The following is a 46,300-nucleotide window of genomic DNA, read 5'->3' on the forward strand; positions in this document are numbered from 1 at the left end:
TGATCGTTACGCGCGAACGGCTCGAAGACCTCTGCAGCAAAGTCTTCCAACTCGCCACGCACAGATGCAAGTTCCTCCGGAGTCACATGCCTTCAACGACACTCCAGACCCACAGGACACGCATCGTCAACACCGACCTGACCAAGCCCTACTAGGGCGTGTATCGAATGTGCTGGTTGCCAACGCGATACTGCCGACGGACGCCCCGAAATCGCATGCGATCTTCGCCCAGTCATGCTGGGATCAATCGCTATGAATGATCATTCCCTCAACGAAGCCGACTTGATGGACAGGATGGAACGGAACCTGGCGGAACATGCCTGTCACCTGCACCGGAGTATGGCCGGTGCGACCGTCACAGATGCTGGTGACCTCCTGGTCGCGGACAGCGGCCTGGACGACGACACTTTCAACATCGTTGCTGCGGCCCGCTTCACCGCCGCCGACGCTACGGCACGTATCACCGAGACTGCTGGGACGCTGGCTCGCACCGGCCGTCGTTTCTCCTGGTGGGTGGGGCCCGCCTCGACACCACAGGACCTCACCACCCGCCTAACGGCGGCCGGTCTGCCGGCATCCGAACGCGAGACGGCGATGTGGGCCGAACTGGACGACCCCCTGCCACCGCCTGCCGCCCAGGGACTGGACATCCAGAGGGTGGCCACGCCCGAACAGCTCGCCGACTACACCACGGTTCTTGCCGCGAACTGGAACCCGCCCGCCGAAACCGTCCGCCGCTTCTTCGCCCAGGCCGCCCCGCAGGCACTGGCCGCGCAGTGCCCGGCCCGGTACCTGGTCGGCTACGTGGAGAACCGTCCGGTCTGCTCCGCCGAAGTGTTTCACCACGCGGGAGTCGCCGGCATCTACAACATCTCCACCCTGGCCGCCCACCGCCGACGCGGCTACGGTGGCGCCATCACGCTCGCGGCACTCCGCACGGCCCGCGACCGAGACCACCGCATCGCAGTCCTGCAGGCATCAGCCGACGGCGAGCCCGTCTACCGCCGCCTGGGGTTCCGCTCCTGCGGCCAGTTCACCGAACACGCCATCAACCCCTGAACCCCAGCATTCCAGTGCCCCTCCACCCGCCTTTCCTGAGAGTGCTGGTCACAACCACTCGTTGATAACCGCTACGAGGACGGTGGCCTCGTAGCGGACAGCGAGCTTGTCGTATCGCGTGGCGACAGCACGATGTCTCTTGAGGCGGTTGATCCCGCACTCGACCGCATGGCGCTTGCGGTAGTCCGCCGGGGCGAAGCGCGGCGGACTACCGCCGCGGGGGCCGAGCTTCTGGCGGTTGCGTGCCTCGTCGGCCTTGTCCGGGATGGTGCAGCGGATCCTCCGACGGCGCAGGTAGTACCGGTGGCGCCAGGCCGAGCCTGGGCCGTGCGAACGGCGCCGTCGGAGTGATTCGACCGCTGCTCGGCCAGGCCGGGGGACAGTCGTTTCGCGTCCCGGTGGGCAGCGCGCGTCGAGCATGCCGACCAGTGAGGGATCGCGACGGTATGACGCTACCGGAGGTCGACTGGTCGGCCGTGTCACCGCCTCCGCTATGAAGTGCCGCTATGAAGTGGCGGTAGGTTCCAGGCAGGTGGCGCCGTCGGTGAGCTGGGCGAGTGCGGCCAGGACCTCGTCGCGCGTGCGTAGTCCGGAGAAGAGCCATTCGGCATCGAAGGTGCTCAGGCCGAGTTCCGTGCGGGCGATCTGGACGAGGTAGCCGGAGACCTTGCCCGGCTGGTAGGCCAGGACGGTGTCCTCATGCGGGGGCTCGCCGAGTCGCACGATGGTGTAGCCGGTGAAGTGGGCGGCGAATCCGGCGACGCACAGGGTGGTGCCGCAGCCAAGGCGGGCGCCATCGGTGAGGCTGTCGCCCGGCGCCAGGACGTCAACGCCGTCGATGTAGAACTGCTGGTCGTGGTGGTGGGGGCGTTCCGTGATCGTGGTGTGGATTCGGGCGGCGAGCACAGCGTTGGGCTTGTCCATGAAACAGGGATTCCCTTTCGGAAGGTGTGGTGTGAGGCGGCCCGTGGAAGCGGAGAGATGGCCGCCACGCGCCGGGTGCTGTCCCGCACGTGACTGGACGGGGGGGCACCTACCGCACCCCCGGTACCGGCGCCACGCACCGGAACGGTGGGGTGTCGGCCCACGCCACTGGGCCTTCACGAGCCTCTGGTGTACAGGCGCGCCGGGCTGGTCTCGCGGAGTCAGCCGACGGCGTTCTCGGCGCTCCGTCTGGCAGCCTCCTGCCACCAAACGGTGCGCAGCGCCGCGTCCCGGGCCACCATCGCGCACTGTCCGCGCTGCACACCCATACCGCCTGTCAGAGGGGTGTACAGGTGTGGAACGGCCGGACGCAGCAGTTCGCTGTATTCCTGGCTGCCGAGGAAGATCACGTCGGCGTCGAACAGACCGTGGCCGGCGGTGTGCTCGGCCATCTTCTTCTCGGTGATCGCTCGTTCGTCGCCCAGGGGCACGTCGTACGGGTGCAGCGGGCGGTCGAGCGGGACGAGCCCGTGGAGAGCGGATGCTATGAGGATGAGGTTCCGGTGGGTCAGGGCATCGGCCGCGAGACGTAGCGAGCGATGATAGCTCCCCGTGTAGAGCTCTCCGGCGGGCCACCCGTGCCGCTGCCCCTCAGGGATCGGCTTCTTCTCTGACCCGCATGCAATGATCACCACCTTGCGACGGTGCACGTCGATGTTCCCGCGCATCCGGGCGTAGGCGCGGCCAGCCGGAGTCAGGTGTAGCGAACCGCGGTCCGGCCCCCCGTCGGTGTCGCCGTGGTGCCACGGTTGCGGGTAGGACGCGGCGTACCCGGCAGCGTGGACTCTGGCGAGCGTGCGTCCGTTGAACCATGGCTCGCCATTCCAATACGCGCGGTCATCGCGCCCGGCAACGAGCTGGTCTGGGCGCTGTGCGGCGGTGAGCACCGCTTCGTGCTGCTTGGCGGGCAACTTCGGCGGGATCGTCGGCGCGTCCGAGCCCGCGCCGCGGCCGGGGTTCGCCTGCCGCCAGGCGTCCAAGGCCGCCCAACCGTCCTCGGTGATCCGGTGGGTACCGCCGTCGCCGCGGTGCGGGACGACCAGGCCGTCGGCTTCGAGCTTGGCGAGCGCAGCGGTGTGTCCGGAGACCACGCCGCTGTCGTTGCTGTGGAGGATCCGTGCCCCGGTGGGGCTGAGCGAGGCCATCTGGGTCTGTTCCTTCCGGCCCGGCCGGGCTTTCCGGCCGGGCAGCGAGGTGAAGTGGTCATCAGGCGTGGGTACGGCCCGTTCCGCAGACGATCTGCTGGATGAACCGCACCGGCCGACTCAGGGCCGGCGGTTCTGCGTCGGCGGGAATGAGCTTTCCCGGTCAGCAATGAGCCAGGGCCACGGTGAGGTCGATCTCCCGGCCGCGCGCGATCTCGGCGGCGCTGACGCAGATGCGGTGGCCGCCGACGGGGTAGCTCGGGTGGTCGGAGTGCACAACGATGCAGTCCCAGGAGCCGGAATTGCGTTTGTGCGGCAGCCGCTCCTCCTTGATGCCCTCGGGCAGCGAGTCGCCGTGGAACTGGAAGGGCACCACGACGATGGTGTACCTCTGCTCAGTGCGCGGCGGCTTCCAGGGCAGCTGCACGAGCCGGTCCTGCGGCCGCCCGGGAATCGTCTCCGGCAGTGTGGCCAGGTAGTGGTTGATCGAGCCCTGGGGAGCCTGGGCCAGGCGCTCGCGCTCCTGCTCCTCGGTCTCGATGAACCCGATTCGTTCGAGGAATCCCATGGTGATCAGTGCTCCTTCGCTCAGTTCCGACGGCTCGTGGGCAGCACGAAAACGGACTTTGTCCGCGGGTGTGCGCCCGGAGGGGTGTGGACAACGTGGTCTGCCACGGCGTCACTATGGGATGTGACGCGGACGACGGGGGTGATGCGGTGGCAGCCGAAGGCCACGACTGGTGCTGTGGCTTTCACGCCCCGCCGGCGCAGCTGGCCGAGGGCGGAAGGCGAGATACTCCTGTGCGAAGCCGCTGATCGCGCGTACGCAGTGCCGAGGACAGGCCGTCGAGCTGGTGGCTCCCCGGTATGTCGGGGTCACGCGAATGGGGTTGCTCAGCAGAAGTTGAGCGCGTACTGCGGCGGGGCCTTCAGCACACTCGCCACCGGCGTCCGCTCCGCCTCGTTCACCGGGTTCTCGATGTTCCAGAGGTACTTGTATGCCTCGCAGGAGACGAAAGGCGGGGCCACGGTGACGCGTGTCGTCATCGGAGAACGGCGGCACGGGAGGCGAACTCGCTGAACGGAAGACCGTTCTCGGTCCGGTAGTCGACGATCCGGGGGGCTTCGAACCCACCAGTGGAGTGGCTGACCGGCACACTCCGGAGTTCGGTGACGGTCCCGACCTCAAGCTCGACACCGTCGTCATCGGCAACGGGCCGGGGAACGGCAATCCGTTGACCGACTACGAGAGGTATGCCCACAACGTCGTGGACGAAGCCAGGGATCTCGCCCGCCTGGTCCTCCGCGGCGCGGACGCCGCGAATGTGTTCGGTGAGCCCCTCTCCCTACATTGCGATATCCGCGACACTGGTTTCAAGGTGATCCAGTAGTCTGCGAGTTTGAGCGTCGCGGCCTGCATGACGCCGATGGCGAACGGGCCAGGGCCCAGGGCCGCCGCCGCAGCGCGCAGGGTGTCCGTCGTGGTACCCATGGTCAGCGTATTTCGCTGTAGCCGCACTCGGGGCACGTGTGCGTAATGTCCTTGCGGGCACGAGCCCGGCCGACGGACAGGCTGTCGGACTCCATGGGTGTTCCGTCATTGGGGCAGGTCATGTTGTCCATGGCGATCTCCAGACGTGGCGATGGCGTTCTTCATCGCCAGATCCGGATCAGCTCCGCTGACTCCCTGACTACGCTGTACCGCCGGTGCACGGATGCCTCGGCCGTTGGTTCACCCTGCGGAGGTGATCAAGCCGGGGATCGCGTTCGGGACTTGGGCGCGCTGATCACCAGGGAGGCGAACGGTCCTCGGCGGCCCATTGCCAACCGGCTGAGTGCCAATCTGGCGTCGGCGATCATTTGGCACCGCCCGAACGCTGGTTCTGCGTCTCGGTGGCAAACACGTCCATCGGAGACACGCACTCATCGCGTGCTGACTCACCTTGCGGCCCATTCTGGCGGAGCGGGGCGAGCACGGGGTCGTCCTCCGCAACCCCGTTGGCCACGGCCATCTCCGCGTAGTCGTCGTACAGTTCAACACCTTCGGGCACGATCGGCGTCTTGATGCGTCCCGACTCCAGCAGCTCCTGAACGCGCCGGTTCCCGGAGGCGCCGCGCAGTAGCCAGCCAGCGCAGGCCTGCGGCGCTTCAACGCTGGAGGAGTGGCAACCGAACCGTCGCGTGCTGTCGGGATAGGACGTTGACGCGGATAGGCGGAATGCCTCCGCAGGAAACGCGCTGAGGGCCGCATCCCACCGCCAGGGGCATCGTTCCGTACCTGCGCATGGACTGCGCTGGGCAGCGGGAGGCCCCTGGTATTCCAGCGAAGTCACTCCCCAGAGAGCATCCGCCGGCCGTTGCCGGGAGACCGTGGTGCCCATCGCCTCAGCCGCGGACCTTCGTGGGCTTCTCGCGGGAAGTGAGAGAACAATGGCTGGCCCGCACCTCCGTTGAAGAAGCGACGTGTCATCCGTCGTAGGTGAGGTGGGCCTGCCAGACGACTCCGACGGCGCCCGGGCCTGGTGTCGGCGCAAGCACAGGACGGCTATGCACGAGCAGGTGCCGTGCGACCACCATGAGTTCAGAGACCACCAGGCTTCGATGCACAGAATGCAGAACCCGCGTCCGGTCGTCGCCTGCCCCGGCCGTGGAGGCATTAGACCAGGGGAAGCGAGTGGCCAGGGCATTGTCTGGGCCCTCCACCGTGATCCCGGACTCGTCGGCACACAACCTCTGCCCAGGCAGCGTGCCGATATCGGCCAGGTAAGTCACATGGTCAGCAATCGGTGCTGAGACAGGGCCTCGCGGCCGGTCGATGCTGTCATCGTGGCCATACGCGAGCCACAACACCACTTGCCCATTGCCGTCCGGGCCGGTCTCTTCGTCATCTGGCAGATCGGGAGCACGGCGATGAGGCGGAAAGACCTGCTCGCCACGGAAGGTGAACCACTCGCCCACCTCGTGAACGGCGAGTGTGGCGATTGCATAGTGGGCTTGGGCCACCGCGAGCGCGAGCACCATCTTGTCGCTGGCACCGGTGGCACACGCCGCAACGAGCATGTCGTCTGCCCAGCAGTCGAACCAGCGCAACTGGATCTTCTGTCGGTGAGGATCCGTGACGTCGGGAGCTGTGAACACGACGCGAGGGTTGAAGGCGTCCGGAGCTATACCGGCTTCGGACCACGTCAGGTGAACGTCGCGGCAGTTGTACGAGATGTCCGCGAGCAGCCCGGCAAGGCGGTCACCGTGCCTTTCTACGGCTGTACGCCGACAGGGCGGGCACAGAATCTCTTCGAAGGCCAACCGCGACACACCGCACACACAGGTCGCTGCTTCACGAGCCGCCGGCGGCACGTACGGCACCAGTGGCAGCATGGAGAACCTCCTGAACAATCTCGTCCGGTCCCCCGTCAACATTTTCCTGTTGCTGGTGCGGGGAGGCCGACGACGTGCATGATGCCATCACCGATGGCTTTTTCGACCGCGGGGAGTTCCACCACGGCGTCATCGGGGAAGAGCCGGACGCGCCGGGTCTGCATGGTCCAGTAGTCGAGCGGGCCGGTCAGCGGCCGGATCTGCATTGGTGCAGGGGCAGGGGCCGTTCCCACGCCGAGGCGTCACCGGGGCCCTGGGTGCTGGCGGTCAGTTCAGCAGGAGGTCCTGGTGGAGTGTGCCGCAGGTGACATGCATCTGCGTGACGTGGGCAATGCTGCCGATCCGGCATCCGTCAGGCAGAAAGACGGGGGCGCTATCGTCAGAGTGACTCTCGCGCGATCTCCGCGATCGCCTCGACCCAGGTCTCTTCGAACTCGTTGAAGTAGTCGGCGACGGCGGCGCGGTCTTCCTCGTCGAGGTCGCTGTAGGACCGGAATTCGTCACCGCTGATGCGGCAAGCGTCGAGGAGTTCATGTCTCCGCTCCAGCACCCAGTCGTGGTGGGCGTAAGCGTCCGGGCCGACCTCAAGGTTGATGTCGTCTCCATCGCGGGAGATGTAGATCACGGGCTCTTGGGCGTTGCTGACGATGAGTGCGATCAAGTCGTTCAGCGTGACCTTGGGGAGCGCGGCGCGGTTCATGTTGGTCCTCCTTGGGTCCGGATCGAGTCGCGGGCCGAAGGTCGCGAGAAGCGCTGACCGGTCAGCCGGTGCCGCCCGGCCCGCTGTGGCGGGCGAGGGCGGCACCGGCCTTGGCGGGGCTCAGGCGTCCTCGTTCTTGAGGCCGAGGTAGATGCCACCGGCGGCACCGGCTATCTGGCTGACGTCGGGCTTTGGGCTGCCGGCGACGTGGCCTCTGAGTCAGCAGAGTCCGGCGGCGCGTCCGGGTCGGAGCCCTGAGGCAGGTGCGCCCACCAGATCTTGGTGGCGAGCGTGATCACCGTGTGGGTGGTGTCGGAGTCCGGGTCCCACAGGGCGTAGTAGCCCTCGTCAGTGTATGTGATGTTGACAGGCACGGACTGTGTCGGACCGGTGGAGCGGGCTCCGCCCTTGCCTCCGTACAGGATGCGGGTGGTGTGGCTGCGGGCCTTTACCCCGGGGACGTCACGGAGTTCGGTGTTGAGCCACTTCCCCGGCTCCGGTTCCGGGGTGTGTTGCACGGAGCCCGCGTCCGCGAAGAGGGCGGTCCAGGTGGTGCGCTCGGCGGGGTCGGTGCCCCTCGCGCCGATGCACAACCGGATCGCCTTGGCCGGCGTTCCGTTGCGCCGCGCGGTGACGAGCTTCGGTTCGGCGAGCAGGTAGCCGGTGCGGGTGACCTCGTGGCCACGGGTGTCGGAGCCGGTGGCGGTGACATGGTCTCCGGCCGAGAAGCCGTTGACCATCTTCTGGAGTTCTTTCTGCATACGTACATTCCTCCGTCTAGGAGTCTGAGCGAGCTCATGCTCGGGGATGTCGATGAGAACGGTGAGCTGCGGAGCGTGCAGGGTGCCTTCGCAGACCGCGCAGTCACATTTGTGGATGCAGCGGCGGCAGGTGATGTCATCGCAGAACGGGTCGGGGCCGTGGCGGTGACCGGTATCGGGTTCTTCGCAGCCCCAGCTGGCACAGGACCGGTTCCCCGACTTCGGGAAGACCCGGTGCTCGGGGGTCAGTCCGTGAGCGAGCGGTGCGCCGGGGCAGGCGAACTTTGACCGGCGGGCTGCGGCTTCGCCGGGCCAGGCCGCGCGGCATGCGGTGCACTGAAGGCGGCCCTCCGGGCGCAGACGCGGGGTGTGCTTCATCGGCAGCTGTCTTTCAGCGAGCCGTCGGCGGGAAGCGGCCGTAGGGATCGAGGATCAGTTCGCCCTCAGTCAGGTATCTGGTGAGGTCGGGGGGGTGGGTCGCAAGACCACCGAGACCATGGCCGCGCAGGACGTCTGTACCGACGACGTAGTGAGGGCGGACGATCAACTCGCCCACGATGAGCTGGTGAATGCGAGAGCTGCCGTAGCGGAGTGGGTGCGCGGGGCTGTCGACGCGACTGGCTCCGACGAAGGAGACTGTGTCGTCGGCGACGTTCTGTACGTACATCCAGGCGGGTACGTGATGGGCGTGAGGATCCTGCTGGAGGCTGGCCAAGACGTGTTGGCCAGGGTGGAAGCCGGGCATCGGTGAACCCTGTTCGTCGGGAGCAAGGTGGGCTTGTTGGTGGTCGCCGGGTGGGGCGTATCCATGGTTGCGTTGTGCGCTCCAGGCCCTGGAGCGCAAATCCGGGACCTCCGAGTCCGCCGCCGGATCAGCTCTGCTGATCCCCCGCCGGCCACATGCGCCCGGGAAAACAGAGCAAGCGCAGTTGGACTTGAGTTCATGTGGCTCGGCGGCATTTGCGGACGGCGTCCGCGACTTGAAGTTCCCGCCTTCGTGAAGCTGCCGGTACAGCATGTTCAGGTCCGGCGCCCTCGTCTGGTCCGATCAGCGCGATACGACGGTGGTATCCCCTCAGACTCGTTGAGGGGGCATGGGCACCACACCGTCGTTCTTCGGTCACCGGCGCAGGTCGGCGACCATCTGGATCAGTGGCAGATCCCTGCACCCCACTGCGGAGTTGTACAGGGTCAGAAGCCGGGCCAACTGCGTTCGGGCCGCAAGGTCGCCGACGGTCGGGGTGTTGTGGTGCAGCACGTGCAGAGCGTCGTCGATGACGTCGTCGGGCTGTGGGTTATGGAATGCGTCGCGGACCTCGCGGAGGCCGGGCTGGTCGGCCAGCCACGTCATCGCCTCGGCCATCTGCCGACGAGCGAGCCCGGGGGTCTTGTGCGGGACCGGGGGCAGGTGGAAAAGGAGGCTGTGCCCTGGCTTCCCGGCGAGGGCCGACAGCCACCCATTCTTGACGTACCCCCACCACATGTCAGGCAGATTATGGACACCGAGGGCGAGCGCTACTCCGTCGGGGACGTCGGTGTGGTGCTGGACGCGGGTGACCCGTTCGAGGAGTTGGCGTACCGCTGTGGGTATCGCCCTTGGGTTGGACTCCATGCGTCGTGCGATCACGACCGGATCCAGATTGCTGTGCCCCCGCGATTCGCAGGGGGCAATCGGCTCCCAGCCGCGGACGCGGACGTATCCGTCCGCGACGAGGGGGTGAATGGCGCGGCCGTCCGGCTCCGGATTCTTGGGCGGCGCGTCCGCGGGGGTCGGACGGTCGGTGTACTGGGCCAGGTAGTCGCCGGCCTGCAGGGCCAGGCGTGCCAGTTCCCACTCCTTCGGCCTTTCGAGGCAGGAGTCGGAGCTGTATCCCCACAGGGTCAGGGCGGGAGAGAGTTCAGGCGTGTGCATCGCTGTTCCTTCGAACGGGCTGGGTGGGGTTATGCGTCCGGCAGAGGCCACCCCCGCGGGGGTGGGGAACAGGTGAGGCAATGGTACGCATGGTGCGGAGGTGTTCAGCGGAGATCGTTGCGATAGCTGCAACTTGGTCGGCGGGTGGCCTTCGTCTGGACTTCGGCGGTGGGGTAGTGGACCGCTCGGTGCACGGTCGGACCGGGTTTGAGGGTGCTGTCGACATTTCAGCGTGGCATCTGCTTGCGGGCGGAATCGGGGGCGATTCCGAGGTGCTCGGGCACCTCGTCCGCGATCAGGAAAGGGTGCCGGACGAGGTCTTTGTCGTCTGGCACCAGCGCGATGAGGGTTTCGCGGGCGCGCTCAGCGACACCGGCGGCCTGGCGAGCAGCTTCTTGCGCGGCCTCGGACACGGCAACGGCTTGTTCGTACTCCAGACGCCGTTCGTGCACGGTACTCGTCCAGGCATCGAGGTGCGACTCGGTGATCTCACAGCAGGGCCCACGTGGGGACTTTGTGCCCAGAGAATCGAGTACTGTCCGCGCCGAGCGTGGTCAGGTGATAATGGGCGAGCGGGTCCGGAGTCGTGCTGTTGACGCGCGAGTGGCTTTCGATGCGCAGGGTGACGCCTCCTCGCTTCCAGACGCCCGGCGTGCCGGGAGAGGTGCCGACTGCCTGCATCACCTCGGCCCGGAACTGTTCGACGGGAGACACATGGGGCGGTGCTCCGGGATCAGGCAGAGTGTGCTCGGCGGCAACGGTCCAGAACCGGTCTGCGGGTACGTCATCGATGCCGTCGACGCCAGGACCGCGCAGATCCACGACGATGGCGTCGATGTCGTAGTTCTCAGCATATTCCCCGAGGGCTCGCTCGACGCTGTCGAACAAGTCACTGATCACGGATCCTCCAAGATATGTCGGTGAACACCCGAGTCCCCTGTGCCCCACGTGGGGCACAGGGGCGATCCAGGAACCACTCCCCCACTGGGGAGGCGGTGGTCAGCGCGGGTTTCGGCCCCGGCGCCGCGATGTCCTGGTCCATGGCGGGTCGGACCGGCAGATGAGAGAGCCTGGCTGAGAAAAAGAAGATCCCTGTCCGAGCAGCGCGAAGCTTCTCGGACAGGGATCACGTCGTGCGGCACGGTATTCGGTTGCCGGTGTCCCGTTGCCGGGATGCGCCGCCCTGACCAGTGCCGCCGGGAGGCGGCCACATCCGCGCGACTCTCGTCGTCCGCGGTGGGTTCCCTCCTGGGGCACCGGTTGTCTCGGCCGGCCGGACTCACCCGAAGGGGAACTGCTCGTCCTGGACGGCGCTTGCGACGGCGGCGGGGGCCTGGGCGTGCAGCGCCCGGTTCTGCGCCTCGGCATCCCTCACACGCTCACTCAGGCGAGCCTGGGTCACCGAGCGCGGCTCGACGAAGGTGATGCCCTCGACGACGACTTTCACGTCGAAGACCTCGGAACCGTTCTTGGTGTAGTGGTCCATGCGCAGCGACGTGCTCAGCGCCACCAGGTCGCCCTTGTGGATGTTGTCGAACGGGCCGGTGCCAGGGGTTGTCGCACGGACGAAGGCCTCGACCGGGATGGCGTCGGACTGACGCTCACCGGCGGCGTTCGTGAAGTTGCGGTCGGCGAAGACGGTGAACATGACCTTCTTGGAGCCGTCCCTGTTCTTGAAGACCTTCGGGTCGTTCGCGAGGCGGCCCAGGAGGTTGCCGTTGTTACGGGGGTTCGACATGGTGTTTTCTCCTCGTATGCACGAAAGCGCGCGGGCAATGTCATTGCTCCGCGCGTGGATTGGGTAGGTCGCGTATTCGGTTGTCTGCCAGAATCCCATCCGGATCAGCTGTGCTGATCAGACGGTGATTCTTCATCGTGAGCCCCGAATCAGCTCTGCTGATCGCGTGCTCTGCTATGACGAGTTCCGAATCGGCTTCGCCGTTTAGACTCGCCTTCTTCGCTGGCATATCGGCTGTTCCCTGGACAGACCACCGGCACGAAGCCCGGATGTCCCGCGGCTCAGCTCTCAGTCGGCAGGCCCTGACGGTGCGACCGGATCCGGGACGCCCTCGGCGGCCAGCCACTCGATCTCTTCGAGACCGAGCCCGTTCAGACCGGCGGCTTCGACCATGTACGGAAGTCGGTCGCGGACACGGCGGATGGGGGCCTCGTCGTTGTTCCTGTAAGCGTTGAGGTCGAACACGGCGCAGAGTGTGGCGGGGTGGTCGTAGCGGGAGAGCGCGTGCACCAGCCGGTACTCATCCCCGTAGCGGTCGAAGGCTGCAGCGTGAGCAGCTTCTTCCTGAGCCTGACGCTCATCGATGCGGACTTGCTCGCGTGAGCGGCGGTGATCTTCGGCGGCCTGCTGACGGCGAAGGTAGGCGGTGGCGTTGGCGACGGGGATGACACCAGCGCCGTCGCACTTGTAGCACAGACCACCAATGCGTCTGTGCGGGACGTGGCGGTAGATGTCGAAACCCTGCTTGCCGTTGCACTTGGGGCAGGTGACGTACTCCTGCTCGCGTTCCTGCTGCGCCATGCGATTCACCTTCCTTCAGGGCGTGGCCTTCTACGGGGTCATGTGTGCCTCTTCAACGGCTCGGTGAGCAGTTCAGCGCCCGCCAGCGGAGTCGGCTCAGATACACAGCCGCTCCTGGACGGTGCAGAGGACCGCTTCGCCGACGTCACGCCTGAAGCTGTGCTGGAGCTGCACCGGGGTGATCGGTTGTGTGTCCGCGGCCTTGAGCCGTCGGCGCTCGACGACGAGGAGACGCTCCTGGCCGGCGGTGAGCGGCTTGTGGGTGGTGTTCCGGGTCTTGTCGAGGTGCTCGGCGATGTGGCGCAGGCTCTTGAGGGTCTGTGCTTCGAGAGCCATCAGAGTGTCACTTGGACCTCGTAGGCAGTGGACTGGAAGGGGCCGACGACGAGGGTGCGCACGGGCTTCACCAGACCGGCTGCCGTCAGTCGAGCGGTCAGGCCCGAGTGCTCGGACCAGTCCTTGATGAAGACGTTGCCGGGCCCCGGTGTGATGCTGTAGGCGTCCAGCTTCACTGAGATGGGCTCTACCCCCTCGACAGTGTCGAGCACCAGCGAGCGCTGTGCGTCGTCATGGAGCAGCGAGCCGGTGAGCTTGATCGGGCCGAAGTCGATGGTGACGTCGTTCTTTTCGGACGGTGCGGCTGCCTGGGGCTGACTCATGGTGTTTCACTCCCTGAAATCTGTCGATCGGTGCGGGTGGTGGCCCCCGAGCCGCCGCGGCTCCTCGCTGGACTGCACATCCGCAGGGGGAGACGGGGTGCGGAGCATGCTTGGTGCATCACGCGGCGGCCCGGGGGCGGCTTATGGTTCGGCGGTGGGCCGGATGGGGGCTGACCGTGGCTTTGATGGAGACCAGGGCCTTATGAGGTCTCGTCAGCGTCTCCGCTCAGCCCAGTCGTAGGCCGCAGAAGAAGTACGTGGCGCGCGATCAGGATGCCCTCGGGGGTGGTCTGGGCGAGGCGGCGCGCGTATGCCGTCCTGCAAGGAAGCCCTGGGCTGTCCTGCCGCAGACTCGATCTCGGCGGTGATCCAGACCGGCGAGGCCGACAATTCGCGCCACTGGCTTTTCTTCGTCACGGAGAAACCCGGACGCAGCTCTGCTGTGTCAGCTGGTCTTCTTCGGCTTCGGGACGCGGCAGGGGCCAGGGCCTTCACAGCACGTGGCCTCGCCTGGGTTGTCCCACTGACAGGTCGGGCAGCGCCAGAGAACGCCAGCCGCGAATGCCGCTTCGCGGATTGCCTGCTCCTGGCGGTCATCGGCGGCATCGAGCAGCTTGTTCAGCAGATCCCGCTTGGGAGTGCCCTCTGCACTGGCATCCAGCACCACATCGCCTTCGACCTCCACGCGCAGTGGCACGGTGCTGTCGGGACGGACCAGCCGGTCTTCCGCGGAGTCAAGGTGCACGGAGACCCGGACGGCGCCGGTCTCGTGGTCGAGGTAGGCAAACACCAGGACGCCATCGACCTCGACGCACGGGAGGTCGTTGTCGTCGGTCTGTGGATGAAAGGTGACATCCCGATTCGCCTGCTCGCTCGCATCCTCATCGGGAAAGCGGTAGTCGAGCGGTACGATGCGAGTCCGGCCACGCCTGGCGATGTCCTCTGCGTAGAGGTCGAATCCCTCGTCCGGGCGGCTGTGGCGCTCGGAGCCGTAGAAGAGCCGCACAGTTTCTCGGTCGTCCGTGGGCGGCTGGTCGGGAACGTCTTCTTCACCAATGAGGCTGTCCCAGACCCCGCGTACGTACTCGGCAAGGTCGGCCAGCGCAGAGCCCTCGTCAACATGGAGCGTCATCTTGCTCTCGAGGCGGTCCCAGCGGCGCAGCACCCAGGCCCGACCCGCCGGGCCCGGACTGATGAAGGTCACCACTTCGGGGATGGAAGGCTGCTGGCCTTCATGCTCGGCGAGCATGGCATCGCGTGCGCGGTCGAGGGTGTCCTGCTGGTGCTCGGAAAGATCGCTGGGGTCGATCTCCTCCCACAGCTCCACAGCCGTCTTCACGAGGCATTCGATGTCTAGCGGGTTGAAGCATGCAGCAATCACAGGGCTCTCCTTGAAAAGGGCAAGGTGTTGATCAGGATTCGCACTGACGATCGCCCCTGCTCATCGCGAGAAGAGCGGCGTGATCGTCACGGTTCTCCGGCGGACTGGGCCGGTGGGTGAAGGGGCTACAGGCACCTGATTGATCGGCGCCCGACTTGCAGTCGAACGGGTTCGGCCGCGTACGGCCCCTGCGGCAGGCGCGGGGACTCATGCCGCGATCCAGGGGGAAAGACCCGGGATTCATCGGGCGCACCGACGGAGGTGGATGTTGTGTTGGACACAGTCCCCGCGATAGCTCTCGTAGTGCTGTGGCGGGGCGATGACGTAGACGGGGCGTACGGGGTTCTCCGCGATCCGGGGATTGCGGGGAACGGTCTTCTCTGGCTGATCTGTGCGGGACTCCTGCGGGCAGTGCTGGAAGCGCTGTTGCTTCTGCGCGTGGCGGCACAGGAGATCCCGTCGGCGTACGGCACGTTGTTCAGCGGGGGTGGGTTCAGGGTCGACACAGCGAGCTCGTGGGCCCATGGCTCGCGCGTGCGTCGGTCAGTTCCGTAGGGGTCGGAGATGAGTCATGGTCGTGCTGGCTCCTTCGGGCCAAACGCTGGGCAGGGCCGGCCGTTGCCGACCAGCGAGCGCCCGCTGATGTGCTGTGCGAACCCGTGGGCGACCCCGTGGCAGGGGTCGGAGTTCTCGCACCGGTAGCCGCTGTCTTCGGGATAGAGGCAGTTCAGAGGGCGGGGCACTTGGCCGTTTGCCACCCGGCCAGTCGTCCACCGGGTGCAGCCTGACGGTCTCGATCTCGATAGGTACAGGGAGGCGGAAAGTGATATCGCATGAGGTTTCCAGATGTGACGAAGACGTTCTCCATCGCGTGGCTTCACTGCGCGATCAGCGGCCCACCTGCTGTTCCGATTGCCCGGTTCGTGCAGGTGGGCCAGCGGGGCGCTACTCCGGCGGGGCTGCTCGAACTCCCGCTGCAAGAGAGTTCCTTCACCCTGAGCCAGGGGCCTCAGCGCCTGCAGCAGCTGGTTGTCGGAGTAGACGACCGGTCCGGGCTTGGCCTGTGCCGGGACCGGTCATGGCTTTCTCCTCGTTCCTCGGGCGGCGGCGCGGGGGTGCTGCTGGTCGGCCAGGCGGTCGGCCTCAGTGAAGCGCCCGAGGTGATCACCCAGAACGAGGCCGGCCACATCGGCTGTGGTGGAGATGGCCAGGAGGATGAGCGGTGGGACCATGGCCGCGGGCTGGTCCTCTTCTGACTGTGCGTGTTCAGGGTTCGGTGGTCACCACCAATGGCGGAACATGTAGTTGCCTCGCGGCAGTTCCCCCCTGCGGATGAGGTCGGCGAGGATCCCGCGCAGAGAGGGGGTGAACCCCCTGCTGGCCCAGTAGTGGCTCTCGAACACCGCGCCTTGCAAGTCGGCTGTCTCGGAGTGCCCCGGAGGTACGGTGACTTGTGAGGGGTCGTCGCTGACGGTGATGGACAACCAGTAGTCGAGCGCAGTGATGCCCGTCTTGAAGACGGCCTCGTTCTCCTCGCGGTCGAAACCGAGATAGACCTCAGTCAGGTCGAACTCGTAAAGCGCCTCTCCATAGTCCTCGTCCGGCTCGAGTTCATACAGTTGCACACTGTCGTTGGGTAGGTGGTCTTGGTCGCGCTGGCAGCCTCGCAGCGAGTTGTAGGGCTTGCTGTAGACGCGTTCGGCGATCGTCTCGATGGGGATGTGTCCGTTCTCAACAGAGGCCCAGAGGGCATGTGGTTCGAGAATGTAGTAACTGCGGGATTTCCAGGTGTGCATGGGTTTCAGAACCTCTTCGCGAAGACCCAGAGGGCCTTGGTCGAGGGCGCGAAGACGGCGTCGAATGTCCTGGGGAACTGGTCGAAGCAGGTTGAGGCCTCGTCCATCTCGACGGCCAGGTACGGCCGCTCCGTGATCCAGGCGGCGGCCTGCTTGTCGAGGTACGCCGGGCTTTCCCCCTCGAAGACGATTCGGTGCCACGTCTCCTGGTCGTCGCTGACGTTCAGAGTGAGCGTCAGGAGATCGGCGGCGGTGGCGGATGCGGTGAGAGCGGTCATGGTGATAGTCCTTCGTCGATGAGATGAGAACCCGCGAGCAACCGCCATCCGGACGGCCGCCTGAAGCCGACACGCAAACGTCGTGTCGCGGACTCCCCCGGATCGACTCCGTCGATCCCGATCCGACCGGCTACGGACGAACAGATCGCCTCGCCCACTGCGTGTCCGGGCTCTGGCGCACCTTCCACTCTTCCTCCCTTGCAAACACCATTTAAATCATGAAATACCCCTATCAGAGTCATCTATCAAATAGGATGCGCATGAGGTCCGTCAGACCTAGCGCCCCCGACTCGATTGCGCACCGAAATGACCTACGGGCAGGTGCAGATTCGATCGACTCACAGAGGAAATGCCGAACGGGAGGAGAGACCGGAGTCGTGAAGAAACCGAAGAAGAGGAAGACGTCGCCGTTCCTCGTCACACTGGCAGCGACAGGCGTCCTGCACACGGGATGCTCCGGCACCAGCGGTCAGCCGACCGCCCCCGGACCGAGCCCGACGAGTACACGGATCGAGGCCAGCGACCAGGACCTGGCCGGGACTATCGACAGGATCGTGTTCCAGGGCGGTCAGCACAGGAGCACGGACGGCGGCGCGCCGCTCGGCAGCGACTCAGTGGCCGACTTCCTGCCCGCGGACGAGGACAGGGGGACCTAAGGACTGAAGGAGTTCACGACTGCACTCATGGACTGCACGGCCAACGCGGTACCGGACAAGGACATGGGTAGGGCAAAAAAGGAGCAGCCGACAAACCTGAGGGGGATCACCAAGGAGACCAGCCCCTGAATGATCATTCAGCGACTTTTCCATAGGAAACAAAAGCGGCGATAGGGTGATTTGATACATGAGTCGAATACGATACGGAGAGGCTGGGCATGGCTGTCACACAGGAGCCGACGTACGCCCTTCCGGGAGGCGCTAGCAGGCCGCGGCCGGGACGGTCCGGCGTGGACCACAACGGCAACGATCGTCGCGAACGGGTCTTCTTCCGGCTATCGGAGGATGAGAAGCAACGGGCCGCATACTGGGCGCAGAAGCGCGGATTCGATTCGGTCAACGCGTACTACGCCGAGGCGGTGGCGGCACAGATCCGGCGGGAGAACCTCGACTACGAGCTACCGACGCTGGAGATCGCACGGCTCAACGAGCTGGTCGACCACATCAAGGCGCTCTCGACGAACACCGCGAATCTCGAGCGTGTGGTCACTCAGGGCTTCGATTCCCTCATCGGACTCACTCGCGGGGAGAACTACCTGCTCGATGACGAGGACGGTGAACTGTGATGGACCGGGCCCCGGGAGCACCGTCGTCCACCGACGACGTCATGAACGTCGATACGGCCTTCCTCGACGGCTACCGGCGCAGCGGCGGTGAGGGGATGAAGCGGGCCCGGGTCCGCGACATGACACAGCGGGACATGGATCCAGAGATCGAGCCCCCTCCCCCGGATCCCGACGCCGAGCCGGATTCCGGCGAAGCGGCCGGGCTGGAGCCGGGCCCCGGTGACATCACGCACTCTGGTGGCTCGCCCCAGCGCGGCGGCAGTGGCGCAGTCGGGTCCGGCGGGACGAGTCCGAGCTCGTCGCCGGGCGCGGCGAGCGACGCGGCGCCTCCGGGCTCACTCCGGCTCACCGGCCAGCAGGACGCCATGCAGAACGGCACCGGGGCGGCGAAGGGCTCCGCCCGCGGCACGGGCACCGGCGGTGGAGCCGGTGCTGATCTACCGCACTCCGGCTTCCGGCTCGGCGGCGTAAGGAGCCAGCCGCACATCAAGTCGCTGCCGGAGGCGATCATCGGTGTGCTGCGCGAACAGCTGCGCGCAGCTGCCGTCCGGGAGCTGGGGGCAAGCGACCGCGCCGCACGCGAGTTCAGCGAGCGGCTGAGCCAGGGCACCCTGGTCATGGCGTTCCTCTTGGCGCAGCTTGACCTGCGTCTGGATGTCGATCCCGCGACGGGCCGCGCCATGGAGCTGTACCGCTCCCGTGACCCGCTGCTCGGCAGCATGGCTGCCCGCTTGGACGGCCTGGAGAAGCTCCAGGCCGAGAAGCGGGAGCTTCTGAGTGTCCTGCGTAACGAGCTCTCCGAGGTGCGCCAGACCAGCGCGGTCATCGAGCAGGCGATCGCCTACGCCATCGCCGACCGCACGGAGAACTTCCTGCGCGGCTCGCACAACACCCACGACGCGCCGATCACGCACAAGGACGCGGTCTTCGTCCGCGACAGGGCCCGCGAGCTGACCAGGAAGCAGCACAGGCTCGAACAGGAACGCGACGGGAGGCCGATCCGATGAGGCGCTGGTTCTCCATTGCGCAGCGTCCACTGGACAGCGGATCAGGGCTGAGCTCAAGGCGACCACTGTGCATGCGGGTGCAGGACGACGACAGCAGACGCGGCTCGTACGGCCCTGTGTGCCAACAGTGGTCCTGGTCGTCACGTACGGCACCTTATATGGCGGTCTGGGCCGCTTCGGAGGGGCTGCGAGCGCGAGCCACTGCCCGCTCTCGCTGAGCTAATGCACAGGGGGCACCGGCGATCCGGGCTTGGACGGGCTGCGGCCATGACGCACAGGACCGTCGAACTGGACGTGCCGGAGTGTGGGTCCGCGGTCGAGAAGGACAAGCTGAGAGGCTGTTCCCCGAGCTGCAGTGATGTAAGAAGTGCAGGAAGGTCTGAGCCTCCCAGCTCACGACCTGGTGCTGCTCGGCGCGGTACGCCGGGACCGCCGAATCGGCGGACCGTCTTCAAGCCCTGCTACCGGGGTGTGCGTGAGATCGCCGGACCGGATCTGCCAGGACTCGTCGACGGGCCACTACAACTGCGGGCACTTCGGCCACTGGCACAGCAGTTCGGGACGCTGGACTCCCCCGAGGATCTCTCCGACTTCCTGGTCAAGCGCCACAGCCTGGCGACGCAGACCCAGGTGGCGAGGTGGCGAAGGCCGCTGGTGTGCAGCCGATCCGGCTGAAGGGGCTGGAGAATCCGAAGCGTGGGCAGTGAGTGGACCTGCCGACGCTGTTCAAAGTGCCCTGGGCCGGGCCCTGCGTAGAGAGCCGGGCATGCGGACGCAGGGTGCACTTGGCGCGGCGACCAAGTCAGAAGCCGGTAAGCCGGTTCATTCGCAGGTCGTCGCGCAGCTGGGAGAGCCTGTACCACTGCGGGCCCTGCCGATTCGGAGAGACGTAGCGCTCGTACGCCGGCCGTCGTGGACCCAGTCCAGCACGAACCGGGGTCGGCGGAGCACGCCTGGTACTCGTTGACATCGGCGTGCGGTTCGACGCACACACGGCGCCCTCCCGCGAGCACCAGCAGCACGGCCGCTCCCCCTCGTCTCTCACGGCGCGGGCCAGGATGCGGCGCGCATCGGCGGTACCGGCCTGTCCACGCTCGGTGTCGACGACGTTCTCTGCGCAGTGGTGCGCGAGGTCGCCGAGGCATGCGCTGCCGGGCGGCCAGTGGGTCAGCTGCGGGCCGGAGAGCACGTCGGTGTTCTCTTGGGCGGGCGAGGTCTGGAGAGACAGAACGACACTGCCCCAAAGGGGTGCCGGCGCTGATACTCGGCGTGTCCCGACGATTTCATTCGATCCCCTTTCAGAGACCACTCGACTCACGATACAACTCGTCCATTCGATAGGATTACGACTCGCAAGCAAATCGCCTATGCGAGAGGAAGACTAGATGGTTGCGATCGTCGTTGCGGAGAAGCCGAGTGCGGCGCGGAACATGGCCAGGGCCCTGGGCGGGCAGAGGGGCAGCTACAAGGGAACGAGCTATGAAGTCACGCATCTGCGAGGCCACTTGTACGAGTTCGCCCGGCCTCATCTGATGGTCGCCCCGTCGCTCGTGGACCGCTACCGGAAGTGGGATCTGGGCAACCTCCCATGGGATCCGGGTGATCTGTCGTGGAAGCGTGAGCAGCAGAAGAATGTCGCGGACGTGGTCAAGAGTCTGCGCAGCGCGGTCGGTCGGGGCGACGAAATCGTCATCGCGACCGACCTCGACCCCTCCGGGGAGGGTGATCTGCTGTTCTGGGAGGCGATCGACGAGCTCGGGTTCCACGGCAAGCGGTTCAGCCGCATGGAGTTCGTCGACGAGTCGAAGGCCTCGATCCAGAAGGCGTTCGAGCAGCGGCGGCCCGTAACATCGATGCAGGATGAGGGCGACTACCGCAAGGCGATGTTCCGCACGCAGTGGGACTTCCTCTCGATCCAGTTCACGCGCATCGCGACCAACATGGCACTTGCTTCCGGTCAGAATCTGGTCCTGCGTCAGGGCCGCCTGAAGTCCGCGATGGTCAAGCTCGTCGGCGATCAGCAGAAGGTCTACGAGGACTACGTCAGGAAGCCGTTCTTCCAGAAGCGTTTCCGCGACGAGAACGACGTGATGTACACGAATCCGCACGAGCCGCGGTTCGACTCCAAGGACCAGGTGCCGCGGCAGTACGGACCCTCGCCGGTTGTGCTCGACGTCAAGGCGACGAAGCAGGCCGCTCCCCCGAAGCTGCTCGACCTCGCGGCCCTGTCGTCGCTGCTCGTCGGCAGGGGTGTGAAGGCGAAGCTCACGCTGGCGACTTACCAGAAGATGTACGAGAACCAGGTCGTCTCGTATCCGCGCACCGAGGACAAGACCATCACGCCGGAGCAGTTTGACGAGCTTGCGCCGCTGGTCGACCGCATCGCCGCGGTGGTCGGCGTCGGCGCGGGGCTGCTCACGCGCCGCGCGCCGCGGGGTACGCACGTGAAGCCGAAGGGTGCGCACGGCGCTAACCGTCCCGGCCCGAAGGTGCCGTCCTCGCTGGACGAAGTCGAGCAGAAGTACGGCAAGGCCGGGCGCCTGATCTACGAGACGCTGGCAAAGAACTACTTGGCCATGCTCGCCGAGGACTACGTCTATGAGCAGCAGAAGGGTCATGTCGAGAAGTACCCGGACTTCGTGGGTATCGCGAACGTGCCGCTGTCGATGGGCTGGAAGCGGGTCTTCGACCCCGACGCGGGCGATGACGCGGCCGAAGGCGATGAGAACGAGTCCGCCAAGGGGCTAGGCACGACGGCCGAGCCGTTCGTCTTCGAGGGGGCGAACAAGCGGCCCGAGCACCCGAGCATGCGGTGGCTGATGAAGCAGCTCGAGAAGCGGGATGTCGGCACCGGTGCGACGCGGACCTCGACCTACTCGGAGGTCACCAGCACGACGGCGAAGTATCCGCTGCTTGAGGAGAAGGGGAGGAAGGTCACCCTGACCCAAGCCGGGAAGATGAGCTGGCTCCTGCTGCCTGGCACGCGCATCGGCGACCTCGGGCTCACAGAGAAGGTCTACGCCGACATGCGCGAGATCGCCGCCGGGAAAACCACGGCGGCAGGCTGCCTCGCGGTCGTCGCCGACTGGGTGCGCGAGGACATCGCGACGATGCAGAAAAACGCGGAGTCGATGCGCGCGCAGCTGGGATTGAGGGAGGTCCAGGCCGCGGCCCGCGCCGAGGGCGTGTGGCAAGCCGCGCCCGGTGGCCCGAAGAAGGTCACGTTCAAGAAGACCTTTTCCGGCCACGAGTTCTCTGACGACGAGGTCGAAAAGCTGCTGGCAGGCGCGAAGATCTCGTTCCCGGCGACGAGCAGCAAGGGGAACGCCTACACGGCCACCGGTGCGCTCGGCGTCGGCGAGTTCAAGGGGGGCGAGTTCATCGGCTTCCGGCTCGAGGTCCCAGACGGCCCGACGAGCTGGTGCGGGCACCAGTTCACCGACAGGGAGAAGGCCGCGCTGCTGGCGGGCAAGCCGGTTTCGCGCGACGACTGGAAGAGCGCACGGACCGGCAACGCGTTCGGCTGCAAGGTCAGCTGGGACACGCGGGCGAAGAAGATCGTTCCCGACTTCGGTTCGGACGACGAGCCGCCGCTGTCGTGGTCCGGTCGGAAGTTCAGCGAGGCCGAGCGCAAGCGGCTGGCCGCCGGCGAGTCGCTGGCCCTGAAGGGCTTCGTCTCGCGCAAGAACGGCAAGACCTTTGACGCGACAGTGGCCTGGAAGAGAGACGGCGACAGGAAGAGGATCACGCCGTCGTTCGGATGACGGACCGGTCAAGGGAAAGTCGTGTTTCACCTCAATAAGAGAGTGGAGAAGCGGTGAGGGGCAGGTGCGAACAGGCCATCCGGCGAATTCAGGTTCACGATCCGAATCACCTCATGACCCATTCACTTCACCACTTCATTCGATTCGAATCGACCTCTCCAAGGTAGGGTAATTCGCAACTCACTCGCGCACGAGACCCTATGACAGACCACGAAGCGACCATTGGGGCAGACGGAGAGAGATTCATGGCGAAGGCTTCTTATAAGGTCCCAGCAAGCCTCAATCGGTCCTTCCTGGACTACGAGATCACGCTGAGCAAGGGCGGATGGGCGGTGCGGCCTTCGCCGATCAAGCAGCTGCTCTTCTTCGGAGGCGGTGTACTGGCCCTGCTGTGGCTGACGACGTCGACGTTCATCGCGAGCGCGTCTGCGGTGTTCATCGCGCTGTTCGTGATCTGGGGCCTGGCGGTGATCATCTACTTCGGTGGGATGACGAAGACCAAGGAACTGCGGGCCATGAACGTACCCGCACTCCTGGCGTACGTGCCGACGAGAGCACGGTATGTCTCCACCCGCCGCAGCTCGAACCCCTCCGACTTCTCCTCGCTCGTCGGCATCGACGGCATCGACAAGGACGGCCGGATCCACTTCTCCGACGGCGGCAAGGGCCAGATCTACCTCGTCGTCGGCTCCGCCAGCTACCTGCTTTTCAACGAGGACCGGATCGGGATCCTGGACCGCGTCGACGCGTTCTGGCGCAAGGTCGACACGAACTGCGAATGGGCCGTGATCACAACGAAGGAGCCGCAGCGGATCTACCACCAGGTGGCCACCCTGGAGAGGCGCAACCAGGCGCTGGAAGTCCGCGATCCGGATCTGATCGAGCTGCAGAACGAACAGTACGACATCCTCACACAACACGTGGGGGGAAAGTTCACCAGCATCCACCAGTACCTGCTCCTCAAGGGCAAGAGCGCGGAGGCCCTGCGCCGGGGCCACATGATGCTCCAGGCCGAGGTCGAGGGGTCGGCCCTGATGATCAAGGACGCCACGGTGCTCGACCGTGACGAGGCGGAGCCGATGCTGCGGGTCTTCTACCAGGGCATCGACGACGAGCTGCTGTCGCTCAAGGCATCGCTGAGCTGACGGCCTGGCCCGGGGACACGGACGAGGGAAAGACGAGGGACACCATGGCGCTGACGGCCAAGACCCGGGCGCAGCTGGGCATTCCGGGGAAGAAGAGCAAGAACGGCACGGTCGCCGCGCAGTCGGCTGATGAGCTGTGCGCGGGCACTTCCGGACCTGCTGGCAAAGGCCGGGCCGCGGGTCTGCAGGACTGCCCCGGGACCGGCGCGGTGCCCGAGCCGAAGAAGAACTGGTGGCAGCGCCGCCGGGAGATGAAGCACCTCGCGGGCAGCTTCGAGACGTACTCGCATCTGCTGGCGCTCAAGCCGAAGGAGAGGTACCTCTTCCGTTCCGACTATTTCAAGGTTGACGGCTCGGTCGCCTGCATTCTGGCGTTCTTCCATGACGACGCCGCGCACGACGGCTTCGCCGCCTTCTGGGGCATCGACCGTATCCCTGATGGTCTGGACGATCGGGTCACCGCTGTCGTCCTGGAGCAGGTGCGCAGGATGGACGACAAGTGGATCGACGCGTTCACGAAGCAGTCTGAGAAGCTCGACCGGCTCGACGCGCACGAGCAGTCGGAGACGGGCACGACCTCCTCGAAGCGCAAGGCGGCGAAGATCTCGTCGGACCTGGAGATCACCATCGGTGAGATCCAGGACGGTGCGAGCTACCTGTCGGTCCACAACCGGCTCTTCCTCAAGGCTCCGGACCTGGAGACCCTGGAGGATTCGATCGACCGGGTGACGCGCCTGTACATCGACCGGTTCGGCACGCTCAAGGCGGCGGCGTACGCCGGTGAGCAGCGCCAGGAGCTGGCGGGCCTGTGGAAGTACAACGACAAGAAGCGCGGCAAGGGATTCCACTTCACCTCGACCGAGCTGGCCGGGTCGTACTCGCTGGTCACCAACGGACTCAACGACAAGGGCGGCGAGTACGTCGGCTACATGGTCGGCGACGTGAACAACTCCGCGGTGCTCATGGACGTCAACGCCTACGAACACCACGTGGTCGTGGCCGACCCCACACTGAGCGAGTACCTCGGCCGGCAGCGGGTGGCGAACATGTGGTGCTCGAAGCTGTCACAGGCCTGCATGCTGGGCAACGGCAGCGCGGTCCACCTGGTCCTCGACGGGGCGGATCTCGACAGGCTCGGCCCGAAGTTCGAGCGGCTGACCTCGCGCGTCGACCTGAACCAGGGCGATGTGAACATGTTCGAGATGTTCGGCGAGGAGACGGACGAACTGACGGTCTTCGCCGCCCAGATGGAGAAGCTCAAGCTGATGTTCGAGCAGCTCTACGAGACCACCGACGGCGCTGTCGGCTCGATCATCCGCAGCGCGCTCGAGGAGACCGCGACAAAGTTCTACGTCGAGCAGGGCATGTGGCGGCACAACGCCAAGGAGTACCGGCACCAGCTGCGCGTGGTGAACATCCCGCACCATCAGGTCCCGCGCCTGCAGATGTTCGCCGCGTATCTGGCGACGGAGGAGAAAGCACTGGTCAACTCGTCGAAGAACGACCCGGACCAGCTGCGCGCTGTCAAGGTACTCAAAGGCATAGCGGACACGATGCTGAGCACGAACGGAGACCTGTTCAACAACCACACCGCCAGTACGGTCGACGGCGTCCGGGACGCCAGGCGCGTCGTCTACGACTTTTCTCGGCTGATGCGCCGCGGCAAGGGCGTGGCGATGGCGCAGCTCGTCAACATCATCGGCTTCGCTGTCGGCAAGCTGAGTGTGGGTGACACGGTCATCGTCCACGGCACCGAGCACATCGACGACCGGGTGAAGACGTATCTGCGCGACCAGTTCGACCACCTGCACGAGCGCGGCGGCCGGGTGCTCTACAGCTACAACGACGTCGACAAGATGCTCGAGGACTCGAAGTTCAACAAGTTCGACGCCGCGGACTACACGCTCTTCGGCCCGATGCGCGACCGCACGGTGGCGGAGTACCAGAAGCAGCTGCACCAGCAGATCCCGCCCGACCTTGCGCAGCTCATCACAACTAAGGGCGAGAACCTCACCTACCTGCGACGTGACGTCTCGAACGTGGTCTTCCACCTCGATCTCGCACTGGGGATCAATCCCCACCGCCAGGCACACCGCAGGCGGGTGCGGCTGGAGGCGGCCAAGGCCGAGGAGGCGGCGCGGATGGCGGTGGTCATGGCCGACAAGCCGGTGGCAGGAGCGAACCTGACCAGCGTCCGGAGGGCCGAGGCGGGAGCCGACGGCGAGAGCCGCCGGCCGGGCCGCGCGGTCGGCGACAACAGACCCCTGAAGAAGCAGCCGGCGCGGAAGTTGGCGAAACGGTGAGCAGGGCCTGGAACACGAGAGGCGGACAGGACACGGTGAACCGGACCACTGCACTCGCCGCTCGGGTCCACTCGTGGAATGGCGCGGACGCCCGGGGCAGGCTCACGCGCGTACTTGCCCTCGGCCTGCTGTGCGTGCTGCTCGCGCCGCTGCTGATGACGGCGTTCGCGTCGTCGGCATCCGCGGACGACAAGGAGCGTGACAACTACTCGCTCTACCAGCTGGCATCGAACGCGTCGATGTACTTCAGCCAGGAGAACTCACCGGAGGGCAGTAACGATCCTGCGAAACGGATGACCGACCAGTGGCGCAGCGTCACGAGTGACCCGGCCACCGGCGGCGACATGCTCGGCTACGCCGACTCGGAGTTCAGCCTCGGCAACATCGTCGGCTGGCTGTTTGCCGAGATCTCGGGGTCTTCGCAGACCATCGGGTACGGGACCCTCACAGCGACCGACAGCGAAGAGGGCACCGACATCTACGCCGGGATGCTCGACTACGCCCACTACGGCGCTGCGAACGCAGACCTGGGGCTGGACACGATGTCTTCCGGCATCGGCGGCCAGATCCTGGGCATGATCGGCGGGTCGGTGATCTGGGTGCTCTATGCCCTGTCACTGGCTGTGGGCATGCTGTTCTATCTGACCATCCAGATACTCAAGCTCATCAACCCGTTCCTGTGGTTCGGGCAGGCAGTCTCCGCGATCAATCAAACCTTCGGCGAAGGCATGACCCGCGGCCAGGACGCACCCGCGGCCCTGCGGGGTCTGTCGCACTTCGTCAACGACTGGTACGGGTTGATCAACGACATCGCCTGGCAGGCGCTCGTGCCGCTGTTCGTCGGCTTCCTGATCATCGGTCTGGTCCTCTTCAAGAAGATGGACCGCGGTTCGGCGGTCAAGAAACTCATCGTGCGGCTTGTCTTCCTCGGTGCAGGCCTGCCGCTCCTGGGCTCGATGTACACCGGGGTGCTCGACAAGTTCGACGACTCGCTGATGGGTCAGCATTCCGGCCCCACACGTGTGGTGCTCTCCACCTACGTCGACTTCGAGGCCTGGGCGATGAAGGACCGTCTAGGGATCCCGGACGCGGCCACGATCGCCTGGGCCAACGGGCAGGCCAGCCCAGAGGCGATGATGTCGGTGCGCACCAGTGCACTGGCGATCAACAAGCAATCGCACGGCAGCACCTACGCGGACATCAGCATCGGCACGAAGACTGACAACGCCGAGTCGGCCTGGCACGACGGCATGACCGGGGTCGACCGCACGGCAGCCGACGACGTCTATGCGGTGCTCGCAACCTTCGGGATCATCGGCGACTACATCACCAGCAATGTGGTCGCCGCCTCCGACTTCGAGTCGGGGATCAAGAGCGCGATCACGAAACTCGGCGTGGACAAGGACGTCAAAAAGGAGTGGTTCGTCAAGAAGAAGGGATACGGCGACCTCGACAAGTTCGGCGAGGAGACGGCCTACGGCCCCACCAACCACCCTGTGCTGTCCGTCGACGGCCAAGGCCTGACCTCCTCCAGCCCGGGCGGGAAATCGACGACGTTCACCACTCAGGGCACGAAGAGCGGCTGCGGCTTCGCCGTCTGGAACGACGGCCCGGTCTCATGCAATCTGTCGGCGCTGTCGACGTACAACTACCTCAACACCGGATTCGGTCCGGACTCGCTGACCATGTACAGCTCGAACAACGCGACCAGCGGTTTCACCCGTGAGAACCACATGTCGGTCTCGCAGGTGGGCACTGGGCCGGCAAAGTTCATGTACTGGCACAACGCCGCGACCGTGCTCGGCTCGATCGCCCTTCTCGGTTTCTGGTACGCCATCGGCATGCTGTTCGGCGCGGTCAAGCGCACCTTCAGTCTGGTAGCGGCGATTCCCTTCGCCACCCTCGGCGCGATCGCGGCAATCAGCAAGGTGCTCGTCTACTCGACGGCACTCATCCTCGAGGTCATCGTCACGCTGTTCATCTACCAGTTCGTCAGCGAGTTCCTCATCTCGATGCCGGACATCATCGCCGGGCCGATGTCGATTCTGATGTCCCCGGACGGACTCTTCGGCAGCCCCGTCCTCGGCGGGATCGTCGTGGCGATTCTTACTCTCATCTCCTCGCTGCTCGTCATGGGCGTCACCTTCGGTCTGTTGCGGGCGCGCAAGGTCGTGCTGCAGGCAATGGACGAGATCTTCACCAAGCTCGTGGACAAGTTCCTCGAGACGAATACCACGCCGAAGCCGGACAAGGGCGGGATGCTCCCGGCCCTGGCCGCGGGTGTGGGCGCCGGTGCGGGTATGGCCATGGGCAGCAAGCTCACGTCGGACCTCGGCCGCAAAATCGGCGGAGGTCCCAAGCCTCCGGGCAGCAACGGTTCCGACGGCAGGACCGTGCCGACGAACGCCGGAGGCACGAACGGCGAGCAGACGGCCCTGCCCACGGGTGCGCGGACGCTGGCCCTCGAGGGTGGCAAAGGTCCCGACGGTGCCGGACTGAACGAAGGCGGAGACATGCCTGGCGGCGGTGGCTCCGATGGCGGCCTGAAGGCCCCGCCCGGCGGCAGCGGTCCCGAGGGCGCCCCGGGAGCCCGGGGCAGCGACGGCGACGGAGACGGCGACAAGAGCGGTCCACTGCAGTTCGCGCGCGGCAGCACGGACAGCCCGCGCTCGGACAAGGAAACGGCTCAGAATCTGAGCAGCCGCGGCGGCCTGTCGAACCTCGGGTTCAGTTACGGGCCCCAGGCAGGATCCGGCCATGCTCGGGGCGGCCAGACCCGCTTCGATGCCACTGGCGCCCCCGAGTCCACAGCCCCGGGTGGGCACGAGGTCCCGGACGGCAGCGGTGGACCGGACACCCCGGCCGGAACGCGCGGCGGCCGCGGGGCGACCACGGGACCGTCGAACTCGACGCAGTTCGGCACGGGCCAGCAGCCGGGCTCCCCGGGCTCCGCTTCGCAGGGATCCGGGAAGGGCGCGCGCTTCACCGTCGGCAGCGACGGACTGGTGCAGCCGAACCCGGGCCGGACCGGCGCGCGCGCGACACCTGGTGCCCAGGGCGGCCCTCCAGTGTCAGGTACGCTGCCGCCCCGTTCGGCTCAGCGGCAGCGTCCCCAGAGCCAGTTGGGCGCAGATTCGCGTCCCGCGCCGGATGGACAGGGCCAGCAGCGCCGGCAAGGCCATGCTCCGCACCCGGTTCCCCCTTCGACGCGGATTCCCCGGTCGGAGGCGCGGACGACGCCGGTCCCGCCGGGCAGCCCGCGCGTGCCCACCTACATCGCGAGCCCGCAGGCGCTGCGCAGCGCCGGGTGGCCGATGAACGTCCCGGAGGCCCAGAAGGCACAGCTGGAGCGCCAGGCCGCGGCGATGCAACTCCCTGCGGGGACGCTGCCCACCCCGGCGCAGATGCAGGCGCAGGAGCGGGGCCGGAGCCCTGAACGGCTGCGCCGACGTCCGGCCTCGGCACCGACTGCGGCACCGGGGTCGCCGGGCTCGCTGAAGCCGGGGCCGGAGGGCATGCGTCACGAGCGTCGGAACCAGTCGGAGGGCTGATCGAAACCAGGCGTTGAGGGAAGGGGAAGACCCACCCGGTGACGAAGTGCTCGTTCACCGGGTGGGTCTTTTCTCGGGCGTGGCAAGAGGAGGGAGAGGGCGCATGGGGACTGGCTGGAAGCCGCGGGACGAGTTCCCGTGCAGGTGGTAGCGATCGGCTCGCTGGTGGCTCACGGGTCTGCGTGAGATCTCGCTCAACAGCCTGGTCGCCCTGGTCCTGGTAGCCGTGCTGTTCGTCCACGAGATACGCCGGACTGTGCGTCGTTGCGATGCCCCGTGGGTGCTTTCGCATCTGAAGGGCTCGATCGAAGGCTGGTCAGGCGGGGTCCTGGGCAACAGTGCCGGCCGCGGAGGTGTAGTGACTCTGGTGACGGAAAAGTTCCCGTCAGGCCGAGGCGAGTCCGTGTGACTGTCGGTAATGCGATGGAAGCCCTGTGGTGTCTGGTGAACTTCGTTGTGCCGTACATCGCCCTGGTCGTGTTCGCGATGTCGCGGATCCGGCAGTGCGACATCTGGTGGCAGCTGGACTTCATCGACGAGCATGCCCCGAAGTACAGGCGGCCGCCCGAGAGACGGTCGAGGAACGCAGAGCGCAGCTGCACAAGACGAAGAGGTAGTGGCACACAACAAGAGTCCCGTGGGCATGGCATCCGGGGGGCTCTTGTCGTGCTCGACAGGCTACTTGGAACAGTTCGCTTTGAATGTGCTCAGCAGCGTCTTGCCGACGTCGGAGTCGTCCCGTATGTATACGTCGTTGCCGACGCTGATCGAGCTTTCGCTGGTCGTGATGGCCTCTGTTCCGGTCCGCTCGTTGCGGCGGTCTTTTCCGGCAACCGTCCAGACGATCTGAGTCCGGTCGTCGTTGAGCTCGCCGGTGCTGGTGACATCGGGCTCCTGGTAGACGCCCTCGCATTCGTACTCGTGATGCGTGACGGTGTTGCCGTTGACGACGAGCTGTCCGAGGTCGGAGGTGCCGTTGACGTCCTTGCTGTAGTACGTACCGTCGATGCTGCTGCTCCCGGCGCAGCCGGTGAGCGCAAGAGTGGCGCAGGCCAGGGCCGCGGTGATCGCGGCCGCCCTGGTCCGCGTCACACGAGCGGTCCTGGTCATGGTCATGGTCATGATCCTCTGCTAGTTGGTTGGCATTCGGCGGTGTTCTGGTGTCACTCGGGGAATTCGAGGTCGCCGTCAACGCGCGTACGTGTGAACGAGGCGCGCTGCCTCTGGCGCATCGCTTTCTGGCGGGCCTGGAATTCGGCTGCGGAGCGGCGGTTTCCCTCCGGGCGTGAGGCGATTCGCTGCACGATCACTCTCCAGGCGAACATGAGCACGGCCCAGACTGCAGCGCTGATGAACAGCGTGACGATGACCGGCGTGTAAACGTCGATCATCACGGCGGCCGCGAAACCCGGCACCAGGACCAGAACGTTGGTGGTGATCCCGATGAGGAACAGCACGCGTCCTGCCCTGGACCACCGCGCCCGGGTCCGGATCTCTGTCCGGTCGGACGGCTGGGCGTACTCGACGTAGTAGAGCCTGCCCGACTGTTCCCGGTGCGCGACCCATAAGTTGCTCACGGTCGCCCTCCCCCAGGTCTCGTGTCTTCTGTTCCTTCTGCGGGTCCAGGTGGTGCCTTCTTCACAGGGCGTGCAGCGTCTCGGCTCCCCAGTTCCGGGCTATGCCAGGCCTTCCACTCGTATGCCTGATCTCTCAACCAGTATGGCAAACCTGTACCGGATGCATTATCTGCCGCACGATAGGCGGCAGAATGTGCGTCAGCTAATAGCGGGCCTGTCGGGGTCAGAGCGTGCTCTGCTGCAGGTCATCGAGCTTCTGCTCTGCCAGGGCCAGCGCAAGCTCGACCTGATTGAGCGCGTACTGGCCGTCGCGAACCTGCACGTGCAGCACCTGTACCTGCGGAGCGTCCGTCCTCTGATCCACCCGCTCTTCGTACTCACGGATCGCGGCGTATGCACCCTGCAACTGATCCTCGACGTGCGCAGACCGGGCGCGGAGCTGGCTGACTTTCTCCTCGTACCGCCGCACTCGGGCGTCGTGGTCCAGCGTGGTCTTCCCTTCGATCCAGGCGCGTAGCTCGGCTTGGTCGACGTTCGCGGGCAGCCCGGTGGCGAGCGGGCCTTCCGGTGCGGGCATGTCGATAGGAATGTGGGCGAGCATGACAGCTGGAGTCGTGTCGAGCGCGTGCGCGAGCGCCATCAGGTCGTCGACGGTGACGGTGCGCTCGCGGTTCTCCATCAGCCCGATGGCATCGGCAGAGAGCGGATAGCCCGCCATCCCCAGCGCATGCGACAGCTCGTTGCGAGTAAGTTCGCGCAGTTGACGGTAGTGGGTGATGGCGTCGGACACAGCAAGGGATGTAGGGAAGGACGGCGGCATGAAGCGATCGTAGATGAGCGGGAAGAACCCTCTCGAGAAAGATGTGAATACTGCACAGAAGTCACATCGAGTTGTGGAATTGTCAGCGCCGTTGCGATCGTGTTCGGATCGGGCCAGTCGTAGGGCCAGCTACTTCAGCAGTCATACCAGTGAGTTGGCGGGGCCCTCCGAAGCACGGCTGAGCGGAGAATGCTGCGGGCAGACACCTGCCGGTGGGGAGGCGGCGGTGTCCGTGGCCGCGTTCGCCGAGCGCAACGACAACTGCTCCCCCACTGAGATGGATGAGGCGGTGGCTGACGTTCCTCGCTTCGGCTCGCGGTGTCTTGAGTTCCTCCGCAGGCGCGCCCTCATCGTCCTCCCAAGACGACAAACGCAACTCGGGGACAGGCGCGGGGGTATGGCGTCGGTCGTAGTTCACCGCGCGGCTACCTCTGTGCCGGGTGTTCGGCGAGGTCGGTGAGGCGGGCGTAGGCGCGGTCGACCCGGAGGGCGAGGGTGGTGTGGGGGCCGAGGTCGCGGTCGGTGATGGTGAACGGCATCGCTGTGACCTGCGAGCCTTCGGAGTTCCGCACCCATGTCCTCTGGTTGCTTTCCGCGGGACCGTGTCCAATCCTCGCCAGTCAGGCCCTTGATGACGCCGCTGGCGGCGAGGTGCATAGTTCGGGGTGAGTCTCGAAGGCGAACCTGAGGTGTCCCACGGTGGTGCCGAGCTCTCGTGCGGCTGCGGCCGGGGACATCTGCCGGTTCCGCGCCAAGCCGGCGGCGAGGGCGGTGTCCAGGTCTCTCATCCTTCGGCCTGGGGGGGACGAGGTGGCTGACCGGCCTCCTCCTTCGCCACACGCGGGTTCCATACCCGGCGCGTCGACCCACAGACGCCAGCGGCCGGACTTCTCCTTGTGAATAAAAGCGACGATCAGAGCCATCGGTCGCGGCCCGCCCATCCCCGCCGCCATGTCGTCGCCGCGCAGCTCAGTCACGGAAGGCCCCCGTACGCGTCATCCCGATGACCGCCGCCACGGCGACGCCCAGCGTGCCGCCCCCGGCGGCGAGCCAAAGGCCTTCCATGAACGTGCCGCCGACCGCCCAGGCGACGAGCGCCCCGCCGCCGAGTCCGGTGAATCCCCCGAGGAGCAGGATGTACAGGAACCTCTTCATCCCGTATTCGTCATACCTCACGGCGTGCGGTCCTCTCGCCGTCGGGCCCGCAGCCGGCCCGTGCTCTCACGGCTCGGCACCATCCGAGTCCGTGACGTAATCGTATCGCGTGCTAACCTTGCCGTTTCACTTGGTGTGGGGCCGGGTTCTGTGCGGTAACGCGAAAGTGCCTTCTGAGCTGGGACGATGAACCCTGTCGAGGGGTTCTGTCGGTCCAGGCGGAAGGCACTTTCTGCGTGCAGGGTATCGGTTCGCGTCCCAAGCTCCATGTCTCTGCTGACGGTGCCGGGGTGGTGGGTCACGCCGGGGCACGATTGCTGGCTGATCTTGCCGATGCCACCGGGCTGACCAGTGCGTACGCCACCGCGTTGGGACCACTTCGGCGACGCGGCACTGGCCACAACCCGGGCCGGATCGCCACCGACCTCGCGGTGATGCTCGCTGACGGCGGCAAGGCCATCACGGATCTGGCCGTGTTGCGGGACCAGGGCGAGGTGTTCGGCCCGGTCGCCTCGACACCGACGGCCTGGCGGCTGCTCGCCGACATCGACGAGACCGGACTCACCCGGCTGCGAGCGGCCCGCGCCCAGGCACGAGAGGTCGCCTGGCTGCAGGCCGCTGAGACCCGCTTCGGAATACCGGGGGTGAAAGCCGGCGGACGGGAACTGCCCGGCCTGGTCCTGGACCTCGATGCCACGCTGGTGACCTGCCACTCCGAGAAGGACCAAGCCGCACCCACCTATAAAGGCGGCTTCGGATTCCACCCTCTGGTGTGTTTCCTGGCCAACACCGGCGAGGGCATGTCCGGGCGGCTGCGGCCCGGCAACGCCGGGGCCAACACCGCCGCCGATCACATCACGGTGCTGGACGACGCTCTCGCGCAGATCCCCGACACCCACCGGCACGGCACCGACATCCTCGTCCGCACCGACAGCGCCGGATCGGCGAAAGCCTTCCTCGCCCACGTTCGAGACGTGCGGATGCGAGGAATCCGCACCTTTTTCTCGGTCGGATACGCGGTCACCGAACCGGTCCGTCGCGCGATCCGGGCCCTGCCTGAACAGGTCTGGCACCCCGCCCTGGACCAGGACGGAACACTGCGTGCCGGCGCCTCGGTTGCCGAGCTGACCGGCATGGTCGACCTTGCCGGCTATCCGGACGGCACCCGCATCATCGTGCGCCGCGAGCGCCCGCACCCCGGAGCCCAACTGTCCTTGTTCGACCAGGACGAGGGCCTGCGGCACCAGGTCTTCCTCACCGACACACCGTTCGCCAGCGGGGGCTCTGCCCAGTTTCTGGAGGTCCGCCACCGCGGGCATGCCACCGTCGAGGACCACATCCGGTGCGGCAAGACCACCGGCTTCGGCCGCCTCCCCTCCCGCCACTTCCTGATCAACGCCGCTTGGCTCGAACTCATTCTCGCGGCGATCGACCTTCTCGCCTGGACCCGCGTCCTCCTACTGGACGGCGATCTGGCCACCGCCGAACCCAAGAAACTGCGCTACCGAATCCTGCACGTCGCCGCCCGGATCACCCGCGGCGGCCGCCGCCTGAGCTTGCGGATATCAGCGACCTGGCCCTGGAGACATGAACTCACGGCCGCATTCCACCGCCTGGCCGCCATGCCTCGCCCCGCCACCTGAGCGACTGCCCTCTGATCACCCGCGACCCGAAGGACCTTGGAGAACCCGGCCCACCGCGCCGGGGCCTCACCATGCCCTACCGACCGACACCGCTCCAAACGACCCCGCGCAGCCAGCCATCAGCCTCAACTGAAACGGCGAGGTTACTGATCTTTTCGTAAGTTCGGTGGGTGTGGTGGCGGTGTGGGTGGGAGGCTGTCGGGGTGACTTATCGACCCGCGCCCTTTGCGGCTGGCGCCTCCCTTCCTCCTTTGTCGCGGCCTCAGTTGGCGGAGGCGCGTCGTGTTCGGGCGGTCGAGTTGTTCGAGGACGGTGTCTCGAATGCGGAGATTGCGCAGGCGGTAGGGGTGTGTGCGGAGAGCGTGCGGCGATGGCGGCGGGCGTGGGAGGAAGGTGGTGCTTCGGCCCTGCGACGGCGTGCGGCCACCGGTCGTCCGCCCAAGCTGGACGACGCCAAGGTCGAGACCGTCCGGGCCGCGTTGGAGAGAGGAGCCCAAGCCCATGGTTTCGAGGCCGACCTGTGGACCCTGGAGCGAGTCGGTGCCGTCGTGGAGCGGGTGACGGGAGTGATGCTGTCGAGGGCGTCGGTGTGGCGGTTGCTGACCGGCCGGCTCGGATGGAGTCTGCAGCGGCCCGAGCGGCGGGCGGTCGAGAGGGATGAGTCGGAGATCGTCCGTTGGATCGCGCACGAGTGGCCACGGATCAAAAAGGGGCCGTGAACACACGTGCCTGGATCGTGTTCCTCGACGAATCAGGCGTCTCCCTGCTGCCTCAGATCCGCCGCACCTACGCACCCCGAGGTCGGACCCCGCTGCTGCGGCACCGGCTGAACTGGAAGCGGGCGTCGATGGCCGGGGCTCTGGGATACCACTCCACCGACCCCGATCGAGGGGCCCGCCTGTGCTTCCATCTCAAGCCCGGCAGCTACGACACCGCCACCCTCATCGACGTCCTGGAGCAGATGAAGGTGTTCTACCGCGGCGAGCGGGTGGTCCTGGTCTGGGATGGCCTGTCCGCCCATTGGAGCCGCGCGATGCGGGCTTGGGTCGCCGAACAGGACTGGCTCACCCTGGAGCGATTACCCGCCTACGCTCCCGACCTCAACCCTGTGGAGCTGCTGTGGTCCTCACTCAAGAAACGTGAACTCGCCAACCTCGCCGGCGACCACCTCGCCGACGTCGCCGACGCCACCGAACAAGGCATCCACCGCATCAACCACAACCCACAACTGCCATGGTCCTTCCTCGCCCATACCGGCCTGACCATCCACCCACCACACCCACCGAACTTACGAAAAGATCAGTAGTGAACAAATCGCTTCGCTGCAAGGTCAGTTGTCGGACCTGGAGCGCAATCGCGCCGTCCTGCTGAACCTGCAGTCGGCGCTGACCGATCGTGCCGAGGCTGATGATGTCGCGGTCCCCTCACCGCGACATCAGGAGACCACGGCAGCCCCTGCAAGTGACAAGAAGAAACCTGGGAAGAAGGCCTCGAAGAAGCCGACAACGAAGAGTAAGACGAACCAGCCCACTTTGGTTGCGTTGGTAGCCCAGTACCTCACTGAGCAGACAGAACCTCGCTCGGCAGCTGAGGTAACTACAGATCTCAATCACGCACACCCTGCACGAGAGTTCGCGGGCGGCGTCGTGCGTACAACCCTAGAGGGGCTTGTGGGCAAGTCCCTGGCTAGTCGTACCAGGCAGGGCAGGTCTGTCTTCCACACCGGAGCCAATTCAGCCGTGGCCTTGGGCGCCGGAGAAGCCGGAGACAAGTAGGAAGGCTGGGCGCAGAACGGGGGCGGGCAGCGCATGCTGTCCACCGCCGCCTGGTACAGCGGTGAGCTCGCTGACGGGACCGGGGCGGCGGTCGAAGCTGAGCCCGATGAGAAGGGCAGCACGCGCAGGCCAGGCTCCGGATTGAGGAACCGCTGACGCCCTTGTTCTTGCCGCCCCGCGGTGCACGCCATTGAGGAGCAGGATCGAGAGGCCCGGCGGCGGCAGCATCGGCCGGACGCAGAGCACGGCCGCCGGGCCCGTCCAGTCTCACCTACCACTCATCGGCAAAGGCACCGGGGGTGTTCCCTCAAACGGTTAGCTTCAGGGCCTGCGGCCGGGGCCTTCTCGGCGGCACTGTTCTCGCGTTCGGTGGCAGAGGCCGTGTCGGAGGTCGGCTCGGCCACCGACACGGCGGCGGGGGCGGCCTTGGCGCCAGGGGCGGTCAGGGCGGGGCGTGGGCCTTGACCTCCCGCGCCGTGCGCAGGGCCTCCTCGAACCGGGGGCGGACGCGGACGCGGGTGCTGATCTTCTCGCTGAAGATCTTGTCCCGGGGGATGCCGTGCCCCGCGAGCGCGTCGAGCTGGGAGTCGAGTTCCTGACCGAGGGTCGAGCAGCGGGCATAGCCGATGCGGATGTCGGCGCCTGGGAGGTCCGGGTCGAGGGGTGCTGGCGGCGGGGTGCCCGGCCGCCACGGCCGTCCCGGTCCGTTCACCGTCGTCCGCTCCGGCAGCGGCTGGGTGGCCCTGGTTGGTCCCGGCCTGACCGAGGGCGTGGACGAGTCGGCGCTGACGGCGAACGCGCTGTGGGAGGCGGTCACCGGCAAGCCCGGCGAGGGCTGGGTGGAAACCGTGCACGTGATGGACCGCAGCGAGGCAGCCGAGAAGAAGCGCAAGGCGGACAACGACGCCGCGTACGCCGACCGGCGCGAGCGCGCCGCGAAGTCGAAGACGGAACCCGCGACGGCCGCGCAGTTGAAGTACCTGAACACTCTCGTCGCGAAGGCCGGCCGCGAGCGGTTCGACACCGCGTTCAACAAGGCCGTCAAGGGCACCGGCGTTGCGCCGCGCGGTGAGGACGAGAAGACGCAGGCGGCGCTGGGGCGCCTGACCAAGGCAGCGGCCCGCAAGCTCATCACCGCGCTGGTCGGCCCGTGAAGACGACCTGACGGGGGTGGGGCTGCCGGACCGGAAGGGGGGCCCAACATTGACCGGCCGGTCCAGCAGCCTCGCTTGGCCGGGCAGGCGTCGAAGCTGCCAGCCGGTGCGGGTGCGGGGACGGGGGTGAATGCCGCCGCACCACGCTCGCTGTTCTAACGGCCGGGGGCGGCCGAGGTCACCCGGCGGTACGGCGGGTGCGGCGCTGGGCGAGAGCGGCACGCGCCATGCGCTCGTCGAGCACAAGCCCGAACTCCTCGCGCGCGATGCGCTGAACGTCCTCGGCGGCCACGGTCCGGCCGCCTGCTGTGCGGGCACAGGCGAGTTCGGCGGCGCCCAGGGCGAGCAGCTGCTCGCGGTCGCGCCCTTCGTATCGGTCGGTCGTGTAGGCGGCCAGGACCTGCCGCCAGATCCCGCTCACCCCTCACGCCCGTCACGCGGGGCGGGGACGGCAGCCACGTAGGCGTCCTGCGGCGGCTCGTCGGTCTCCTCGTCGGGGCGGTGGACGCCGAACGGACCCGGGGTGCCGTGGGGGACGCCGAGGACGGGGGCGCCTTTCGCGCGGTGCGGAGGGTCGTAGATCACGGGTTCTACCAGGGCTTTCACGGAGCGGTTGGAGTCGTGGCCGACGATATCCGGGCGCCGGACACAGCGGTCTGGGACCGGGCCGGGTCCGTCACATCCTGTACCCGGCCCGGGGCATAGGGGTCAGCGGCGGTCGCTGAGGAAATCGCGGGCCCGCTCGTCGAGTTCGACAGCGCAGCGCAGTCCGCGGATGCGGAACCGGGACAGGTCGCGGCGCATGTTCCCCACCGCCCTGCGGGTCCGCCCCGACTGCACGCCGTCCATGTGGTCGATGGCCCGGCCCCAGGTGGCGCACGCCTGCTCGATGCTGCCCTCGGCGGCCTGCATCTCGGCCTGCGCGACCAGGTCCAGGGCGACGATCCGCGCGTAGGTGCCCGGCGGCCGGCTCGTCGCCGCCGCCCCGTACATCGCCGCAGCCCGGCGCCGGTCGCCGAGCGTCTCGAAGACCTTCGCCGTCCGGCTGTGAACGGTGGCGGCCGGCGGCCCCCACGACAGCGCCCAGAACGGCACCTCGTCACCCTTCGCCGAGCCCAGGGCGGTGCGGGCCCGCTCGACCTCCCGCACGGCCTCGGTGCGCTGGCCCGCCTTGGCGAGGCCGTGCGCGTGGGTGACGGCGAACAGCGCCTCGGTCTGGGCGTCGACCCGCCCGCGGACCTTGTCGACGGCGCTCGCGGCCAGGGCCAGGCAGTGCTCCGAGCGGTGCAGCTTCATGCCCTGCTGGGACATCGTCCTCATGACGAACGCGTCGTGACCGGTGATCCTCGACTCGCGGGCCAGCGCAAATAACTGCAAATAGTACCTTTGCGCCAATCCCTGTTCCCCGCCGTCATACGCCCGCCAACCGGCCTGGTGAACACCGACGGCGGCGACGGACAGCATGTGCCGGTGGTCGTCCTCGGAGCTGAACCGCCCCCGGCACAGGGCCGCGACGTCCGACATCAGGTACTGCACCAGCGCGGATCGGCCGTGCTGGCCGCCGTGGCGTTCGTCCATCACCGCGAACATCGCGACCATGTCGCGCACCGCGGCGACGTCCGCGTGCCCGACGATCGCGCCGGTGCGGGCCTTGGCCGCACGGGAGGCGATATCGGTGACGTGCTCCAGCGGCAGGACGGCGGCGGCCACCGAGTACGCGGCGCCGCACAGGAAGCCTCGACGGTCCAAGTCACCCCTCCAGATCGGCATCAGGGCCTCCAGCGGGTCGTCTCCGATGGACAGTCCGATGCTGTCATTCTCCCAGCCCGCCGGGACCGGCAGGCCCAGATCCTCGGGGGTCAGGGTCCGGCCCAGGCGGCGGGACAGCGCGATCGTCAGGTAGCGGCCGGTCTGCCCCGAGGGCATCGCCCCGGCGATCCAGTGGTCCACCGTCGACTTGTTCGTCCGCAGCGAGGCGCCCATCTCGGCCGCGACCTGACGGACCGCGTGGGCGAGCGCGGCGTACGTCCACCCGGATTCGGCGACGGCGTCCCGCAGCCTGGCGTTCGGTAAGCGCTGGGTCATGACCGCCCCCGTATACCTCGTATACCCATCCATCCTTCCCAACCGTACCGACGAAGGGTCACCGCCGGTTGACTGTTGGTCATGCCCGGCACCACAGCGGACCGGATTTCCGGGGCTGCTGAACTGCCGGGATGGGCACCACCGTTCACTGCGCGTCCGCTCCCGGATGCCAGGAACGGGAGACGAAGGAGGTTCCGACATGGAGCACACCACGCAGACCCCGGCCTACCAGGCGCCCATCGTGCTGGACGCCGGCGACGTCGTCGAGGTGACGCTGGGCACCCAGAACTTCGACACCGCCGACGACACCCAGTACAAGAACGCCTGACCTGCGGGTCTGCCGGGCCGGACGGGGTGTACGCCGCTCCGCCCGGCCCGGCCCAGGGGCGCCGGGCCCGCCACACCTGTGCTGGGGCACAGACGGGCGGCCCGGCGCCCCTTTCCGATTCGTCACCAGGCACGACGACGCGTGAAGGAGACGGCGCCGATGCGGTGGAGCGCGGGACGGTATGGGACAACGGAAGAAGCCAGGCGCCCCCAGGGCGGCAGCGCGGTGCCGGGCCTGGAAGCGATGTGGACCGCGGGCTGGCCCGCAGGGCGGGTACGAACGGCGAGCGACGGCCCGGTGTCGCTGACCGTGATCGGGGACTGTGGGGCCGACGACGACCAGCTCGCCGCGCGACTGCCCGCCATCCGGGCCGGTCGGTGGCGGGAGCTGACCCGCTGGCCCGGCTCGTACCTGGCCGTCGCCCGGAACGCGGCGACGCTGGCGGTGATCGGAGACCTGGCCGGGCAGTACCCGGTGTACTGGCGAAACCACGGCGGCACGGTGTGGTGGGCGACGTCCGCGGCGGCGCTGGCCGCCCTCGACGGGGCTCCGGTCGACCCCACCGCGCTCGCCGCGCACCTCGCGCTCGCCCAGCCGGACGTCCTGGGGCAGCGCAGCCTGCTGCGGTGCGTCAACCGGGTACCAGGCGGGCACCTGTTGCTGGCCGATCCCTCGGCGGCCCGCGCGGTGCGGTTCGAGCCGGCCGACTACGGACGCACAGATCTGCTCGTCGCCGCGGCGACGGTAGGGGCCGCGCTCGGCGAAGCCGTCGCCACCCGGCTGGACGGCCGCCCGGTCAGCGCCGACCTGGCCGGTCTGGATTCCACCACGCTGGCCTGCCTCGCCGCACAGCGCGGCCCGGTCACCGCCGTGACGTTCGCCGACGACCGCCTGTGCGACGACGACCTCCCGTACGCGACCCGAACCGCCGCCGCGGTGCCGAACCTGACCCACCACGCGGTGCCCGGCACCGCGCACACCGTCTACTACGACGGCCTGGACAACCTTGGCCGCCTGCCGGTGACCGACGCCCCCAACGCCTACGCGGTGACGGCGTCGATCAAACGGGCCGTGCTGGACACCGTGGCCGCCCACCACCCCTCGCCGGGCCTGCACTTGACCGGTTCGGCCGGAGACGCGGTACTGTCCGCCCCCTCCTCCTACCTCGCCGACCTGCTGCGCGAGCGGCAGCACCGCCGGGCCTGGTCACACGCGCTGGGCCATGCCCGACTGCGCCACACCTCCGCCTGGTCGGTCCTCGGCCGAGCCCGCCCGGCCTCCCGGACCGGCTTGGCCGGTGCCTGGCGGCAGACGGCCGCCGAACTCCGCGGACCCGTACGGGAATGGGTGCCGCAGGCGTTCCGTCCCGTGTCGTGGACACCGCTGCTGGCCACCGCCGACTGGATGAGCCCCGACGTCCGCCATCAGCTCGCCGCCGCCCTCGACGGCGCCGCCGAGCAGCTGCACGACGCTCCGGTACGTCTCGCCGCGTGGTCGGACCGGCAGGACCTGGCCCGTCTCGGCGCCGACACCACCGGCTGGCGGCAGCTCGCCGCCGAGCCGTACGGCATCGACCTGGTCGCCCCGTATCTCGACAACGAGGTCATCCGGGCCTGCCTGGCCGTCCCCGCCGACCAGCGCGGCACCCCCAGCCGCTACAAACCGCTGCTGACCACAGCGTTCACCGGAACCGGGGTGCTGCCCGACTTCGTCCTCACCCGCGCCACGAAGGGCGGCTTCAACGCCCTCGCCTACGCGGGCCTGCGGGAGAACGCCCCCGTCCTGCTCGATCTCCTCGGTCCGTCCTCACGGCTGGCCGCGGCCGGCCTGGTCACCGAGGCGCCGGTGGCGCGGATGCTTCAGCGGGCCGCGGCTGGACAGCCCACCGCGCAGGGCGCCCTGCACCTGGCGGTCGCCGCCGAGGTCTGGCTGCGGCAGCAGGAGACCGCCCCGGCCTGGTGGGAGGTGAACTCCCGTGTGGCAGCTGGCTGAGAGCGCCCACCCAGTCCTCACCGACGACGGCGGCGCGATCCTCGACGAACGCACCGGCCGCTGGACACACCTGACCCCGACCGCGTCCGCCGCGCTCATGCTCCTGCTCGCCGGCACCACCGAAGAACAGGCAGCCGGACAGTACGCGCAGCGCTACGGCATCCCCGTCGGGCAGGCCAGCGCCGACATCCGTACGGTCGCCGACGCGCTCACCGCGCAGGGACTCGCCACCGCCGAACCGGCGCCCCGGCGCCGCTGGTGGAGGTGGTGGCGGTGACGAGCATGGAGGCGTACTCCACCGTCCGCACCGGGACCTTGCCCGAACGGTGCGCGGCTGTCGCCGGTCTCGCGCTCGCCCTGGTGCTGCTGCGGCTGCCGTTCCCCCACACCGCCCGCATGGTCCGCTGGGCACGGCGAGCGGGCCGCCGGCCACTCACGCCGGAGCGAGCCGTATCGCTCGTCGAAGCGGTCCGGCACACCGGCCACCTGTGGCCCGGCCGCGCCGCCTGCATGGAAACCTCGCTCGGCGCCGTGCTGGCCGCCGCTCTGCTGGGGCGCCGCCTGGACTGGTGTCTGGGGGCGCGGTTCGCCCCACCACCGGTCGAGTATCACGCCTGGGCCGAACTGCCCGGCCAGGGCCCGGTCGGCGAATACACCGAAGCGGGCTGGCACCACCGCACCGCACTGACGATCTGACCGCCCCGCCGGGCGCCGTGTCCTTCACCGCCCGGAGCAGTTGACCGAATGCGTGTACCCGCACCCCCCTCGAAGGAGTGAGCCAATGTCCGCCGTCGCCCTGGCCGCCGAGACCGTCCCCGAGCACCACTACACCCACCACGAAGGCCGCGGAGCCACCCCGCACCGCTCCAACCCGGCCGTCATCCACCGCGAACTGACCACGCTGGACGCCCGGACGGGCATGAACGTCGCGGAGTTCGGCACCGGCTCCGGCTACTCCGGCGCCCTGCTCGCCGAGCTCGTCGGCCCCACCGGTCACGTGACCAGCCTCGACATCGACACCTACCTGACCCGCTGGGCGGGCCTCATCCACCACCAGCGCGGCGTGGACCACGTCCGCTGCCACGCCGCCGACGGCACCGGCGGCTTCCCCGAACAGGCCCCCTACGACCGGATGGTGGCCTGGTGCACCCCGCCACTGCTGCCAGGCGCGTGGGTGGACCAGGTCATCGACGGCGGCCTCATCGTCGCCCCGCTGCCCATCGCGGCCGTGCCCAACATGACCGTCGTCACCAAGATCCGCGTCACCGGCGGCGAACCGGTCGTCGAAGAGGTATTCACCGGCGGGTACATCGAAGCCACCAGCTCACCCAAGACCGACCTCGACCTGCCCGGCCGGTGGGTGGACTGGGAAAACCGCATCCCCGCCCCCTCCTGGATCTCCATCGCCTGGCGCGGCGAGGACGACCACCTCCACACCGGCGCCCGCACCACACTGGAGAGGCTGCTGAAGGACGCCCACACCGAGCCGTACCAGGGCGCGGAGATCAACCTGCCGTCCTGGCGGACCTACGCCGCCACCCTCGGCGACCACCGGCTCACCATGGCCGGGCTCAGCCCCGACCTGTGGGCGATCGGCCACACCACCACCACAACGGCCGCCGTCATCCAGCAGGACGGCACGATCCTCGCCGACGCCCCCGACTCCCCGTCCCTGACCGTCCTGCGCGACTGGCTCCAGCAGTGGGAAGAGGCCGGCCGCCCCGCCCCCGCCACCTACACCCCGACCCTGGTCCGCACCGGAGACGGCTGGGACCTGCGGCTTTCCCGGTAACCTCGTCGCTGCCGCTCACGCATATTGCCCGGAACGCCGAAGCGTTCCGGGCAATGTCGTCTCCACCCTGTCAAAACTTCTGACAGCAACACCGGTTTCCTCGTCCGTTCCTACTCGGACCCCTTCAACTCCACCGGCGTGATGGGGAACCCGGCCTCCAAGAGCGCCTGGTTGGACTTCGTGACCAGGTCGCTGAGCGGCTGGTGCCTCGGGTCGGTCCAGTCCACCTCGACGTATCAGTGCAGGAGCGTCCCGGCTTGCCACGGCTGTGCGCCGGCCTCGAACTCGAACGGCTTCATGGAGTGGAACGGTACGGTCGGCGGCATCACCGAGGCAGGGACTTCGTCCACCTGGCTGAAACTCGCCGCCCCCGGTTCGTCACCGGTAGAGCGGGTCCTCGGGGTCATGGGTCTCGAAGGGCCGGTCGGGAACCCGTTCGGCGTGCCGGATCGCGAGTTGCACGGTGGTCTCGGGCATCACCATCTCCACCATCTGCGGAGGGCGCGGCAGCAGCACGCCGACCGGAAACCTGGCGGGCAGAGCGCTCCGATCAAGGTTCTCCAGCCACCAGCGCATCCAGCCGTAGAGCGCCGACGCGTAGAACTCCGGCTGGCCGCCCTCGGCGTGCACGTGCACGGTGTACCCCACGGGCTGCCACACCGACGGCGGCTGTACCCGCACCCACACCAGCGCGCTGCCCCTGCCGGTGACGGCACCGACCACCAGGACCCCGGGATACGCCCGCGCCGCGTCATTGAGGACATTGAAGGCTCCATTGGGCGACGAGGCGCCGGTGGCGTCCACCACCACGACGGACGCGCTCTGCGTGATCCTCGGCTCGGCGTTCGGCAGCGCCATCAGATGCAGGGCGGGACCGTTCTCCCCTTCCCCAGCCGACAGGTCGCGGGGGACCACGTGGACGCGAAGGTGCTCCGCCGGCTCCGACGGGGGTGAGACCCGCGTCTCCAGCGTCCACGCTGCCAGCACGGTTTCTGCCGCCTTGCTCATCGAGCCCCCTCGTAGCCGTCTAACGACTCGGTCCGCGATTGAGGTCAGGCCGTGCTGGCCTGGCGGGTCGGCTGGTGGGTGATCAGCGGACCGAGTCGTAAGACCGTGTCAGTGGGGGCGGTTAGCGTGTCGGCCATGACTGACGCTCTGTGGGATGAAGCTCCATCGGCTGGCCCCGACGCGGTACCCGGCGGCTTGACCGACCCGGGCTGGCTCGTCTGCGCGGACCCGGACTCGGTGCTCGCGCTGCTGGGAAGTGCGTCGGAGCCGGAGGAGCAGCGGGGGGCGACGGTGTACCGGGCCTCGCTCGACGTGCACCGGCATCTGACTGCCGCCGAACGTCGCTTCGTCCTCGCGCTGGACGCGGCCAGGCTGGACGAGGTGGATCTCGCGGCGCAGTTTGCGGCGGTGGCGGTTCCCGGTGCAGAGCCGCTCGGTTGGGAGCCGGTCTGGGTCAGGGGTTCGCAGGCGGATTCCCGCCTGGTGTGGACGCTGATCGGTCACCAGGGTCAGGTGACCGCTGTCGCCACTGCCGTGGTCGCCGGTCGCGCGGTGGCCGTGACTGGCAGCCGGGACGGCACCGTTCGGATCTGGGATCTCGCCGCTGGCCAGGAGGCCTTCCCATCCCTGTACTGTCGCACGGATGCCCGGTCGGCGCTGACCGTGGAGGTCGACCGGATCGCCACGGCCACCTTGGACGGTCGCGAGGTCGGGCTGCTGCTCTCGGATCTCGCTGGCGAGCAGCGGCTCCTCCTTCTCGACCTGGCGACCGGGTCCCTGACTGGTGAGTGCGTCCGCGTCGTGGCCGTGGCGGAGTTGGCCGGCCGGAGCGTGGTGCTGACGCTGGAGGACGACCGGACCCTGCGGCTGTGGAACGTCGCCACCGGCGAGGAGCTGGGCTCGTCCGTGTCGGCGCAGGTGCTGGCCGGTTCGCACGGCTACCCGGCCGCGGTGCGCGTCGAACTCGGCGGCGCGGTGCGGACTTGGGACCTTGCCGGGAACGAGCTCGACTCGGCGCCGGTGGACGCGGACGAGCAGGCGTACGACCCGCAGGCCGTCGCGGTGGTGGTCGACGGTCGGCTGGTCGCCTGCGCCTTCGACGCTCTCGACATCGACCATCTCCACGACGGCGACACCGCGGTGGCTCTCCTCGGTGACCTGGCGGCCGCTTGCGGGCATCGATCCGGTGCGCCCGTTCGCGTCTCCCAGTTTGTGGTGGTGGCCGGGCGCCCGGTCACCCTGTTCCGGGAGTACGGCGGGTCGCTGCGGGTGTGGGACCGGGTGGCCGGCTCCCGGCCCGGCACGCAGGGATGGGTGGTGACCACCGACG

Annotated in this window: 50 protein-coding genes and 1 pseudogene; 22 read left to right on the forward strand and 29 right to left on the reverse strand. The window is 67.5% G+C overall.

Annotation, left to right across the window (positions count from 1 at the left end):
* Positions 1-294: 294 nt before the first annotated feature.
* Positions 295-1,059: a GNAT family N-acetyltransferase gene (locus ACFC79_RS34575; RefSeq protein ID WP_376248828.1), complete on the forward strand. Its 765-nt coding sequence runs from the start codon at positions 295-297 to the stop codon at positions 1,057-1,059.
* Between the two features lie 504 nt (positions 1,060-1,563).
* Here the strand turns inward: ACFC79_RS34575 and ACFC79_RS34580 are convergent.
* The 4 genes from ACFC79_RS34580 to ACFC79_RS34595 all read right to left on the reverse strand — a co-directional run bounded on the left by ACFC79_RS34580 (position 1,564) and on the right by ACFC79_RS34595 (position 4,235).
* Positions 1,564-1,983 carry a hypothetical protein gene (locus tag ACFC79_RS34580; RefSeq protein WP_376248743.1) on the reverse strand — a complete coding sequence of 140 codons (420 nt, stop codon included), beginning with the start codon at positions 1,981-1,983 and terminating at the stop codon, positions 1,564-1,566.
* A gap of 221 nt (positions 1,984-2,204) precedes the next feature.
* On the reverse strand, positions 2,205-3,188 hold the full coding sequence (locus tag ACFC79_RS34585) for a DUF6884 domain-containing protein (RefSeq protein WP_376248746.1): 984 nt from the start codon (positions 3,186-3,188) through the stop codon (positions 2,205-2,207).
* 163 nt (positions 3,189-3,351) lie between these two features.
* Positions 3,352-3,756, reverse strand: coding sequence for a hypothetical protein (locus ACFC79_RS34590; protein WP_376248748.1), 405 nt, complete (start codon positions 3,754-3,756; stop codon positions 3,352-3,354).
* 326 nt (positions 3,757-4,082) lie between these two features.
* Positions 4,083-4,235: a hypothetical protein gene (locus ACFC79_RS34595; protein ID WP_376248750.1), complete on the reverse strand. Its 153-nt coding sequence runs from the start codon at positions 4,233-4,235 to the stop codon at positions 4,083-4,085.
* A gap of 95 nt (positions 4,236-4,330) precedes the next feature.
* On the opposite strand from ACFC79_RS34595, the gene ACFC79_RS34600 reads away from it, so the two are divergent.
* Entirely contained in the window at positions 4,331-4,579 is a 249-nt protein-coding gene (locus tag ACFC79_RS34600) for a hypothetical protein (protein WP_376248752.1), read from the forward strand.
* A 465-nt stretch (positions 4,580-5,044) separates the two neighbouring features.
* Here ACFC79_RS34600 and ACFC79_RS34605 read toward each other — a convergent pair whose 3' ends face one another.
* From ACFC79_RS34605 to ACFC79_RS34625, 5 genes are all read right to left on the reverse strand, one after another.
* Positions 5,045-5,521 carry a DUF6283 family protein gene (locus ACFC79_RS34605; RefSeq protein ID WP_376248755.1) on the reverse strand — a complete coding sequence of 159 codons (477 nt, stop codon included), beginning with the start codon at positions 5,519-5,521 and terminating at the stop codon, positions 5,045-5,047.
* A 133-nt stretch (positions 5,522-5,654) separates the two neighbouring features.
* Positions 5,655-6,563, reverse strand: a complete 909-nt coding sequence (locus ACFC79_RS34610) for a hypothetical protein (protein WP_376248758.1) — start codon at positions 6,561-6,563, stop codon at positions 5,655-5,657.
* A 35-nt stretch (positions 6,564-6,598) separates the two neighbouring features.
* Positions 6,599-6,769: a hypothetical protein gene (locus ACFC79_RS34615; RefSeq protein ID WP_376248760.1), complete on the reverse strand. Its 171-nt coding sequence runs from the start codon at positions 6,767-6,769 to the stop codon at positions 6,599-6,601.
* A 173-nt stretch (positions 6,770-6,942) separates the two neighbouring features.
* Positions 6,943-7,263 (reverse strand): hypothetical protein, encoded by a 321-nt coding sequence (locus ACFC79_RS34620; protein WP_376248763.1) that lies wholly within the window; start codon positions 7,261-7,263, stop codon positions 6,943-6,945.
* 170 nt (positions 7,264-7,433) lie between these two features.
* On the reverse strand, positions 7,434-8,024 hold the full coding sequence (locus tag ACFC79_RS34625) for a hypothetical protein (RefSeq protein WP_376248766.1): 591 nt from the start codon (positions 8,022-8,024) through the stop codon (positions 7,434-7,436).
* A gap of 496 nt (positions 8,025-8,520) precedes the next feature.
* On the opposite strand from ACFC79_RS34625, the gene ACFC79_RS34630 reads away from it, so the two are divergent.
* Entirely contained in the window at positions 8,521-8,775 is a 255-nt protein-coding gene (locus ACFC79_RS34630; RefSeq protein ID WP_376248768.1) for a hypothetical protein, read from the forward strand.
* Between the two features lie 369 nt (positions 8,776-9,144).
* Here ACFC79_RS34630 and ACFC79_RS34635 read toward each other — a convergent pair whose 3' ends face one another.
* The 8 genes from ACFC79_RS34635 to ACFC79_RS34670 all read right to left on the reverse strand — a co-directional run bounded on the left by ACFC79_RS34635 (position 9,145) and on the right by ACFC79_RS34670 (position 14,515).
* Positions 9,145-9,936 (reverse strand): hypothetical protein, encoded by a 792-nt coding sequence (locus ACFC79_RS34635; protein ID WP_376248771.1) that lies wholly within the window; start codon positions 9,934-9,936, stop codon positions 9,145-9,147.
* A 227-nt stretch (positions 9,937-10,163) separates the two neighbouring features.
* On the reverse strand, positions 10,164-10,388 hold the full coding sequence (locus ACFC79_RS34640; protein WP_376248772.1) for a hypothetical protein: 225 nt from the start codon (positions 10,386-10,388) through the stop codon (positions 10,164-10,166).
* A gap of 37 nt (positions 10,389-10,425) precedes the next feature.
* On the reverse strand, positions 10,426-10,836 hold the full coding sequence (locus ACFC79_RS34645) for a hypothetical protein (RefSeq protein WP_376248774.1): 411 nt from the start codon (positions 10,834-10,836) through the stop codon (positions 10,426-10,428).
* Between the two features lie 379 nt (positions 10,837-11,215).
* Positions 11,216-11,674, reverse strand: coding sequence for a single-stranded DNA-binding protein (locus tag ACFC79_RS34650; RefSeq protein ID WP_376248776.1), 459 nt, complete (start codon positions 11,672-11,674; stop codon positions 11,216-11,218).
* A 288-nt stretch (positions 11,675-11,962) separates the two neighbouring features.
* Positions 11,963-12,475, reverse strand: coding sequence for a hypothetical protein (locus ACFC79_RS34655; protein WP_376248777.1), 513 nt, complete (start codon positions 12,473-12,475; stop codon positions 11,963-11,965).
* Positions 12,476-12,571: 96 nt separating this feature from the next.
* Entirely contained in the window at positions 12,572-12,811 is a 240-nt protein-coding gene (locus ACFC79_RS34660) for a hypothetical protein (RefSeq protein ID WP_376248779.1), read from the reverse strand.
* Positions 12,811-13,134 (reverse strand): hypothetical protein, encoded by a 324-nt coding sequence (locus tag ACFC79_RS34665; protein ID WP_376248780.1) that lies wholly within the window; start codon positions 13,132-13,134, stop codon positions 12,811-12,813. The genes ACFC79_RS34660 and ACFC79_RS34665 overlap by 1 nt, the downstream gene beginning before the upstream one ends.
* 445 nt (positions 13,135-13,579) lie before the next feature.
* Entirely contained in the window at positions 13,580-14,515 is a 936-nt protein-coding gene (locus ACFC79_RS34670; RefSeq protein ID WP_376248781.1) for a hypothetical protein, read from the reverse strand.
* A gap of 848 nt (positions 14,516-15,363) precedes the next feature.
* On the opposite strand from ACFC79_RS34670, the gene ACFC79_RS34675 reads away from it, so the two are divergent.
* The gene (locus ACFC79_RS34675) at positions 15,364-15,771 is read left to right on the forward strand and encodes a hypothetical protein (protein WP_376248782.1); all 408 of its coding nucleotides are present in this window, start codon (positions 15,364-15,366) and stop codon (positions 15,769-15,771) included.
* A gap of 24 nt (positions 15,772-15,795) precedes the next feature.
* Here ACFC79_RS34675 and ACFC79_RS34680 read toward each other — a convergent pair whose 3' ends face one another.
* Together ACFC79_RS34680 and ACFC79_RS34685 are read right to left on the reverse strand one after the other, a co-directional pair.
* Positions 15,796-16,311 carry a hypothetical protein gene (locus tag ACFC79_RS34680; protein WP_376248784.1) on the reverse strand — a complete coding sequence of 172 codons (516 nt, stop codon included), beginning with the start codon at positions 16,309-16,311 and terminating at the stop codon, positions 15,796-15,798.
* A 5-nt stretch (positions 16,312-16,316) separates the two neighbouring features.
* Complete coding sequence (locus ACFC79_RS34685) at positions 16,317-16,589, reverse strand: hypothetical protein (RefSeq protein ID WP_376248785.1); 273 nt, start codon at positions 16,587-16,589, stop codon at positions 16,317-16,319.
* A gap of 377 nt (positions 16,590-16,966) precedes the next feature.
* Here ACFC79_RS34685 and ACFC79_RS34690 point away from each other — a divergent pair, with 377 nt between their 5' ends.
* The 8 genes from ACFC79_RS34690 (at position 16,967) to ACFC79_RS34725 (ending at position 29,641) form a co-directional block, all read left to right on the forward strand.
* On the forward strand, positions 16,967-17,245 hold the full coding sequence (locus ACFC79_RS34690) for a hypothetical protein (RefSeq protein ID WP_376248787.1): 279 nt from the start codon (positions 16,967-16,969) through the stop codon (positions 17,243-17,245).
* 218 nt (positions 17,246-17,463) lie between these two features.
* The gene (locus ACFC79_RS34695; protein ID WP_376248788.1) at positions 17,464-17,871 is read left to right on the forward strand and encodes a hypothetical protein; all 408 of its coding nucleotides are present in this window, start codon (positions 17,464-17,466) and stop codon (positions 17,869-17,871) included.
* 41 nt (positions 17,872-17,912) lie between these two features.
* Positions 17,913-18,878, forward strand: coding sequence for a hypothetical protein (locus tag ACFC79_RS34700; RefSeq protein ID WP_376248790.1), 966 nt, complete (start codon positions 17,913-17,915; stop codon positions 18,876-18,878).
* A 471-nt stretch (positions 18,879-19,349) separates the two neighbouring features.
* The gene (locus tag ACFC79_RS34705; RefSeq protein WP_376248791.1) at positions 19,350-19,553 is read left to right on the forward strand and encodes a hypothetical protein; all 204 of its coding nucleotides are present in this window, start codon (positions 19,350-19,352) and stop codon (positions 19,551-19,553) included.
* A gap of 710 nt (positions 19,554-20,263) precedes the next feature.
* Complete coding sequence (locus tag ACFC79_RS34710; RefSeq protein WP_376248793.1) at positions 20,264-22,642, forward strand: DNA topoisomerase; 2,379 nt, start codon at positions 20,264-20,266, stop codon at positions 22,640-22,642.
* A 245-nt stretch (positions 22,643-22,887) separates the two neighbouring features.
* Entirely contained in the window at positions 22,888-23,787 is a 900-nt protein-coding gene (locus ACFC79_RS34715) for a hypothetical protein (protein ID WP_376248795.1), read from the forward strand.
* 44 nt (positions 23,788-23,831) lie between these two features.
* A complete protein-coding gene (locus ACFC79_RS34720; protein WP_376248796.1) occupies positions 23,832-26,090 on the forward strand; it encodes a hypothetical protein in 2,259 nt (752 codons plus the stop codon).
* A gap of 134 nt (positions 26,091-26,224) precedes the next feature.
* Positions 26,225-29,641 (forward strand): hypothetical protein, encoded by a 3,417-nt coding sequence (locus ACFC79_RS34725; protein WP_376248798.1) that lies wholly within the window; start codon positions 26,225-26,227, stop codon positions 29,639-29,641.
* A gap of 678 nt (positions 29,642-30,319) precedes the next feature.
* Here ACFC79_RS34725 and ACFC79_RS34730 read toward each other — a convergent pair.
* From ACFC79_RS34730 to ACFC79_RS34750, 5 genes are all read right to left on the reverse strand, one after another.
* Positions 30,320-30,757 (reverse strand): hypothetical protein, encoded by a 438-nt coding sequence (locus tag ACFC79_RS34730; RefSeq protein ID WP_376248800.1) that lies wholly within the window; start codon positions 30,755-30,757, stop codon positions 30,320-30,322.
* Between the two features lie 47 nt (positions 30,758-30,804).
* Positions 30,805-31,218 (reverse strand): hypothetical protein, encoded by a 414-nt coding sequence (locus tag ACFC79_RS34735; protein ID WP_376248802.1) that lies wholly within the window; start codon positions 31,216-31,218, stop codon positions 30,805-30,807.
* A 223-nt stretch (positions 31,219-31,441) separates the two neighbouring features.
* Positions 31,442-32,008 carry a helix-turn-helix domain-containing protein gene (locus tag ACFC79_RS34740; RefSeq protein ID WP_376248804.1) on the reverse strand — a complete coding sequence of 189 codons (567 nt, stop codon included), beginning with the start codon at positions 32,006-32,008 and terminating at the stop codon, positions 31,442-31,444.
* 455 nt (positions 32,009-32,463) lie between these two features.
* A complete protein-coding gene (locus ACFC79_RS34745; protein ID WP_376248805.1) occupies positions 32,464-32,610 on the reverse strand; it encodes a hypothetical protein in 147 nt (48 codons plus the stop codon).
* Positions 32,611-33,007: 397 nt separating this feature from the next.
* Positions 33,008-33,214, reverse strand: a complete 207-nt coding sequence (locus tag ACFC79_RS34750) for a hypothetical protein (protein ID WP_376248807.1) — start codon at positions 33,212-33,214, stop codon at positions 33,008-33,010.
* A gap of 185 nt (positions 33,215-33,399) precedes the next feature.
* Between ACFC79_RS34750 and ACFC79_RS34755 the strand changes: the two genes are divergently transcribed.
* The 3 genes from ACFC79_RS34755 to ACFC79_RS34765 all read left to right on the forward strand — a co-directional run bounded on the left by ACFC79_RS34755 (position 33,400) and on the right by ACFC79_RS34765 (position 36,142).
* Positions 33,400-34,836 carry an IS1380 family transposase gene (locus ACFC79_RS34755; RefSeq protein WP_376248830.1) on the forward strand — a complete coding sequence of 479 codons (1,437 nt, stop codon included), beginning with the start codon at positions 33,400-33,402 and terminating at the stop codon, positions 34,834-34,836.
* Between the two features lie 203 nt (positions 34,837-35,039).
* Complete coding sequence (locus tag ACFC79_RS34760) at positions 35,040-35,555, forward strand: winged helix-turn-helix domain-containing protein (RefSeq protein WP_376248808.1); 516 nt, start codon at positions 35,040-35,042, stop codon at positions 35,553-35,555.
* A complete protein-coding gene (locus ACFC79_RS34765; RefSeq protein ID WP_376248810.1) occupies positions 35,552-36,142 on the forward strand; it encodes an IS630 family transposase in 591 nt (196 codons plus the stop codon). Before ACFC79_RS34760 ends, ACFC79_RS34765 begins: the two co-directional genes overlap by 4 nt.
* Positions 36,143-37,053: 911 nt before the next feature.
* Here ACFC79_RS34765 and ACFC79_RS34770 read toward each other — a convergent pair.
* Positions 37,054-37,323: a recombinase family protein gene (locus ACFC79_RS34770; protein ID WP_376248812.1), complete on the reverse strand. Its 270-nt coding sequence runs from the start codon at positions 37,321-37,323 to the stop codon at positions 37,054-37,056.
* A gap of 25 nt (positions 37,324-37,348) precedes the next feature.
* On the opposite strand from ACFC79_RS34770, the gene ACFC79_RS34775 reads away from it, so the two are divergent.
* Positions 37,349-37,765: a hypothetical protein gene (locus tag ACFC79_RS34775; RefSeq protein ID WP_376248814.1), complete on the forward strand. Its 417-nt coding sequence runs from the start codon at positions 37,349-37,351 to the stop codon at positions 37,763-37,765.
* A 178-nt stretch (positions 37,766-37,943) separates the two neighbouring features.
* Here the strand turns inward: ACFC79_RS34775 and ACFC79_RS34780 are convergent, their stop codons facing one another.
* The 3 genes from ACFC79_RS34780 to ACFC79_RS34790 form a co-directional block, all read right to left on the reverse strand.
* Entirely contained in the window at positions 37,944-38,186 is a 243-nt protein-coding gene (locus ACFC79_RS34780; RefSeq protein WP_376248815.1) for a hypothetical protein, read from the reverse strand.
* Positions 38,183-38,371, reverse strand: coding sequence for a hypothetical protein (locus ACFC79_RS34785; RefSeq protein WP_376248817.1), 189 nt, complete (start codon positions 38,369-38,371; stop codon positions 38,183-38,185). Before ACFC79_RS34785 ends, ACFC79_RS34780 begins: the two co-directional genes overlap by 4 nt.
* A gap of 102 nt (positions 38,372-38,473) precedes the next feature.
* Positions 38,474-39,850, reverse strand: coding sequence for a hypothetical protein (locus ACFC79_RS34790; protein ID WP_376248818.1), 1,377 nt, complete (start codon positions 39,848-39,850; stop codon positions 38,474-38,476).
* A 199-nt stretch (positions 39,851-40,049) separates the two neighbouring features.
* Here ACFC79_RS34790 and ACFC79_RS34795 point away from each other — a divergent pair, with 199 nt between their 5' ends.
* The 5 genes from ACFC79_RS34795 to ACFC79_RS34815 all read left to right on the forward strand — a co-directional run bounded on the left by ACFC79_RS34795 (position 40,050) and on the right by ACFC79_RS34815 (position 43,962).
* The gene (locus ACFC79_RS34795; protein WP_172450634.1) at positions 40,050-40,178 is read left to right on the forward strand and encodes a lasso RiPP family leader peptide-containing protein; all 129 of its coding nucleotides are present in this window, start codon (positions 40,050-40,052) and stop codon (positions 40,176-40,178) included.
* A gap of 159 nt (positions 40,179-40,337) precedes the next feature.
* Positions 40,338-42,170, forward strand: a complete 1,833-nt coding sequence (locus ACFC79_RS34800) for an albusnodin/ikarugamycin family macrolactam cyclase (RefSeq protein ID WP_376248820.1) — start codon at positions 40,338-40,340, stop codon at positions 42,168-42,170.
* Positions 42,154-42,447 (forward strand): PqqD family peptide modification chaperone, encoded by a 294-nt coding sequence (locus tag ACFC79_RS34805; RefSeq protein WP_376248822.1) that lies wholly within the window; start codon positions 42,154-42,156, stop codon positions 42,445-42,447. The genes ACFC79_RS34800 and ACFC79_RS34805 overlap by 17 nt, the downstream gene beginning before the upstream one ends.
* 5 nt (positions 42,448-42,452) lie before the next feature.
* Positions 42,453-42,866, forward strand: coding sequence for a lasso peptide biosynthesis B2 protein (locus ACFC79_RS34810; RefSeq protein WP_376248831.1), 414 nt, complete (start codon positions 42,453-42,455; stop codon positions 42,864-42,866).
* Positions 42,867-42,951: 85 nt separating this feature from the next.
* On the forward strand, positions 42,952-43,962 hold the full coding sequence (locus ACFC79_RS34815) for a protein-L-isoaspartate O-methyltransferase (RefSeq protein WP_376248824.1): 1,011 nt from the start codon (positions 42,952-42,954) through the stop codon (positions 43,960-43,962).
* 378 nt (positions 43,963-44,340) lie between these two features.
* Here the strand turns inward: ACFC79_RS34815 and ACFC79_RS34820 are convergent, their stop codons facing one another.
* Positions 44,341-44,970: a hypothetical protein gene (locus ACFC79_RS34820; RefSeq protein ID WP_376248826.1), complete on the reverse strand. Its 630-nt coding sequence runs from the start codon at positions 44,968-44,970 to the stop codon at positions 44,341-44,343.
* A gap of 135 nt (positions 44,971-45,105) precedes the next feature.
* Here ACFC79_RS34820 and ACFC79_RS34825 point away from each other — a divergent pair.
* Positions 45,106-46,300 (forward strand): annotated as a pseudogene (locus tag ACFC79_RS34825) (hypothetical protein); the annotation flags it as partial.

It is taken from the genome of Streptomyces sp. NPDC056061, assembly GCF_042266885.1.
In the GTDB taxonomy this organism is placed as follows: domain Bacteria; phylum Actinomycetota; class Actinomycetes; order Streptomycetales; family Streptomycetaceae; genus Streptomyces.

Excerpts from the sequence above, each read along its gene's own strand:
- ACFC79_RS34615 (WP_376248760.1), bottom strand. The coding sequence starts at position 6,769 with ATGCAGATCCGGCCGCTGACCGGCCCGCTCGACTACTGGACCATGCAG.
- ACFC79_RS34580 (WP_376248743.1), bottom strand. The coding sequence starts at position 1,983 with ATGGACAAGCCCAACGCTGTGCTCGCCGCCCGAATCCACACCACGATC.
- ACFC79_RS34810 (WP_376248831.1), top strand. The coding sequence starts at position 42,453 with ATGGAGGCGTACTCCACCGTCCGCACCGGGACCTTGCCCGAACGGTGC.
- ACFC79_RS34815 (WP_376248824.1), top strand. The coding sequence starts at position 42,952 with ATGTCCGCCGTCGCCCTGGCCGCCGAGACCGTCCCCGAGCACCACTAC.
- ACFC79_RS34650 (WP_376248776.1), bottom strand. The coding sequence starts at position 11,674 with ATGTCGAACCCCCGTAACAACGGCAACCTCCTGGGCCGCCTCGCGAAC.
- ACFC79_RS34575 (WP_376248828.1), top strand. The coding sequence starts at position 295 with ATGGAACGGAACCTGGCGGAACATGCCTGTCACCTGCACCGGAGTATG.
- ACFC79_RS34820 (WP_376248826.1), bottom strand. The coding sequence starts at position 44,970 with ATGAGCAAGGCGGCAGAAACCGTGCTGGCAGCGTGGACGCTGGAGACG.
- ACFC79_RS34800 (WP_376248820.1), top strand. The coding sequence starts at position 40,338 with ATGCGGTGGAGCGCGGGACGGTATGGGACAACGGAAGAAGCCAGGCGC.
- ACFC79_RS34680 (WP_376248784.1), bottom strand. The coding sequence starts at position 16,311 with ATGCACACCTGGAAATCCCGCAGTTACTACATTCTCGAACCACATGCC.
- ACFC79_RS34715 (WP_376248795.1), top strand. The coding sequence starts at position 22,888 with ATGGCGAAGGCTTCTTATAAGGTCCCAGCAAGCCTCAATCGGTCCTTC.
- ACFC79_RS34610 (WP_376248758.1), bottom strand. The coding sequence starts at position 6,563 with ATGCTGCCACTGGTGCCGTACGTGCCGCCGGCGGCTCGTGAAGCAGCG.
- ACFC79_RS34795 (WP_172450634.1), top strand. The coding sequence starts at position 40,050 with ATGGAGCACACCACGCAGACCCCGGCCTACCAGGCGCCCATCGTGCTG.
- ACFC79_RS34685 (WP_376248785.1), bottom strand. The coding sequence starts at position 16,589 with ATGACCGCTCTCACCGCATCCGCCACCGCCGCCGATCTCCTGACGCTC.
- ACFC79_RS34665 (WP_376248780.1), bottom strand. The coding sequence starts at position 13,134 with ATGAGTCAGCCCCAGGCAGCCGCACCGTCCGAAAAGAACGACGTCACC.
- ACFC79_RS34720 (WP_376248796.1), top strand. The coding sequence starts at position 23,832 with ATGGCGCTGACGGCCAAGACCCGGGCGCAGCTGGGCATTCCGGGGAAG.
- ACFC79_RS34710 (WP_376248793.1), top strand. The coding sequence starts at position 20,264 with ATGGTTGCGATCGTCGTTGCGGAGAAGCCGAGTGCGGCGCGGAACATG.
- ACFC79_RS34590 (WP_376248748.1), bottom strand. The coding sequence starts at position 3,756 with ATGGGATTCCTCGAACGAATCGGGTTCATCGAGACCGAGGAGCAGGAG.
- ACFC79_RS34620 (WP_376248763.1), bottom strand. The coding sequence starts at position 7,263 with ATGAACCGCGCCGCGCTCCCCAAGGTCACGCTGAACGACTTGATCGCA.
- ACFC79_RS34635 (WP_376248771.1), bottom strand. The coding sequence starts at position 9,936 with ATGCACACGCCTGAACTCTCTCCCGCCCTGACCCTGTGGGGATACAGC.
- ACFC79_RS34625 (WP_376248766.1), bottom strand. The coding sequence starts at position 8,024 with ATGCAGAAAGAACTCCAGAAGATGGTCAACGGCTTCTCGGCCGGAGAC.
- ACFC79_RS34585 (WP_376248746.1), bottom strand. The coding sequence starts at position 3,188 with ATGGCCTCGCTCAGCCCCACCGGGGCACGGATCCTCCACAGCAACGAC.
- ACFC79_RS34655 (WP_376248777.1), bottom strand. The coding sequence starts at position 12,475 with ATGGCGCAGCAGGAACGCGAGCAGGAGTACGTCACCTGCCCCAAGTGC.
- ACFC79_RS34790 (WP_376248818.1), bottom strand. The coding sequence starts at position 39,850 with ATGACCCAGCGCTTACCGAACGCCAGGCTGCGGGACGCCGTCGCCGAA.
- ACFC79_RS34700 (WP_376248790.1), top strand. The coding sequence starts at position 17,913 with ATGAACGTCGATACGGCCTTCCTCGACGGCTACCGGCGCAGCGGCGGT.
- ACFC79_RS34595 (WP_376248750.1), bottom strand. The coding sequence starts at position 4,235 with ATGACGACACGCGTCACCGTGGCCCCGCCTTTCGTCTCCTGCGAGGCA.
- ACFC79_RS34730 (WP_376248800.1), bottom strand. The coding sequence starts at position 30,757 with ATGACCATGACCAGGACCGCTCGTGTGACGCGGACCAGGGCGGCCGCG.
- ACFC79_RS34630 (WP_376248768.1), top strand. The coding sequence starts at position 8,521 with ATGGCCGCGCAGGACGTCTGTACCGACGACGTAGTGAGGGCGGACGAT.
- ACFC79_RS34660 (WP_376248779.1), bottom strand. The coding sequence starts at position 12,811 with ATGGCTCTCGAAGCACAGACCCTCAAGAGCCTGCGCCACATCGCCGAG.
- ACFC79_RS34695 (WP_376248788.1), top strand. The coding sequence starts at position 17,464 with ATGGCTGTCACACAGGAGCCGACGTACGCCCTTCCGGGAGGCGCTAGC.